We start from the raw sequence: 56,920 nt of genomic DNA on the forward strand, positions 1-56,920 counted from the left end.
CTCACCAAGCGCTACCTGGACTACTGGTCGGGCTGGCTGCGCACCCCCGGCCTCGACTTCAAGGCCACCCTGGCCGGACGCACGCTGTGGGGTGTCGCGGCGCACGCGGACCGGGAGCCGTCGGTCGCCGACCCGCTCGTCGGCACCCTCAACAACTCGGCCGCCTACATGGGGATGCGCTTCGGCGGGGTGCTGCTGGGCAACGGCAGCGCGCCCGGGGACGTACGGAAGGACACCGAGGCGCTCGCGCGCGCCAAGACGTTCTTCGCGCAGGAGGCGCCCCTCGCCCGCTTCCCGCACGAGGTCGCGGCCGGCTGACGGCGCGTCCGCTACGCGCTGATGTCCTTCGTCGTGAACCGCGCCCAGGCCGCCGAGCCGAACACGGCCGCGTACAGCGCCTGGAGGCCGAGGTTCCTGACCAGGTCGTCCCAGTAGACGGGGTCGCGCATCAGATCGGCGAAGGACAGCCAGTAGTGGGAGAAGAAGTACGGCTGCAGCGCGTGCAGCTGGGGTATCTGGTCGAGGATCTGGACGGTGATGAGCAGGCCCACGGTGGTCGCCATCGCCGCGATGCCACTGTTGGTCAGCGTCGACACGAACAGGCCGAGGGCCGCGATGCCGACCAGTGAGGCGGCGACGACCAGCGCGATCAGCAGCGCCCGGCCCAGGCCCTCGGCGAAGCTGATCCGGGTGCCGGAGATGGTGGTGAGGTCGCCGAGCGGGAACAGCAGCGCGCCGACGATCAGTGCGGAGACGGCCACGACCAGGGTGGCCAGCACGCAGAAGGCCATGACCGTCGTGTACTTGGTGAGCAGCAGGCGGGTGCGGCCGGCCGGGGCGACCAGCAGATAGCGCAGGGTGCCGGCGCCGGCCTCGCCGGCGATCGCGTCGCCCGCGATCACGCCGACCGCCATCGGCAGGAAGAACGGCAGGGTCGCGGCCAGTGCCGTGAACACCAGGAACAGGCCGTTGTTGGTGATCTGCGCGATGAACGCCGGCCCGTCGCCGCCGCTCGGGCCCGCCGTCGAGCCGCCCCTCGTCTCGATCTTCACCGCGATCCCGACCAGCACCGGCACCGCCGCCAGCACCCCGAGCAGCGCGAGCGTGCGCCAGCGGCGGACGGTGGTGACCAGCTCGCTGCGCAGCAGCCCGAAGGTCCACAGGGGGTTCGGACGGCCGGGGCCGGCCGCTGCGTCCGGTGCGGCCGGTGCCTGGAGTGCCTCAGCCCGCGACATCGAATCCCTCCCCCGTCAGTGCCACGAACGCGTCCTCCAGGGAGGCCCGTTCGAGCGTGAAGCCCCGGACCCGGACGCCGGCGGTGACCAGGGCCGCGTTCACCTCGGCGAGGTCCTGGGCGGGCGGCTCGCCGGTCACCCGGTCGCCGTCCACCGTGACGTCCCCGACGCCCTGTTCCTTCAGCACCCGGGCCGCCTCGCCCGCATCCGGTGTGGTCACCACCAGCCGGCCGCGCGCCCCGGCCGCCAGGTCGGCCACCGCGCCCTGGGTGATCAGGCGGCCCTGTGCCATCACCGCCGCGTGTGTGCACACCTGCTCGATCTCGTCGAGGAGGTGGGAGGAGAGGAAGACGGTCGTGCCGTCGGAGGCCAACTCCCGGATCAGGGCGCGGATTTCCCGCATGCCCTGCGGGTCGAGGCCGTTGGTGGGCTCGTCCAGCACCAGCAGTCTGCGCGGCTGGAGCAGGGCCGCGGCCAGGCCCAGGCGCTGCTTCATGCCGAGCGAGTACGCCCTGGCCTTCTTGCCGGCGGCGGCCGTGAGACCCACCCGGTCCAGGGCGGCCGCGACGCGGGCGCGCCGGGTGCGCGGGTCGGCGGTCGGGTCGGCGGCGTCGTAGCGCAGCAGGTTGTCCCGTCCGGAGAGGAAGCCGTACAGGGCGGGGCCCTCGATCAGCGCGCCGACCTGCGGGAGGACGGCGCGGGTGGCCCGGGGCATGGGGCGACCCAGGACGCGGGCCGTGCCCGAGGTCGGCTCGATCAGGCCCATCAGCATGCGGATGGTGGTGGTCTTGCCCGAGCCGTTCGGGCCGAGGAAGCCGAAGACGCTGCCCGCCGGGACGGTCAGATCGAGACCGTCGACGGCGAGCTGTCCGCCGCGGTAGCGCTTGGTGAGGCCGCGCGTGGCGATGACGTGCGCCGGCGCGTCCCCCGAGTCCTGCTCCGTGGCGGACGGTTCGTCCATCGGCTCCCTCGATTCGTCGTGCCCCGTGCCCAGGAAGGGTCCCGGGCCCAGGCAGCGTCCCGTCCCGGGCCCAGGAAGGGTTACTTCCCTTCGTTCGCCGCCTTCACCAGCGTGTCCTTGGTGACCGCTCCGGCGTACACCTTGCCGTCGTCGGTGATCAGGGCGTTGACCAGGCGGGTGGAGAAGACCGTGCCCTTGCCGAACTTCCCGGAGACGTGGTCGCCGAGCGAGCCGAGGAAGCCGCCGAAGGCGCCGCCCTCGGAGCCGGACGGCAGGCCGCCCTTGGCGCCGGTGTCGAAGGTGGCGATGGACGTCCAGCCCTTGCCGAGCACATTGGCCCCTTCCAGGCCCTGGGCGAAGTCCTCACCGGACTTCGGGGCGTGCTCGGGCGCCCGGGACTCGTCCTTCTTCTCCTCGGTGACCTTCGCGCCCTTGGGCGGGGTGAAGTCGAAGGTGGAGCCGGCCGGCTTGGCGAAGGAGACCTGGGTGAAGCCCGCGTCGAGCACGGCGGCCCCGCCGCTCTTCGGGGTGAGCGTGAACTTGAGCGGCATGCCGGTCTTCGCGTCCACGGCGATGCTGATGGCGCCGACCGTGGTGCCGGACTGCTTGGGCTTGATCAGCAGCTTGTAGGCGTCGCGTCCGGCGACCTGGGCGGTGCCGTCGACGGTCACGGACGTGGTGTCGTCGACCGACTTCAGGGCCTCGTCGGCGAAGCCCTTGGGCGTGGCCGGCGGCTCGGCCCGGTGCTTCTTGCCGGAGTCGGCGGCGGTGCCGTGGAAGACCTCGTTGCTCTTGCTGTCGTAGCCCCAGACGTTCTTGCCGTCGTGGATGAGGCTGTACTCGGCGCCGCTCTCCAGCAGCGACAGCTTCTGCCGGTCCGGGCCGTCGGTCGCCACGCGCAGGGTGTGCGTGCCGGAGACCAGCTCGGTGAGCTTGGACGTCGGGTCGGCGGAGGAGCCGTCGCCGCCCTGGGCCGCCCCGGACGCCAGGCTGCTCTCCAGGCCGCCGAGGTCCGGCAGGCCGAGGTCGGTGCTGACCTTCACCGTGCCGGACAGCTGCTGCACGTCCGACTTGGCGATCTTCTCGATGAGCTGCTGCGCGCTGATCTTCGGCAGATCGGGGGAACCGGAATCGGCGAGCGCCGGGACCAGCCCGATCGTGGCCGCCGCCACCCCCACCACCGCGACCGGGACCACGTACCGGGCGGCCTTGCGGCGTCCGGAGTGCAGGTCCTCGTCCTGCCCGGCGCCCGTTGCCTCGTCGGATTCGTACGGTGCCATCTGTGCCTTACCTCCGTCGTCGGCGGCGGCTGTCCCCACACTGGTCCACCTGAGCCGCCATTCTCACCCGAATCGGTGAGGAGTGGTGATTTCCGTGGTTTCCATCTGACCAAATCGGCCGTGAGGAAGCGTCAGACCACGGAGCCAACTCCGTGTACGCCTGGGGTATGACACGAAGGGGCGGCGCCTCCCCCGACCCGTAGGGGTCGGGCGGGAGACACCGCCCTCATGCCAGGTGAACGGCCGACTAGCCGGCCCGGTGCACCACCGCGTCGCACAGCTCGAGCAGCGCCGCCTTGGCGTCGCACTCCGGCAGCGGGGCCAGCGCCGCCCGCGCCTCCTCCGCGTACCGGACGGTGTCCCGGCGGGCCTGCTCCAGCGCGGGGTGCGCGCGCAGCGCGACCAGCGCCTCGGCGTGCCGGGTGTCGTCGCTGAGGTCGGAGTCCAGCAGCTCGCACAGCGCGACGTCCTCGGCCAGGCCGAGGCGGGCGGCCCGCTCGCGCAGCCGGAGCACGGGCAGCGTCGGGATGCCCTCGCGCAGGTCGGTCCCGGGGGTCTTCCCGGACTCGTGCGAGTCGGAGGCGATGTCCAGGACGTCGTCCGCGAGCTGGAAGGCGACCCCGAGCCGTTCGCCGTACTGGGTGAGCACGTCGACGACCGTCTCGTCGGCGCCCGACATCATCGCGCCGAACCGGCACGACACGGCCACCAGGGAGCCCGTCTTGCCGCCGAGCACGTCCAGGTAGTGGTCGACCGGGTCACGGCCGTCCGAGGGGCCCGCGGTCTCCAGGATCTGCCCGGTGACCAGCCGCTCGAACGCGAGGGCCTGCACCCGGACCGCCTCGGGGCCGAGGTCGGCGAGGATCTGGGAGGCGCGGGCGAAGAGGAAGTCGCCGGTGAGGACCGCGACCGAGTTGCCCCAGCGGGTGTTGGCGCTGTCCACACCACGCCGCACGGACGCCTCGTCCATGACGTCGTCGTGGTACAGCGTGGCCAGGTGGGTCAGCTCCACGACGACGGCCGACGGCACGACGCCCGGCGCGTACGGGTCGCCGAACTGCGCCGCGAGCATCACGAGCAGCGGCCTGAACCGCTTCCCACCGGCCCGTACGAGGTGCTGCGCGGCCTCCGTGATGAACGGGACCTCGCTCTTGGTGGCTTCGAGCAAGCCTTCCTCGACAGCCGCCAATCCGGCCTGGACATCGGCTTCCAGAGCCTGGTCCCGCACGCTCAGCCCGAACGGCCCGACGACGGTCACGAGGGGTCTCCTGTCTGCTGGTGTCTGCTGGCGATTACACGGTTTGTCGATAGGTCGTTGCCATCACTCAAGTCAGCGTATCCGGTCCTGTTTCGATCACCGATAGCGCCCACCGGTCCAGCCCGGGCGGTATCGGATCACGGCCGGTATGTTCTTGATCATCTGATAAGTATGGGTACACAATGACTTAACAGGATCTCGCCCGATTTGTCGCGAACCGCACGGCGGGTGGAGTACTCCTTTTGCACCACGCCCGGCGAATCTCCCGAATCCCCCATGTCTGATTTGGTACTCTTTGCCATTTCGTGAATTGGGTCACGCGGGCCCGTGAATCGGCCAATCGGCACCACCCCCGTTCTCCCCTTGCCGCATCGGCCAGTTGAGCGTTGGCAACCGCAAAGGATCAAGTGCCCCATTCGGAACAGATCAAGGTCAACTGCGACTTTGGGTGAATCCAGTGCTTGTTCCGGACATGTGCTGTCGCATAGCTTCCGGGCCAGTCAGACGAACGCCGAATCCTGCCGCGTCTGACACCACCCATCGACGAACTCATTCGTACGGCAGGAGCGGGGGACCCAGGTAAGCCGCCGGACCGGACGACGCATGTCGCACCGGGACGGCTAGGGGTGAAGTCGTGCCTCCCCCCAGGGGCACGGCCGGGCACCTCCCCGCCCGAACCCGACAGCTCACCTCGCAGGCGACGGAGAGGAACGTCCCCATGCCTGCTGCCGCTCAGCCCCGCCGCACCCGCACCAACCGCCTCGTCCGCAAGTTCGCCGTCATCGGCACCGGCGCCGCCGTGCTCGCCCTCCCGCTCATCGGCGCGACCAGTGCCTCCGCCGCCACCCCCACGGCCGCCACGCCGTCCACCACGCTCGCCGGGTACCCGAACACCCTCGACGGCTGGATCCGCGAGTCGCTCGCGATCATGGCCCAGAAGGGCATCCCGGGGACGTACAACGGCATCTACCGCAACGTCATCCGCGAGTCCTCGGGCAACCCGGCGGCCATCAACCTCTGGGACTCCAACGCGGCCAAGGGCATCCCGTCCAAGGGCCTGCTCCAGGTCATCGACCCGACGTTCAACGCGTACCACGTGGCCGGAACGTCCTACGACATCTACGACCCGGTCGCGAACATCACGGCCGCCTGCAACTACGCGGCCGCGCGCTACGGGTCGATCGACAACGTCTTCGGCGCCTACTGACCGGCCCCGGCGGCAGGCCCTACTGATATCCCGGTCAGTCGGTCGGGAACAGTCTTTCGAGGACGACGGCGATGCCGTCGTCCTCGTTCGACGTGGTGATCTCATCGGCAACGGCCTTGAGTTCGGGGTGGGCGTTGGCCATGGCGACACCGCGCGCGGCCCAGTCGAACATGGGGATGTCGTTGGGCATGTCGCCGAACGCGAGGGCCCGGTCGGCGGCGATCCCCAGGTGCTCGGCGGCCAGCGCCAGCCCCGTCGCCTTGGTGATGCCGCACGGCTGCAGCTCCACGGTCCCCGGCCCCGACATCGTGACCGTCGCCAGCGAGCCCACCACCGAGCGCGCGATCGCGGCCAACTCGTCGTCGGACAGCGTGTGGTGGCGCAGCAGCACCTTGCTGATGGGCTCGCACCACAGATCGTCGCGCCGCCCGACCCGCACCGCGGGCAGGGTCGGGTGCGGCATCAGATACCCCGGCTCGATCAGGGTGAGCCCGTCCACGCCGTCCTGGTCGACGGCCGCGTAGACCTGCCCCACCTCGGCCTCGATCTTGCCGAGCGCGGTCTCGGCCAGTTCCCGGTCCAGCCGGACCGACCACAGCAGACGGTCGGCGCCGGCGTCGTAGACCTGCGCGCCCTGCCCGCACACCGCGAGCCCCGTGCTGCCGAGGCCCTCCAGGAGGGGCCGTACCCGGGGGGCCGGGCGGCCCGTCACCACCAGATGCCGGGCACCGGCCCGCGCCGCCCGCTCGAGTGCGGCGCGCGACCGGTCGGAGACGGTGTCGTCGTCGCGCAGCAACGTCCCGTCCAGGTCGGTGGCGATCAGTGCATATGCGGGGGGTGCGGCCATGATCAGAGAATACGGACAGCGCGCCCCGCCGACTCACCCTGATGTTCCTGGACTTGTGTGCTCCTCAGCCCCAAGTGGTGCCTGCGGGCTCCCTGATGGTGGTGTTCACGCGGTTGAACATGTTGGTGAGCGAGATGCTGAGGAGCAGTGCGGAGAGCTGCTTCTCGTCGAAGTGGTCGGCCACCGTCCCACAGCGCGTCCGGCACCGACTCCTCGGAGCGGTCGGCGAGCCTCGTCATACGCTCGGCCGGCTGCGGCGCCGTTTTTCGGCGCACCCGCTGCTGTGGGAGCACTCCGTGTGTGTGGGGGGGGCCGGCCCGCCGGCTGCCTGCACACACGCGCGGCCGCCGACCCGCCCGAGGAGTCCCTTCGGGCAGGGGGCGGCCGAGGAGGCGCAGGAAGCGTCCGGGCAGCTCAGCCGTGTGCCGCCGCCAGGTGCCTGGCCAGGCGCGGCGAGGCGAACTCCGTGCCGCAGACGAAGCGCATCACCGGACCGTACGAGGACGCCGCCGGAAGGCCGGTGAAGTACAGACCGGGGACGGAGGAGACGTAGCCGGGTCCGAGCCTGGGCGTGCCCCGGCTCACCGCCAGCCGGGTGCGCAGTTCATGGCCGAGGAAGTCCATCGCGGCGATGTCCACGCGGTAGCCGGTGGCCGCGATGACGTGGTCGGCCGAGAGCCGCTCGGTGCGTGTGCCGTGGGTGCTGACGGTGAGGACCGGGCTGCCGTCCGGGGCCTCGGCGCCCACCACCCGCTCGACCTCGTGGACCTGGACCTTGCCCTCGAAGCGGTCACGCAGCCACCAGGCGCCGAGCGGGCCGAGGACCCGGCGGACCAGGTAGTGGCGGGTCCGGGCGGGCAGGAAGCGGTACGGCTGGGGGTAGTAGCTGAGCGCCCACAGGGACCAGGCACGGCCGAAGGGGGACTCGGGGCGCAGCCTCGGCTGGTCCCAGGGCGGGGCGCCGAAGGCGACCCGGCCGCGGCCGCGTGAGACCACGCGCACCTGGGCGCCGGCCTCGGCCGCGAGGGCCGCCGTCTCCAGCGCGGACTGGCCGGCGCCGACGACGATCAGCTCCTTGCCGGCGAAGCGGGCGAGGTCGTGGTGCTGGGAGCTGTGGGAGACCGGACCCGTGGGTGCCGGACCGTCGGTCGCCGCTGCCACCAGCTCGGCCGGGAGGTGCGCGAGCCCGGACAGGCCGGTGGCGACCACGACCGCGCGCGCGGTGAACAACTCGCCCGAGTCCAGCTTGAGTTCGAACCCGCCGGTCTTGTCGCGGTCCACGGAGACGACCCGGACCTGCTCCAGGCCGGGCAGCAGCTTCTCCTGGAACCACTCGCCGTAGGCGATGAAGGTCTCCACCGGAATGATGTCCTCGTCGGTCACCAGCCGGCGGATGCCCGCGGCGTCGCAGTAGTCGGCGAGGGTGTGGCCGGGCTGCGGGCAGTCGAGGTTGGAGGCGGCGGGGGTCGACTTGAGGAGCATGCCCTCGGGCATGTGGTCGCGCCAGCTGACCATGGGGTCGCCGAAGACGCGGACGGGGATGCCGCGCGCCCGCAGATGGGCGGCGGTGGACAGGCCGTACGGCCCGGCCCCGATGACTGCAACCGGTCGAATCACGAAGTCCCTCCCCAGGACGCGGTACGCCACCTTCGTGGCCTTGCCTACTTCGTGGCGGGAGTGGTGATGCTGCCGCGGCGGTTGGTGCGCCACAGCTGATAGAGGTGCTTCGCGCCCGGGCGCACGAAGCGGGCGAGCATCGTGAGGAACGGCATGGGGTCGTCACCCGCGAGCCAGGCCAGCTCCGTCCCGCTCGCCTTCGCCGGCGCGTGCGGCGTCGTATAGCCGCTGCGGCGGTAGGCGAGGAGGGCGGGCAGGTCGATGTTCTCCACGATGAAACGGTGACCGGCGCGCTGTTCCCCCTCCGGTACGGCACGGCCGGTCAGATTCAGGTGCATCGCGCGTACGACGTCCACGCCCGACTCGTTCTCGAAGAGCCGGAACTGGGCTCCCATGCGCGGGTTGAAGTCGAGGAGCTTGTACTGTCCGTCGCGCCGGTCGAAGCGCAGGTCGAGGTCGATGATGCCGGTGAAGCCGAGCTGTTTGATGAAACGTGCGGCGAGGTCGGCGAGTTCCGGGTTGTCGACGACGTACGCGTTCGCCGTCATGCCCGCGTGCGGCGGCCAGGAGCGGACCTTGACGCCGGTGAAGAGCGCGAGCGGGTTGGAGTCGGCGTCGAAGCAGGCGTGCACGATCCAGTCCTCGGCCTCCTCCCTCGGCAGGTACTCCTGGAGGATCACTCCGGGTGGCTCGCCCCAGTCCCGGGCGAGGGTGAGCAGGCCCTCGCGGGTGGCGATCCTCGTGGTGCCGTTGACGGCGGGCCGGCTGCGCCGTACGAACGCCTCGCGGTTCTTGGCCACCACCGGGAAGCGGGCCGTGTCGGCGAAGGCGACGATCTCGTCGTACGACTCCGGGAACGCGGCCGACGGGCTCGCGACGCCGTGTTCCACGCACAGCTCGTGCAGGCCCTGTTTGCTGGCCAGCCGGCGTGGCAGCGCGGGGTCGACACGCGGGAAGAGAAAGGGACCGGCCAGGTCGTCCTGGTGCTCGGCGATCAGGACGGCGGCCTCCTCGTCCGTGGGGATCAGGACGGTCTGACGGCCGATCCGGCGGCCGATGCGCAGCAGGCCCTCGACCAGATGGCCCGGCTCCTCGGCGCCGGTCGTCGGCCACACGAACGCCCGTTTGAGATAGCGGGAGGCGGCCGCGGGTGTGTAGGGATCCTCCGTGATCGCATACATGGGGACGCCCAGGCGGCCCAGGCTGCGGATCGCGCCGACACCGCCGTGGTGCAGCGGATAGTCGCCGAACTTGACGATCAGGCCCGGCACGTCACGGTCCGCCTCGACGGGCATGCTGACGGCGTCTCCGGCCACGGGTCCCCCCACGTGTCCCCCCTACGGACCGGACCCACCCCGTCCGTGTCCCCCAAAGGACGCTAAGCCGGAATTGCCGCCTCCCACAAGGGCTATTCGGACATTGCGAACTCTTTAGACACTGTCCGAGCAACCTTTCGAGCGACCTTTCAAGCAACCTTCCGGGCACCCCTTGGGTGCCCTGCCCAAGACACGCAACTCGGCCGTAACGTGTGCCGCGACCACATGGAACACACCGCCATGCACGGCCCGGATGAGAGCGAGGCAGTACCCCATGCCCCCCTTCGACGTCCCCGAGGGCGACCCCTTCGGTCCGCACAACCTTCCCTATGGCGTGTTCTCGCCCTCCGGCAGCACGGAGCGGAGGGTCGGCGTCCGGCTCGGTGACCACGTCCTCGACGCGGGCGCCGCGGCCGCCGCCCTCGGTTCGCCGTACGTCTCCCTGCTCGCGCAGCCCACCCTCACCCCCCTGCTGGCCGCCGGGCGCACGGCCTGGTCGGACGTGCGGCGCGCGCTGACGGCATGGGTGACGGTGCCCTCGCACCGGTCGGCGATCGAACCGCTGTTCCACCCCCTGTCGTCGGTGACCCTCCATCTGCCCTTCGAGGTCGCGGACTACGTCGACTTCTACGCCTCCGAGAACCACGCCCGGAACGTCGGCCAGATCTTCCGCCCGGACGCCGAGGACTCCCTGACCCCCAACTGGAAGCACCTGCCGATCGGCTACCACGGCCGCTCCGGCACGGTGGTGGTGTCGGGCACGGAGGTCGTACGGCCGTCCGGGCAGCGCAAGGGCCCCGGCGACCCGGCACCCGTCTTCGGCCCCTCGATCCGGCTGGACATCGAGGCCGAGGTCGGCTTCGTGGTGGGCGCGCCCTCCGAGCAGGGCACACCGGTCGCGCTCGGCGACTTCCGGGAGCACGTCTTCGGGCTGTGCCTGCTGAACGACTGGTCGGCGCGGGACATCCAGGCCTGGGAGTACGTCCCGCTCGGCCCGTTCCTCGGCAAGTCCTTCGCGACCTCGGTGTCGGCGTGGATCACCCCCCTGGAAGCGCTGGAGCACGCGCGCGTGGCGCCGCCGGAGCGCACACACCCGCTGCTGCCGTACCTGGACGACTCGGCGCCGGAGATCGAGCCCGGCGGCTACGACCTGCGGATCTCCGTCGCGATCAACGGCCATGTGGTGTCCGAGCCGCCGTTCTCCAGCATGTACTGGACCGCGGCCCAGCAACTCGCCCATATGACGGTGAACGGGGCTTCCCTGCGCACCGGCGACCTGTACGGCTCGGGCACGGTGAGCGGCCCCGCGGAGAACCAGCGCGGCTCGCTGCTGGAGCTGACCTGGAACGGCCGCGACCCGCTCGAACTCCCGGACGGCAAGCGGACGTTCCTGGAGGACGGCGACATCGTGACGCTGTCGGCATGGGCGCCGGGGGCGGACGGAGGCCGGGTCGGGCTGGGGGAGGTCAGCGGGCGCGTCGTGTCGGGGTGAGCGACCTCTTGTAGCAAGGAGTTGACACAAGTCCCTCGCGGCCAGCATCTTGTACTCACCGCTTGATACAAGCGGTGAGTACAAGTCACGCTGTCACGGGGGACTTCCATGACTGATCTCGACACGACCACAGCAGCCACCGCGTCCCGGGCGCCGGTCGACCGCCATGCCCGCTGGACGGGGCTGGCGGCGGGCGCGCTCGCGGCGTGGCCGCTGTCCACGCTCGACCACGGTGAAGGGGTGCTGTACGCCATCCCGGCGTTCGGCCTGTGCGCGGTGGCCGGCGTCCTGGTGGGCGACGCGCTGACCCCGCCGGCCCGGGGTGCCGTCCGCACGGCCGGGCTCGCGCCACGCCGGGTCCGCGACTACGTACCGCCCCGGATGACCCGGCTGCTGCTCGTCCTCGCAGGCGCACTGGTGGTGCTGCTGACGGTCGCGGGCGCGGTGGCCTCACCGGACGACCTGGGCCGGGCGGGCCGCTCACTCACCCTGAGCTGCCAGGGCATGACCCAGTCGCACGGCCCCTGGCCGGGGCTGTACTACGGCCTCCCGATGCTGGCCTCCCTCGCTGTCGCCACGGTGGCCTGCGGCTGGTCGCTCCGGCGGATCGCCACCCGGCCCGGCGACGAACAGTCCCGCCGCGACCGCACCCTGGCGATCGTCGCGGCATGGGGGCTCGTCGTCTCGATCTCCCTGCTGGGCGCGGCCACGACGGCGTCGGCCTCGCTGCTGAGCTTGTCGTGCGACGGGACCGTGGGGACTGCGGGGGCCGTGGTGCTGTTGCCGCTGGCGCTGGTCTCGCTGGTGACCGGGCCATGGATGCTCCTCACCATCTGCTCGCCCCGGGCGGCGAGGCAGCGCCCGGCGGACCGGCAGGATCACCCGGCTCGGGCGGCAGCGCCGGGCCGGACGACGCCGGGGGTGCGCGGGTGAGCGGGGCGGCCGTACGGGTCGACACGACGAGCCCCGTCCCGCCGTACGAACAGATCCGCGCCCAACTCGCCGCCCTGATCACGACGGGCCGCCTGCCGGAGGGCGAACGCCTGCCGACCGTACGGCAGCTGGCGGCCGACCTGGGCCTGGCAGCCGGCACGGTCGCCCGCGCCTACCGCGAGCTGGAGGCCGCTTCCCTGATCCTGACCCGGCGTGGCGCGGGGACACGGGTGGCTCCGCTGCCGCCGGGGGCGCGCCGCCGCGAAACGGCGGAACTCGCCCAGGTGACCGGGGATTTCGTTGCGCGGGCGCGGGCTCTGGGGTTCGGGGAGGAAGAGGTGCTGGAGGCGGTGCGACGGGCACTGCGGGCGTAGAGAGAGGGAGGACCACCTAGCCCGGAGCCCGGCGGAGCCGGACTCGAAGGAGGGCGGCCGGATCGCGGTCGACATCTGCCTCGTGCCGCGTCGCACCGTCATACTGGCGGGGATACGCACGCGATGCGCCCAGGCGTACCGCCCCGCACCACCCGCGCCCGTACACCTCTCCGACCAGGAACCGGAGCCCCGGCATGACCGTCTGCCTGCTCCTGCTGAGCGTCGTCGCCCTGACGGCCGCCGTACCGGCGCCGCGCGCGCTGACCCGGGCCGCCTGGCCCGAGCGGGATCCCGTGGTCGCGCTGTGGGTGTGGCAGTGCCTGGTCGCCACGGTCCTGCTGTGCTGTCTGACCGCACTCGTGCTGGGTGCGGCGGCCGTCTTCCACACCGTCCGCGACCATGTCTTCGCCCCCGCGCCGCCCGCCGTCACCGCCGCGTACGACCTCTCCACCGCCCCGGTCTGGGCCGTCGCCCTCACCCTGCTGCTGGCCTGCGGTGCCGCCTGGACGACGGCGATGCTCGCCCGGGAGATCGCCGAGGCCCGCCGCCGCCGTGGCCAAACCCGGGCGCACCTGCGCGAACGCGCACCCGACCTGCCCGGCGGACTTCCTGAGGCACGCGGACCGATGCTGGTGCTGGAGGACGAGTACCCGGACGCCTGGTGGATGCCGGGCCACCCGGCCCAGCTGGTCGTGACCACCGGGGCGCTGCACCGCCTCACCGACCATCAGCTGGACGCGGTCCTCACCCACGAGCGCGGCCACGCGCGCGCCCACCACGACTGGCTGCTCCACCTGTCCACCGCGCTCGCCACGGGCTTCCCGCGCATCCCGCTCTTCGCCCACTTCTGCGACCAGACGCACCGGCTGGTCGAACTGGCCGCCGACGACACAGCGTCCCGCCGCTGCGGCCACCTCACCACCGCCCTGGCCCTGATCGAGCTGAACCAGCACCGCGGCGTCCTGTCCTGCGCCTCCAGCCGCCGCCTCCTGGGCGAACGCGTGGACCGCCTCCTGGCGCCCCCACCGCGCCTGCTCCGCCGGCACCGGGCACTGACGACGACGGTGGCGGCACTGGTCCCGCTGCTGCCACTGCTGATCACGTTCGCTCCGGGGCTGACGGCACTGTCCTGATCTCGCTGGGGCTGCCGTCCCCACGTGGACCGAGCAGCCGACCCGAGTGGCAGATCTTCCCTGCCCTCGGGCAAAACCCCAGCTCAGCGACCTGTCCAACGCCCCTTCACCTGGCGCAACACTCCAGAAACACCCCATTCCCTACCTCGTCGGTATGGTTCCAGCCATGCCACCCACCGACCGCCCCCGAGACCACGCCGGTCAGGGCGCCGCGACCACCGTCGCCGCCCACCGGATGCGTCGCCGGCTGCGCGCGGACCGGGCCCGGCAGCTCGCCGACCTCCTGCGCCACCAGCTCCTCACCGGCGCCTTCGAGGACGGCACCCTCCCCCACGAGTCCACCCTCGCCACCGACTACCGCGCCTCCCGCAACACCGTCCGCCAGGCCCTGGACCTGCTCCGGGCGGAAGGCCTGGTGGATCGGCTGCCGGGAGTCGGGACCGTCGTCGTCGCCCAGAAGTACCCGCACGGGCTCGACCGTCTGATGGGCCTCGCGGAAACCCTCCGCGAACACGGCCGCGTCACCAACGAGGTCCGCACCATGGGCCCCGCCCCCGCGCCCGCCCCGGTGGCCGAACGCCTCCGCGTCCCGGCCGGCGCCGACGTCCTCTACATCGAACGCCTGCGCCGCCTGAACGGCCTCCCGCTCTCCCTCGACCTCACCTACATCCCGCTCGACGTCGGCACCTCCCTGCTCGGCGCCGACCTGGAGAACACCGATGTCTTCCGCCTGCTGGAAGCCATCACCGGCCAGCGGCTCGGCCACGCCGAGATCACCCTGGAGGCGGTGAACGCGGACGCCCACTCCGCCGCCGTGCTCCAGGCCCCGCGCGGTGCCGCCGTACTGATGCTGGAACGCCTCACGCACCTCGCCGACGGCCGCCCCGTCGACCTGGAGTTCATCCGCTTCCGCGGCGACCGCATCACCATGAGCGGCCTGCTCCACCGGTCGCTGTAATCACCCTGCCTGACCCGTTTTCTGGAGACAGCCATGCCTTTGGCGCCCCAGCGGGCCGACGTGCCCGTGACCATCGACGAGTCGAAATGCATCGACGGCTGCACGCTCTGCGTGGACATGTGCCCGCTGGACTCCCTCGCCATCGACGAGAGCAGCGGCAAGGCGTACATGCATGTCGACGAGTGCTGGTACTGCGGCCCGTGCGCGGCGCGCTGTCCCACCGGAGCTGTCACGGTCAACATGCCCTACCTGCTCCGCTGACCTTTCCGACCCGCTCCGGCGAGAGGCCGAACCACCATGAACCGCAAGGCAGTCGCCCTGTCCGCCGCCGCGCTCCTCCTCCCCCTGTCCGCCTGCGGCGGCAGCGCCGAGGCGGGCAGCGGCTCCACGGTCACCGTGACCGTCGGCTACCAGTCCAAGACCATCAACACGGTCACCGCAGGAACCCTGCTCCGCTCGCTGGGCTACTTCGAGAAGCAGCTGAACTCCCTGCACGACGGCCACACCTACAAGGTCGACTGGCAGGACTACGCCACCGGCGCCCCGATCACCGCCCAGATGACCGCAGGGAAGATCGACATCGGGTCGATGGGCGACTTCCCCCTGCTGCTGAACGCGGCCCGCGGCAAACAACTCGGCCGTCCCACCCACCTGGTGTCGGTCACCGGCTACAACCTGCGCGGCGGCCTCAACACCGTCGTCACCGCCCCGGACTCCAAGCTCGCCTCACTGCAGGACCTCAAGGGCAAGAAGGTCTCCACGAGCATCGGCTCCGCCGCCGACGGCACCCTCGTACGGGCCCTCCAACGTGCCGGCATCGACCCGAACACCGGTGTCTCGAAGCTCAACCAGCAGCCTGCCGTAGGCGCTTCGGCCCTCTCCGCGGGCAGCGTGGACGCGCTGTCGCAGTTCGTCGCCTGGCCGGGCCTGCTCGCCTACCAGGGCAAGGCGAAGGCCCTGTACGACGGCGCGCAACTGAACCTCCCCACCTTCCACGGCGTCACCGCCCGCGAGGACTTCGCCAAGCAGCACCCGGCCGTTCTGGAGGCCTTCCTGAAGGCCCAGGCGCAGGCCACGGACTATCTCGACGACCACCCGGTAACCGCCGCGGAGAGGGTCGCCGAGGCCACCGGTCTGCCCGCCGAGGTCGTCTACCTCTACAACGGCGCCCACGGCATCGCCACCTTCGACCCGGCCGTCAAACCCCAGCTCGTCTCCGCGCTGAAGCAGGACGTCTCCGTCCTCAAGGCCGCCAAGCTCACCGGCGACATAGACGTGGACTCCTTCATCGACGACCGGTACGTGAAGAAGGCACTCGGCGCCTCCTACGCCGAGCGGCTCACCGCCACACCGGCACCGGCCGCGAGCGAGGTATGGCCCAAGGGCAGCGAGAAGACCGTCTCGTTCAAGTCGCCGAAGGAGCTGCTGGCCTACCTGGCCGGGCATCGGGGCGGCGTCCGCGCTGCCTACGTCCCCGACGCCACCACCGGCACCCTCTGGTTCGCCGACAAGGCGGTCTGGGTGGCCGACGGCGACCAGCTGCTGCCCTTCGTGGCCCCGGCGACCGCGCAGGCGTACATCGCGGCACACGGCGGCGCCCGTACCGTCTCGTACACCGACGCGCTCGGACGGTCCTCATGACCCGGCGGCCGCTCGCCCGGTATGCGCTGCGGGCGGCGTCCCTGGCCACCGCCCTCGGGCTCTGGCAGCTGCTGACCAGCGTGGACGTCGACCTGTGGCTGCGCTTCTCGCAGTTCCCGACGGTCACCGACGTGGCCCGGGCCTTCGCCGACCGGCTCTCCGGGGCCGACTACTGGACCGACCTCACCGACAGCCTCACCCGGATCCTCACCGGCTTCGCGCTGGCGGCCGTCCTCGGCGTGGCGACGGGCGTGCTCGTGGCCCGCTCGCGCCTCGCCGAGGACCTGCTCGGTCCGGTCCTGGAAGTCGTCCGCCCGATCCCGGCCATCGCTCTTGTCCCCGTCGCCATCCTCCTCTTCCCCTCGAACGAACAGGGCATCGTCTTCATCACCTGCACCGCCGCCTTCTTCCCCGTGCTGGTCTCCACCCGGCACGCGGTCCGGGCGCTCACCCCCGTCTGGGAGGAGGCGGTGCGCACCCTGGGCGGCGGCCGGCTGCGGATCCTCGGCTCCGTCGTGCTGCCGGGCGCGCTGCCCGGCATCTTCGGCGGACTGTCGGTCGGCATCGGCGTCTCGTGGATCTGTGTGATCTCCGCCGAGATGATCTCCGGCCAGTACGGCGTCGGTTACCGCACCTGGCAGGACTACACGGTCGTGAACTACCCGGGCGTCTTCGTCGGCATGGTCACGATCGGCGTCCTCGGCTGGGTCACCTCCACGGCCGTGGAACTCCTCGGCCGCCGTCTGACCCGCTGGCTGCCCCGCACCTCGTACGTGCCCGGCGGCCGGCCCCGCACTGCAGTGCCCCCACTCGCCGCCCCGGTCGCCGTGAAGGCCGAGCGCAACGCCGAGAACCAGCCCGAGGCCCAGCACCAGGACCACGACGAAACCGAGCAGGAGGCGCGGGATGAGCACCTCGTCTGAGACGGTCGAGACCGTCGCCGCACCGGCCGCGACGTCACGGGAGGACGTGCACGGCACCCGGCTCACCTTCCGTGCCGCCGTCCTGGGCCGGCCGGACGCCCCGGTCCTGCACGACGTCGACCTGGACGTCGCGCCCGGCGAGATCCTCACCGTCGTCGGCCCCTCCGGCTGCGGCAAGTCGACACTGCTGCGCACGCTCGCCGGGCTGCTGTCACCGCTGGCCGGAGCGGTGGAGCAGGACGGCAGCCCGCTGACCGGGCCGTCCGCCGACCGTGCGCTGGTCTTCCAGGAGGACGCGCTGCTGCCCTGGCGCACCCTGCGCGGAAACGTCGAACTCCCCCTGGCCATCGGCGGCGTACCGCGCGCCGAACGGCGTTCCCGGGCCGAGTCCTGGCTCGGGCGCGTCGGACTCAGCGCACAGGCGGGGCAGTTGCCGCACCGCGTCTCCGGCGGGCAGCGCCAGCGCGCCCAGTTGGCCCGCGCGTTGGCCGACAGCCCGCGCGCGGTCCTCATGGACGAGCCTTTCGGCGCCCTCGACGCCCAGACCCGCTCCGGCATGCAGGACCTGCTGGTTGAAGTGTTGCGCGGCTCGGGCGCGACCGTCGTCTTCGTCACGCACGACGTGGACGAGGCGCTCTTCCTCGGCGACCGCGTCGCCCTCCTCGGGGCCGGCCGCGTGGCCTCCGTACGCGACGTACCGCGTCCGCGTGACCGCGGCGCCCTCGACGACCCGGCCCGCGCGGCCCTGCGCCGCGCCGTCCTCTCCTCGCTCGGCACCTGAAAGGCACCCCGGTGACCACCCCCGCCAACGCCCCCGCGCAGACCCATCTGGAGATCCCCGCAGTCACCGACGCCGAGGAGCTGATCTGCGACGTCCTCGTCATCGGCGGCGGCACCGCCGGCACCATGGCCGCCCTGACCGCCGCCGAGCGCGGCGCGGACGTCCTGCTCCTGGAGAAGGCTCACGTCCGCCACTCCGGCGCGCTCGCCATGGGCATGGACGGCGTCAACAACGCGGTCGTCCCCGGGCGCGCCGAGCCCGACGACTACGTCGCCGAGATCACCCGCGCCAACGACGGCATCGTCGACCAGTCCACCGTCCGCCAGACCGCCACCCGTGGCTTCGCAATGGTCCAGCGGCTGGAGTCGTACGGCGTCAAGTTCGAGAAGGACGAGCACGGGGACTACGCGGTCCGTCAGGTCCACCGCTCCGGCTCGTACGTGCTGCCGATGCCGGAGGGCAAGGACGTCAAGAAGGTCCTGTACCGGCAGTTGCGGCGGCGGGAGATGCGGGAGCGGATCCGCATCGAGAACCGGTTGATGCCGGTCCGTGTGCTGACCGCGCCGGACGACGGGCGGGCCGTGGGCGCCGTCGGCTTCCACACCCGCACCGGCGCCTTCGTCACCGTCCGCGCGGGCGCGGTGATCCTCGCCACCGGCGCCTGCGGCCGCCTCGGCCTGCCCGCCTCCGGCTACCTCTACGGCACCTACGAGAACCCCACCAACGCCGGCGACGGCTACGCCATGGCCTATCACGCGGGCGCCGAGCTGACCGGTATCGAGTGCTTCCAGATCAACCCGCTGATCAAGGACTACAACGGTCCGGCCTGCGCCTACGTCGCCAACCCCTTCGGCGGCTACCAGGTCAACCGGCACGGCGAGCGGTTCGTCGACTCCGACTACTGGTCCGGGCAGATGATGGCGGAATTCGCGGCGGAGGTCGCCAGCGACCGCGGCCCGGTCTACCTGAAGCTGAGCCATCTTCCCGAGGAGTCGATCTCCGCCCTGGAGTCCATCCTGCACTCCACCGAGCGGCCCACCCGCGGCACCTTCCACGCCGGCCGCGGGCACGACTACCGCACCCACGACGTCGAGATGCACATCTCCGAGATCGGCCTGTGCGGCGGCCACTCCGCCTCCGGCGTCCGCGTCGACGACCACGCCCGTACGACCGTCCCCCGCCTGTACGCCGCCGGCGACCTCGCCTGCGTCCCGCACAACTACATGATCGGCGCCTTCGTCTTCGGCGACCTCGCGGGTGCGGACGCCGCCCAGTACACGGCGTACGAGGGAGAGCTTCCCGCGGACCAGGTGCGCGAGGCGCACGAGCTGATCTACCGCCCGCTGCGCAACCCTGACGGCCCGCCGCAGACCCAGGTCGAGTACAAGCTGCGCCGCTTCGTGAACGACTACGTGGCACCGCCCAAGTCCGGCGCCCGTCTCTCCCTCGCCCTGGAGGCCTTCGAGCGGATGCGCGCCGATGTCGCCGCGATGGGCGCCCGAACCCCGCACGAGCTGATGCGCTGCGCCGAGGTCACCTTCATCCGCGACTGCGCGGAGATGGCCGCCCGTGCCTCCCTCGCCCGTACCGAGTCCCGCTGGGGGCTCTATCACGACCGCATCGACCACCCCCGGCGCGACGACGCCTCCTGGTTCCACCACCTCGATCTGCACAAGTCCCCCTCTGGTGCGATGGAGTTCACGGCCCGTCCCGTGGCTCCCTATCTGGTCCCGGTCGAGGGTTTCGCCCCGGCCGGCGGTCCGTCCCGGCAGCTGGGCGAGGTCCGGCCCGAGGACGTCGCCACGGCCGGCCCGCGCGATGTGGCACCGGTCGCCAGCGGACCGGCATCCACCCGCGCCACCGGGCCCGTGGACCCGAGCGGCGCGCCGGGCACCGCCTCGCCCCGGCTCCTGGAGCTGCTGGAGCTGGCCGAGGAGGGACCCGAACTCGCCTCTCTGAAGCCCTACTTGTCCGACCCCGATCCCGCGGTCCGCCGTACGGCCGTCTCGGTCCTCACCGAGACCGTGCCGCCCGGCACCGGGCAGGCCCTGGCCGGTGCCCTCGCCGACCCCGACTCCGAGGTCCGCGCGGCCGCCGCGGCCTCACTGCGTGAGCTCGTCGAGACCCTGCCGTCCGAACCCGCCCTGGCCACCGCGCTCACCGGCGCGCTTGCCGAGGCCGACCCCCTGGTCCGCGCCGCCGCCCTCGACGTCCTGCGCGCCCTGCGGCTGGGCGAAGCCGCCGTGTTCGCCGCCGCGCTGGACGACCCCGACATCTCCGTCCGCATCGAGGCCGTGCGCGCCCTCGTCTCGGTCGATGCGGCCGAACCGCTGGCGGGCGCCGCGAACGATCCCTCCCGGGAGGTTCGCGTCACGGTGGCCAAGGCGCTGGCCGCGGTCAGCCCGGCGCCCCTGGACCCGCAGACCCGGGAGCTGCTCACCGGCACCCTGGACCGGCTCACCGAGGACACCGACCCGCTGGTGCGCGGTTCCGCGCTGGGCGCGCTGGCCACCGCCGGCTGCCCGGCACCGCTCGCCGCCCGTGCCGTGGCCGCCCTGGCCGACCCGGCCTGGCAGGTCCGCTCCGGGGCCGCCACCGCGCTGTCGGTCGCGCCCGCCGACTCCGCCGTCCCCGCCCTCGCCGAGGCCCTGGCCGACCCGAACGCGGACGTACGCAAGGCGGCGGTTCTGGCCCTGACCCGGCACAACGCCACCGAGCAGGCCCGCGCGGCCCTGGCCACAGCCATGACCGACTCGGACGCGGACGTCAGGGCGTACGCGGCGCGAGGGCTGTGACGATCCCCGGCATCGCCTCAGACGGAATGCCCAAGGTGAAGGCACGGCGCCCCAGGAGAAGAAGCGTCTCCAAGGGCCTGTGACGCCCTATATCCAGTCGTCCGGCTCCGGCTCGTCCCCCGGCTCGGGCCACAGGTCCTCGGGAGACTCACCGGGCGCGGGCACGGCACCGCCTGCCGGTGCGGCAGCGGCCGCCGCGCCGGGAGCGTCCAGGGAGTTGAGCACCTCGAGCACGCCCTCCCCGTACGTGGCCAGCTTCTTCTCGCCGACCCCGCTCACCGTGCCCAGCTCCCGCACCGAGCCGGGCCAACGGGTGACGATCTCCCGCAGGGTGGCGTCGTGGAAGATGACGTACGCCGGGACGCCCTGCTCCCGGGCCTGTTCGGCGCGCCAGGCGCGCAGGGCCTCGAAGGCGGGGAGCAGCACATCGGGCAGCTCGGTCGCGGCAGCCTTGGCCTTGCGGTCGCCCCGGCCGGAGGAGGAACCCGCACCGGACCGGGAGGCGGCCGGCTTCTTCGGCTCCATGCGCAGCGGCACCTCCCGCTCCCGCCGAAGCACCGAGCCGCTCGCCTCAGTGAGCACCAGCGTGCCGTACTCCCCCTCGACCGCGAGCAACCCCTGGGCCAGCAGCTGCCGGATGACGCCCCGCCACTCGGCCTCGACGAGATCCTGGCCGATGCCGAACACGGACAGCTGGTCGTGGTCGAACTGGATCACCTTGCCGGTGCGCTTGCCGAGCAGGATGTCGACGATCTGGACGGCGCCGAACTTCTGCCCGCGCTCCCGCTGCAGCCGTACCACCGTCGACAGCACCTTCTGCGCGGCGACCGTGCCGTCCCAGGTCTCCGGCGGGGTCAGGCAGGTGTCGCAGTTGCCGCACCCCGCGGCGGAGGGATCCTGGCCGAAGTACGCCAGCAGCTGGCCGCGCCGGCACTGGGCGGTCTCGCACAGGGCGAGCATGGCGTCGAGGTGGGCGGAGGCCCGGCGGCGGAACGCCTCGTCGCCCTCGCCGGACTGGATCAGCTTGCGCTGCTGTATGACGTCGTTGAGGCCATAGGCCATCCAGGCGGTGGAGGAGACGCCGTCGCGGCCCGCGCGGCCCGTCTCCTGGTAGTAACCCTCGATCGACTTGGGCAGGTCCAGGTGGGCGACGAAGCGCACGTCCGGCTTGTCGATGCCCATGCCGAAGGCGATGGTCGCGACCACGACCAGGCCGTCCTCGCGCAGGAAGCGGGACTGATGGGCCGCGCGCGTGCCCGCGTCCAGGCCCGCGTGGTAGGGCACCGCCTCGACGCCGTTGCTGCTCAGGAACTCGGCCGTCCGCTCCACCGAGTTTCGGGAGAGGCAGTACACGATGCCCGCGTCACCCGCGTGTTCCTCCCGGAGGAAGGAGAGGAGCTGCTTCCTGGGGTCGGCCTTGGGCACGATCCGGTACTGGATGTTGGGCCGGTCGAAGCTGGCGACGAAGTGGCGGGCCCTCGGCAGGTCCAGCCGCTGGGTGATCTCCTGGTGGGTGGCGTGCGTGGCCGTGGCCGTGAGGGCGATCCGCGGGACGTCCGGCCAGCGCTCGCCGAGCAGGGAGAGGGCCAGGTAGTCGGGGCGGAAGTCGTGGCCCCACTGGGACACACAGTGCGCCTCGTCGATCGCGAAGACGGAGATCTTGCCACGGGAGAGCAGGTCGAGCGTGGCCTCGACCCGCAGCCGCTCCGGGGCCAGGTACAGCAGGTCCAGCTCGCCGGCGAGGAACTCGGCCTCGACCATGCGCCGCTCGCCGAAGTCCTGCGTGGAGTTGATGAAGCCGGCCCGCACGCCTAGGGCACGCAGGGCGTCCACCTGGTCCTGCATCAGCGCGATCAGCGGCGAGATCACCACGCCCGTACCGGGTCTGACCAGGGCCGGGATCTGGTAGCACAGCGACTTGCCGCCACCGGTCGGCATGAGGACGAGGGCGTCTCCGCCCGCCACCACATGCTCGATGATCTCTTCCTGCTCACCTCGGAAGGCCTCGTACCCGAAGACCCGGTGCAGCGTGGCCAGCGCCTCGCTCGCGGCCGCGCCCGGCCCCTCGGTCATCTGTGGCATCTCGCTGATCCCGCCCGTCGCGCCCATCGTCCTGTCCCCCGTGTCGGTCCCCCGTGCGTCGTCCCTCGACCACTGCGTCCACGATAGGTCCCCGCGCCGACAGTGCCGGAAGTTGTCCACAGGTGCGGGTGACTTGTCATATCAACCCATCGACTGTTTCCGGACAGCCGCCCCGCACCCCATCAGGCACTGCCGAAAAGCCACCGCCCAACCCATCGGGTACGGCCGAATGGCCACCGCTCAACCCATCGGGTGCTGTCGAAAGGCCACCGCTCAACCCATTGGGCGCCTCTGGATGGCCGACTCCCTCGCTCGGGGACAGGCTGCTGGAGCGGGCCTGGAGGAGGCCCGCACGCCGCCGGATCACGCTTCGCACCCCGATCCATCCGCGTCTGCCCCTAGGAGCCCCACCTCATGATCGCTCGCCTCGCCGGAGCCGCCCTCGCCCTCGTCTCGGCTCTCGCCGTGCCCGCATCCTCGCCCGCCCACGCCACCGACCAGGACTTTTTCACCGACCCGCAGCTGACCGCGGCATACGTGGCGACGGCGCAGTACCGCTATGAGCCGCTCGCGACCGCCGACGGCTACGAGCCGCACCTGTGTCTGGCCCGCGCCCAGGGCGCCATGGGCTTCCACTACTTCAACGAGTCCCGCTTCGGCTCCCTCGACCCGAAGAAGCCGGGCGGCCTGCTCTACGAGAACTCCGGCGACGGCAGGCGCCGGCTCGTCGGCGTGGAGTGGGTGGTGCCGGTCACCGGCAAGAACATGAAGCGGCCCCGCCTGTTCGGGCAGGACTTCCAGGGCCCGATGGCCGGCCACTACCCGGGCATGCCCACCCACTACGACCTGCATGTGTGGCTCTACAAGAAGAACCCCCGCGGTCTCTTCTTCCAGTGGAACCCGAACGTGAAGTGCCCCGCCTCGACCAAGCCCGCCATGCAGGGCATGTCAGGCATGTCGGGCCACTGACGTGCGACGGCCCCGGCTCCTCGCTCGGAGGAACCGGGGCCGCAGGGCCGTGGCGCAGGCCTCAGCGCACGAACACTCCCGCCTGGCTCGCCAGGTTCAGGAAGTACTGCGGCGCCACACCGAGCACCAGCGTGACCGCCACGCCCACCCCGATCGCCGCCATGGTCAGCGGCGACGGCACGGCCACGGTCGGGCCCTCGGGCCTCGGCTCGCTGAAGAACATCAGCACGATCACCCGGATGTAGAAGAACGCGGCGATCGCCGAGGAGATCACACCGACCACGACCAGAGGGGCCGCACCGCCGTCCGCCGCCGCCTTGAACACCGCGAACTTCCCGGCGAAACCGGAGGTCAGCGGGATACCGGCGAAGGCCAGCAGGAACACCGCGAACACGGCCGCCACCAGCGGCGACCGGCGGCCGAGCCCGGCCCACTTGGACAGGTGGGTCGCCTCGCCGCCCGCGTCGCGCACCAGCGTGACCACCGCGAAGGCACCGATCGTCACGAACGAGTACCCGGCCAGGTAGAACAGGACGGACGACACGCCGTCCTTCGAGGTCGCGATGACACCCGCGAGGATGAATCCGGCGTGCGCGATGGACGAGTACGCCAGCAGCCGCTTGATGTCGGTCTGCGTGATCGCGACGATCGCACCGCCCAGCATGGTGATGATCGCCACCGCCCACATGACCGGCCGCCAGTCCCAGCGCATGCCGGGCAGGACGACGTACAGCAGCCGCAGCAGCGCGCCGAACGCCGCCACCTTCGTCGCCGCCGCCATGAAGCCGGTCACCGGGGTCGGCGCGCCCTGGTAGACGTCGGGCGTCCACATGTGGAACGGCACCGCGCCCACCTTGAAGAGCAGGCCCATCACGATCAGGGCGCTGCCGAGCAGCAGCAGCGCGTCGTTGCCCATGGTGTTGGCCAGCGCCGGGTCGACGTTGGTGACCGTGCCGTCAACGACCTGCGCGATGCGCGCGTACGACACCGAGCCCGCGTAGCCGTACAGCAGGGCGATGCCGAACAGCGTGAACGCGGAGGCGAACGCACCGAGCAGGAAGTACTTGACCGCGGCCTCCTGCGACATCAGCCGCTTGCGGCGGGCCAGCGCGCACAGCAGGTACAGCGGCAGGGAGAAGACCTCCAGGGCCACGAACAGCGTCAGCAGGTCGTTGGCCGAGGGGAAGATCAGCATGCCGGCGATCGCGAAGAGCAGCAGCGGGAAGACCTCGGTGGTGGTGAACCCGGCCTTCACCGCGGCCTTCTCGCTGTCGCTGCCCGGCACGGACGCGGCCTGCGCCGCGAACGAGTCGACCCGGTTGCCGTGCGCCGCCGGGTCCAGGCGCCGTTCGGCGAAGGTGAACAGGGCGACCAGACCGGCCAGCAGGATCGTGCCCTGCAGGAACAGGGACGGCCCGTCGACCGCGATCGCTCCCATGGCCGCGATGTGCGCCTTCGTGGTGCCGTACCCGTCGGCCGCCAGCGCGACCACCGCGGCGAACGCGGCGCAGAGGGCTACGACGGACACGAACACCTGCGCGTAGTAGCGGGACCGGCGCGGGACGAACGCCTCGACCAGCACCCCGACCAGCGCCGCGCCGACGACGATCAAGGTCGGCGACAATTGCCCGTACTCGATCTTCGGAGCGGGGATCTTCGAGATCGGCTCGGCCGCGGTTGTCCACAGGCTGTGGACGGCTGTTGCGCTCACTTGGCCGCCTCCACCGAGGGCTTGGGATCGGTCTTGTGTACGTCGGACATGGTCTGTTTGACCGCCGGGTTGACGATGTCCGTGACGGGCTTCGGGTAGACGCCCAGGACGATCAGCAGCACGATCAGCGGGGCGACCACCACCAGCTCGCGCGCGCGGAGGTCGGGCATCGCCGAGACCTCGGGCTTGACCGGGCCCGTCATCGTGCGCTGGTACAGCACGAGGGTGTAGAGCGCGGCGAGCACGATGCCGAAGGTGGCGATGATGCCGATCGCCGGGTAGCGCGCGAACGTGCCGACCAGGACCAGGAACTCACTCACGAACGGCGCGAGTCCGGGGAGCGAGAGGGTGGCGAGGCCGCCGATCAGGAAGGTGCCGGCGAGCACCGGGGCGACCTTCTGCACACCGCCGTAGTCGGCGATGAGGCGCGAGCCGCGCCGGGAGATCAGGAAGCCGGCGACCAGCATCAGCGCGGCCGTGGAGATGCCGTGGTTGACCATGTAGAGCGTGGCGCCGGACTGGCCCTGGCTGGTCATCGCGAAGATGCCCATGATGATGAAGCCGAAGTGCGAGATCGACGCGTAGGCGACCAGCCGCTTGATGTCCCGCTGGCCGACGGCGAGCAGAGCGCCGTAGACGATGCTGATCAGCGCCAGTACGAGGATGACGGGCGTCGCCCACTTGCTGGCCTCCGGGAACAGCTGGAGGCAGAAGCGGAGCATCGCGAACGTGCCCACCTTGTCGACGACCGCGGTGATGAGGACGGCGACCGGAGCGGTGGCCTCCTGCATGGCGTTGGGCAGCCAGGTGTGCAGCGGCCACAGCGGCGCCTTCACCGCGAAGGCGAAGAAGAAGCCGAGGAACAGCCAGCGTTCGGTGTTCGTCGCCATGTGCAGCGAGCCGTTCGCGCGCGCCTGCGCGATCTCCGTGAGCGAGAAGTTCCCCGCGACCACGTAGACGCCGATCACCGCGGCCAGCATGATCAGGCCGCCGACCAGGTTGTAGAGCAGGAACTTCACCGCCGCGTACGACCGCTGCGTGGAGGCCGCCTCCTCGCCGTGCTCGTGGGCACGGTCCCCGAAGCCGCCGATGAGGAAGTACATCGGGATGAGCATGGCTTCGAAGAAGATGTAGAAGAGGAAGACGTCGGTGGCCTCGAAGGAGATGATCACCATCGCCTCGACCGCCAGGATCAGCGCGAAGAAGCCCTGGGTGGGCCGCCAGCGGCGGCTGCCGGTCTCCAGCGGGTCGGCGTCGTGCCAGCCGGCGAGGATCACGAACGGGATCAGTACGGCGGTCAGCGCGAGGAGCGCCACCGCGATGCCGTCGACGCCCAGTTCGTAGCGGACCCCGAAGTCCTTGATCCAGGCGTGCGATTCGGTGAGCTGGTAGCGGGCGCCGTCCGGGTCGAAGCGGACCAGGACGGTGATCGCCAGAGCGAGCGTGCCGAGCGAGACGCCCAGCGCCAGCCACTTGGCGGCGGTGCGGCGCGCGGCCGGTACGGCGGCCGTGGCGACGGCCCCGATGGCCGGGAGCGCCGCCGTCGCTGTCAGTAGAGGAAAGGACATCGGTATCAGACCGCCCTCATCAGCAGGGTCGCGGCGACCAGGAGTGCCGCACCGCCGAACATCGAGACCGCGTAGGAGCGGGCGAAGCCGTTCTGGACCCGCCGCAGCCGGCCCGACAGGCCGCCGAAGCCGGCCGCCGTGCCGTTGACGACGCCGTCGACCAGGGTGTGGTCGACGTACACCAGGGAGCGCGTGAGGTGCTCTCCGCCGCGCACCAGGACGACGTGGTTGAAGTCGTCCTGGAGCAGGTCGCGCCGGGCGGCCCGGGTGAGCAGCGATCCGCGCGGGGCGACGGCCGGGACGGGCTTGCGGCCGTACTGGGCCCAGGCGATGCCGACGCCGATGACCAGGCACACCATGGTCGCGCCGGTGACCGTCGCCGCGCTGATCGGCGAGTGGCCCTCGCTGTGGCCGGTGACCGGCTCCAGCCAGTTCAGGAAGCGGTCACCGATGCTGAACAGCCCACCGGCGAAGACCGACCCGAACGCGAGCAGGACCATCGGGATCGTCATGACCTTGGGCGACTCGTGCGGGTGCGGCTCGTTGCCGTTCTCGTCCGGCTGCCAGCGCTTCTCGCCGAAGAACGTCATCAGCATCACGCGCGTCATGTAGAAGGCGGTGATGGCCGCGCCCAGCAGGGCCGCGCCGCCGAGGATCCAGCCCTGGGTGCCCCCCTTGGCGAAGGCCGCCTCGATGATCGCGTCCTTGGAGAAGAAGCCCGACAGGAACGGGAAGCCGATGATGGCGAGGTAGCCGAGACCGAAGGTGATGAAGGTGACCGGCATGTACTTCCTGAGGCCGCCGTACCTGCGCATGTCGACCTCGTCGTTCATGCCGTGCATGACGGAACCGGCGCCGAGGAAGAGCCCGGCCTTGAAGAAGCCGTGCGTCACCAGGTGCATGATCGCGAAGACGTAGCCGATGGGGCCGAGGCCGGCGGCGAGGATCATGTAGCCGATCTGCGACATGGTCGAGCCGGCCAGCGCCTTCTTGATGTCGTCCTTCGCGCAACCGACGATCGCACCGAAGAGGAGCGTGACCGCACCGACGACGGTGACGGCCAGCTGGGCGTCCGGAGCCAGGTTGAAGATGGCCGCGGAGCGGACGATCAGGTACACACCCGCGGTCACCATCGTCGCGGCGTGGATCAGGGCCGACACCGGGGTCGGGCCCTCCATGGCGTCCCCGAGCCAGGACTGCAGCGGCACCTGGGCCGACTTGCCGCAGGCGGCGAGCAGCAGCATCAGGCCGATCGCCGTGAGCTTGCCCTCGGAGGCGTCACCGGCGTGGCTGAAGACCGGGCCGAAGGCGAAGCTGCCGAAGGTGGTGAACATCAGCATGATCGCGATCGAGAGGCCCATGTCGCCGACGCGGTTGACCAGGAAGGCCTTCTTCGCCGCCGTGGCCGCGCTGGGCTTGTGCTGCCAGAAGCCGATCAGCAGGTAGGACGCGAGGCCGACGCCCTCCCAGCCGACGTACAGCAGCAGGTAGTTGTCGGCGAGGACGAGCAGCAGCATCGCCGCGAGGAACAGGTTCAGGTAGCCGAAGAAGCGGCGGCGACGCTCGTCGTGCTCCATGTACCCGACCGAGTACAGGTGGATCAGCGAGCCGACGCCCGTGATCAGCAGCACGAACGTCATGGACAGCTGGTCGAGGCGGAAGGTGACGTCCGCCTGGAAGCTGCCGACCGAGATCCACGTCCACAGGTGCTGGGTCAGGGTGCGGTGTTCGGCGTTCTTGCCGAGCAGGTCGGCGAAGAGGATCAGGCCGAACACGAAGGAGGCGGCCGACAGGAGCGTGCCGATCCATTGGCCGACGGCGTCGAGGCGCCGGCCGCCGACCAGGAGGACGGCCGCTCCGAGCAGGGGCGCCGCGATGAGCAGCGCGATCAGGTTCTCCACGATTCTTCCGACCCCTTACAGCTTCATCAGGCTGGCGTCGTCGACCGAGGCCGAGTGGCGGGTACGGAACAGCGACACGATGATCGCGAGGCCCACCACGACCTCCGCGGCGGCGACGACCATCGTGAAGAAGGCGATGATCTGGCCGTCGAGGTTGCCGTGCATCCGGGAGAAGACGACGAACGCGAGGTTGCAGGCGTTGAGCATCAGCTCGATGCACATGAACACGACGATCGCGTTGCGCCGGATCAGCACCCCGGTCGCGCCGATGGTGAACAACAGGGCGGCGAGGTAGAGGTAGTTGACCGGGTTCACTTCGACGCCTCCTCGGGCCGCTTGAACGTCGTCGGCTCGATCTCGGTCCGCTCCAGGCGCTCCTCGGAGCGCTGTTCCAGAGCCCGCAGGTCACCCAGCGCCTCGGCCGACACGTCACGGATCTGGCCGCGCTCGCGCAGCGTCTTGTTGACGGTCAGCTCGGACGGGGTGCCGTCGGGCAGCAGGCCCGCGATGTCCACGGCGTTGTGCCGGGCGTAGACACCGGGGGCCGGCAGCGGTGGTACGTGCTTGCCCTCGCGGACGCGCTGCTCGGCCAGCTCGCGCTGGGTCCTGGCGCGCTCGGTGCGCTCGCGGTGGGTGAGCACCATGGCGCCGACAGCGGCCGTGATCAGCAGGGCGCCGGTGATTTCGAAGGCGAAGACGTACTTGGTGAAGATGAGGGAGGCGAGGCCCTCCACGTTGCCGTTCGCGTTCGCCTGGCCGGTACCGTCGAACTCCTTCAGGGAGGCGTTCCCGATGCCGGCGAACAGCAGGACGCCGAAGCCGACCCCGCACACAAGGGCCAGCCAGCGCTGGCCCTTGATGGTCTCCTTCAGCGAGTCCGCGGCCGTGACGCCGACGAGCATCACCACGAAGAGGAACAGCATCATGATCGCGCCGGTGTAGACGACGATCTGCACGATCCCGAGGAAGTAGGCGCCGTTGGCGAGGTAGAAGATCGCCAAGATGATCATGGTCCCGGCGAGGCAGAGCGCGCTGTGCACGGCCTTCTTCATGAAGACGGTGCACAGGGCGCCGATCACCGCGACGGTGCCGAGGACCCAGAACTGGAAGGCCTCACCGGTGGAGGTCGTGTAGGCCGCGAGCTGCGTGCTCATGCGTCCACCTCCTGGTCCTCGGTCGCGCCCGAAGGGCCTGCCGATTGAGGCTGTTCGCCCTTGGAGACGGCCACCTGCCGTACGGTCCCCGGCGCGGCCTCCGTCACCAGGCCCCGGTAGTAGTCCTGCTCGTCGGTCCCGGGGAAGATCGAGTGGGGCGTGTCGACCATGCCCTCTTCGAGGCCGGCGAGCAGCTGCTCCTTGGTGTAGATGAGGTTGGCGCGGCTGGAGTCGGCCAGTTCGAACTCGTTGGTCATCGTCAACGCGCGCGTGGGGCACGCTTCGATGCACAGCCCGCACAGGATGCAGCGGGCGTAGTTGATCTGGTAGACGCGGCCGTACCGCTCGCCCGGGGAGTAGCGCTCCTCGTCGGTGTTGTCGGCGCCCTCCACGTAGATGGCGTCGGCGGGGCAGGCCCAGGCACACAGCTCGCAGCCGACGCACTTCTCCAGGCCGTCCGGATGGCGGTTGAGCTGGTGCCGTCCGTGGAACCGCGGAGCCGTGGTCTTCTTCTGCTCCGGGTACTGCTCCGTCAGCCGCTTCTTGAACATGGCCTTGAAGGTCACGCCGAAGCCGGCCACGGGGTTCTGGAAACCGGGCTTGGTCTCCTTGGGCTCCTCAGCCATCGGACGCCTCCTTTCCATCCGAAGATCCGTCACTGACAGTGTCCGACCCGCCACTGACAATCAGCTCCCGGTCGCGGCGCGGGCGGCGCCTCGGCACCGGCGGCAGCTCCTGTCCGGGCAGCGGCGGTACGGGGAATCCGCCCGCCATCGGGTCGAATCCGGGCTGCTGGGCAGCGGGCTGCTCGGCCGTCTTCGCCTTCTCGCGGAACATGTCGGCGACGAAGGAGATCAGCAGCAGGGTGAGGACCCCGCCGCCGACGTAGAGGGCGATGTCGGCGAAGTCGTAGTTCTCGTTGCGCAGGGCCCGCACGGTCGCGACGAGCATCAGCCAGGTCACCGAGACCGGGATGAGGACCTTCCAGCCGAGCTTCATCAGCTGGTCGTAGCGGACGCGCGGGAGCGTGCCGCGCAGCCAGATGAAGAAGAACAGCAGCAGCTGGACCTTGATGACGAACCAGAGCAGCGGCCACCAGCCGTGGTTCGCGCCCTCCCAGAAGCCGCTGATCGGCCACGGGGCGCGCCAGCCGCCCAGGAACAGGGTGGCCGAGACGGCCGAGACCGTCACCATGTTCACGTACTCGGCGAGCATGAACATCGCGAACTTGATCGAGGAGTACTCGGTGTTGAAGCCGCCGACCAGGTCGCCCTCGGACTCCGGCATGTCGAAGGGGGCGCGGTTGGTCTCGCCGACCATCGTGACGATGTAGAGGATGAAGGAGACCGGCAGCAGCAGGATGTACCAGCGGTCGTGCTGCTGCTCGACGATCGTCGACGTCGACATCGACCCCGAGTAGAGGAACACGGAGGCGAACGCGGCACCCATGGCGATCTCGTAGGAGATCATCTGCGCGCAGGAGCGCAGGCCGCCGAGGAGCGGGTAGGTGGATCCGGAACTCCAACCCGCCAGGACGATGCCGTAGATGCCGACGGAGGCGACCGCGAGGATGTAGAGCATCGCGATCGGCAGGTCGGTGAGCTGCATCGTGGTGCGCGTACCGAAGATCGAGATCTCGTCGTCGGCCGGGCCGAAGGGGATCACCGCGATCGCCATGAAGGCCGGGATGGCCGCGACGATCGGCGCGAGGACGTAGACCACCTTGTCCGCGCGCTTGACGATGACGTCTTCCTTGAGCATCAGCTTGATGCCGTCGGCGAGCGACTGCAGCATGCCCCAGGGGCCGTGCCGGTTGGGGCCGATGCGCAGTTGCATCCAGGCGACGACCTTGCGCTCCCAGACGATGGAGAACAGCACGGTCACCATCAGGAAGGCGAAGCAGAACACCGCCTTGATGACGACCAGCCACCAGGGGTCGCGGCCGAACATCGAGAGGTCTTCAGCGGCGAGGTACGGGCTCATGCCTCCACCTCCTTGGGGGCCTTGTCGGCGAGTGCCGCCGGGCCGATGCGGACGAGGGAGCCGGGCTGCGCGCCGGTGTGGGAGGCGACGCCCGAGCCGACGGAGTTCAGCGGGAGCCAGACCACCCGGTCGGGCATCTCGGTGACCTGGAGGGGGAGTTCGACCGTGCCGGCCGACCCGGTGACGGCGAGGAGCTCGCCGTTCTGGACGCCGGCCTCGGCGGCCGTCGCGGCCGACACGCGCGCGCGTGCGGCGTGCCGGGTGCCGGCGAGCGCCTCGTCGCCCTCCTGCAGGACACCGTGGTCGAGCAGCAGCCGGTGTCCGGCGAGCACGGCCTCGCCCACGGCGGGGCGGGGCAGCGCGCCCGCGGTCTCCATGGGCTCGGAGGCGCGCGGGCCGTCCCATGCGCCGAGCCGGTCGATCTCCGCGCGCGCGGTGCGCAGGTCCGGCAGGCCCAGGTGGACATCCATGGCGTCGGCCAGCATCTGCAGCACGCGCGCGTCGGTCGGGGCGAGGCGGCGGGCCATCTGGTCGGGCTTGAGGGCGGCCTCGAAGAAGCGGACCCTGCCTTCCCAGTTGAGGAAGGTGCCCGCCTTCTCCGCGACCGCGGCGACCGGCAGGACGACGTCGGCGTGCTCGGTGACCTCGCTGGGCCGCAGCTCCAGCGACACCAGGAAGCCGACGCTGTCGAATGCCTCACGCGCGCGTGCCGGGTCGGGCAGGTCGGCGGCCTCGACTCCGGCGACCACCAGGGCCGACAGTTCGCCGGTGGCGGCGGCCTCGATGATCTGGTGGGTGTCGCGGCCGTAGCGCAGGGGCAGTTCGGCGAGCCCCCAGGCGGCGGCGACCTCCTCCCGCGCGCGCGGGTCGGTCGCCGGGCGGCCGCCCGGCAGCAGCGACGGCAGCGCGCCCGCCTCGACGGCGCCGCGCTCGCCCGCCCGGCGCGGGATCCACACCAGCTGCGCGCCGGTGGCGGCGGACGCGCGTACGGCGGCGGTGAGTCCCCCGGCCACCGCGGCGAGCCGCTCTCCTACGACGATCACCGCGCCCTCGGTGCGCAGGGCCTCGGCGGCCTTCGCGCCGGGCTCCTCCAGGCCGACACCGCTCGCGAGGGCGTCCAGCCACTCGGTCTCGGTGCCGGGAGCGGCCGGCAACAGCGTGCCGCCCGCCTTCTCCAGGCCGCGGGTGGCGTGTGTGGCCAGCGCGAACACCTGCTGCTTGTGCTGCCGCCAGGCCTTGCGGAGCCGCAGGAAGACGCCGGGCGCCTCCTCCTCGGACTCGAACCCGACGAGGAGGACGGCCTGCGCCTTCTCCAGGGAGCTGTACGTGACGCCCGTACCGTCGAGGTCACGGCCGCGGCCGGCCACCTGGGCCGCCAGGAAGTCGGCCTCCTCGCCGCTGTGCACGCGCGCGCGGAAGTCGATGTCGTTCGTGTCGAGCGCCACGCGCGCGAACTTGCTGTACGCGTAGGCGTCCTCGACGGTCAGTCGGCCGCCGGTGAGGACACCGGCCCGGGAGCGGGCGGCGGCCAGACCGCGCGCGGCCGCTTCCAGAGCCTCCGGCCAGGAGGCGGGCTCCAGGAAGCCCTCGGCGTTGCGCACGAGCGGGGTGTCGAAGCGGTCCTTGAGCTGCGCGTACCGGAACGCGAAGCGTCCCTTGTCGCAGATCCACTCCTCGTTGACCTCGGGGTCGTTGGCGGCGAGCCGCCGCATGACCTTGCCGCGCCGGTGGTCGGTGCGGGTGGCGCAGCCGCCGGAGCAGTGCTCGCACACCGACGGCGAGGAGACGAGGTCGAAGGGGCGGGAGCGGAAACGATAGGCCGCGGAGGTGAGCGCGCCGACCGGGCAGATCTGGATGGTGTTGCCGGAGAAGTACGACTCGAAGGGGTCGCCCTCGCCGGTGCCGACCTGCTGGAGCGCGCCCCGCTCCAGCAGCTCGATCATCGGGTCGCCCGCGATCTGGTTGGAGAAGCGGGTGCAGCGGGCGCACAGCACGCACCGCTCGCGGTCGAGCAGCACCTGGGTGGAGATCGGGACGGGCTTCTCGTACGTCCGCTTGCGGCCCTCGAAGCGGGACTCCGCGTTGCCGTGCGACATGGCCTGGTTCTGCAGCGGGCACTCGCCGCCCTTGTCGCAGACCGGGCAGTCCAGCGGGTGGTTGATGAGCAGCAGCTCCATCACACCGTGCTGGGCCTTCTCTGCCACCGGGGACGTGAGGTGCGTCTTCACCACCATCCCGTCCGTGCACGTGATCGTGCAGGACGCCATCGGCTTGCGCTGGCCCTCGACCTCGACGATGCACTGGCGGCAGGCACCGGCCGGATCCAGGAGGGGGTGGTCGCAGAAGCGGGGGATCTCGATGCCGAGCTGCTCGGCGGCGCGGATGACCAGGGTGCCCTTGGGCACGCTGATCTCCACGCCGTCGATCGTCAGCGTGACGAGGTCCTCCGGCGGGACCGCCGCCTGCCCCCCTCCGGAGGGAGCACTGGTGGTCACGGTCATGCGTTCACCTCCGGGCGGTCCGCCCAGGCCGTCGACTTGGCCGGGTCGAAGGGGCAGCCCCGGCCCGTGATGTGCTGCTCGTACTCCTCGCGGAAGTACTTCAACGAGGAGAAGATCGGTGAGGCCGCGCCGTCGCCGAGAGCGCAGAAGGACTTGCCGTTGATGTTGTCGGCGATGTCGTTCAGCTTGTCGAGGTCGGACATGACTCCCTTGCCGGCCTCGATGTCCCGCAGCAACTGGACCAGCCAGTAGGTCCCTTCACGGCACGGTGTGCACTTGCCGCAGGACTCATGCGCGTAGAACTCGGTCCAGCGGGTCACCGCCCGCACCACGCAGGTCGTCTCGTCGAAGCACTGGAGGGCCTTCGTGCCGAGCATGGAACCCGCGGCGCCCACTCCTTCGTAATCAAGAGGGACGTCGAGGTGCTCGTCGGTGAACATCGGCGTCGAGGATCCGCCCGGCGTCCAGAACTTGAGGCGATGCCCCGGCCGCATGCCGCCGCTCATGTCGAGGAGCTGGCGGAGCGTGATGCCGAGCGGCGCCTCGTACTGGCCGGGGCTCGCGACGTGGCCGCTGAGCGAGTAGAGCGTGAAGCCGGGCGACTTCTCGCTGCCCATCGACCTGAACCAGTCTTTTCCGTTTTTCAGGATGGCGGGAACTGACGCGATCGATTCGACGTTATTCACCACAGTCGGACAGGCGTAGAGGCCTTCCACCGCAGGGAAGGGGGGACGGAGCCGCGGTTGACCACGGCGGCCTTCGAGCGAGTCGAGCAGTGCGGTCTCCTCACCGCAGATGTACGCGCCGGCGCCGGCGTGCACGGTGAGTTCGAGGTCGAGTCCGCTGCCCAGGATGTTCTCGCCGAGGTAGCCCGCCGCGTAGGCCTCGCGCACGGCCTCGTGCAACCGCCGCAGAACAGGGACGACTTCACCACGCAGATAGATGAAGGCATGCGACGACCTGATGGCATAGCACGCGATCACAATGCCCTCGATGAGGCTATGTGGGTTCGCGAAGAGGAGCGGGATGTCCTTGCAGGTCCCGGGCTCCGATTCGTCGGCGTTGACAACTAGATAGTGCGGTTTTCCATCACCCTGGGGAATGAACTGCCACTTCATTCCGGTCGGGAATCCCGCGCCGCCACGCCCGCGCAGACCTGAGTCCTTGACGTACGCGATCAGGTCGTCCGGCGACATGGCGAGCGCCTTGCGGAGCCCCTCGTACCCCTCGTGCCTCCGGTAGACGTCCAGAGTCCAGGACCGGTCCTCGTCCCAGAAGGCCGACAGCACGGGTGCGAGCAGCTTCTCGGGGCTGGTGTCCTTGAGTTCGGTCACGGTCATCACTCCCCCTCCTCCTCGGCCTGGCTCACGGACGGAGCGTCCTGGGACTCCTGGGCACGCGGATGGACCACGCGCGCGGGTGCGGCCTCTCCCCTTGCCAGGCGAAGGCCCACCAGCGAGGCGGGTCCCGCGCTGCCGCTCTCCTCGACGGCCCCTGGCCGCTCGTCGGGGAAGCCCGCCAGGATCCGGGCGGTCTCCTTGAAAGTGCACAGCCGCGCCCCACGCGTGGGCTGCACGGGCCGTCCCGCACGGAGGTCGTCGACCAGACGCTTGGCGCTGCCGGGGGTCTGGTTGTCGAAGAACTCCCAGTTGACCATCACGACCGGCGCGAAGTCGCAGGCCGCGTTGCACTCGATGTGCTCCAGGGTGACCTTGCCGTCGTCGGTGGTCTCACCGTTGCCGACGCCCAGGTGCTCCTGGAGGGTCTCGAAGATCGCGTCGCCGCCCATCACCGCGCACAGCGTGTTGGTGCACACGCCCACCTGGTAGTCACCGGACGGCTTGCGCCGGTACATGGTGTAGAAGGTGGCGACGGCGGTGACCTCGGCCGTGGTCAGGTCCAGCATGTCCGCGCAGAACTGCATCCCGGTGCGCGTGACATGGCCCTCCTCCGACTGCACGAGGTGGAGCAGCGGCAGCAGGGCCGACCGGGAGTCCGGGTAGCGCGCGATCAGCTCGCGCGCGTCCGCCTCCAGCCGGGCCCGGACGTCGTCCGGGTACGCGGGTGCGGGCAGTTCGGGCATGCCCAGGCTGACGCCCCGCTCCGAGGAACTGGTGGTCACCGGTCGACGCCTCCCATCACGGGGTCGATGGACGCGACGGCGACGATGACGTCGGCGACCTGGCCGCCCTCGCACATCGCCGCCATGGCCTGCAGGTTGGTGAAGGACGGGTCCCGGAAGTGGACCCGGTAGGGACGGGTGCCGCCGTCGGAGACGGCGTGCACCCCGAGTTCGCCCTTGGGCGACTCGACGGCCGCGTACGCCTGTCCCGGCGGAACGCGGAAGCCCTCGGTGACCAGCTTGAAGTGGTGGATCAGGGCCTCCATGGAGGTGCCCATGATCTTCTTGATGTGGTCGAGGGAGTTGCCCAGTCCGTCCGGTCCCAGGGCGAGCTGGGCGGGCCAGGCGATCTTCTTGTCGGAGACCATGACCGGGCCGGGCTGGAGCCGGTCCAGGCACTGCTCGACGATCCTGAGCGACTGGCGCATCTCCTCCAGGCGGACCAGGAAGCGGCCGTAGGCGTCGCAGCTGTCGGCGGTCGGGACGTCGAAGTCGTACGTCTCGTAGTCGCAGTACGGCTGTGCCTTGCGCAGGTCGTGCGGCAGGCCGGCGGAGCGCAGGATCGGGCCGGTGGCGCCGAGGGACATGCAGCCGGCCAGGTCGAGGTAGCCGATGTCCTGCATACGGGCCTTGAAGATGGGGTTCCCGGTGGCGAGCTTGTCGTACTCCGGGAGGTTCTTCTTCATCTTCTTCACGAACTCGCGGATCTGGTCCACCGCGCCGGGCGGCAGGTCCTGGGCGAGTCCGCCGGGCCGGATGTACGCGTGGTTCATGCGCAGGCCCGTGATGAGCTCGTAGATGTCGAGAATCATTTCACGATCACGGAATCCGTAGATCATGATCGTGGTGGCGCCCAGCTCCATGCCGCCGGTGGCGATGCACACCAGGTGGGAGGACATCCGGTTCAGCTCCATCAGGAGCACCCGGATGATCTTGGCGCGCTCGGTGATCTGGTCCTCGATGCCGAGGAGCTTCTCGACGGCGAGGCAGTAGGCGGTCTCGTTGAAGAAGGACGTCAGGTAGTCCATGCGCGTCACGAACGTGGTGCCCTGCGTCCACGTGCGGTATTCGAGGTTCTTCTCGATGCCCGTGTGGAGGTAGCCGATGCCGCAGCGGGCCTCGGTGACCGTCTCGCCCTCGATCTCCAGGATCAGGCGGAGCACCCCGTGGGTGGAGGGGTGCTGGGGGCCCATGTTGACGACGATGCGCTCGTCGTCGGCACGGGCCGCGGACTGGACGACCTCGTCCCAGTCGCCACCGGTGACCGTATATACGGTGCCCTCAGTGGTCTCGCGCGCCGAAGCGGCGGAGTCCGCGGATGCTGACTGCGTGCTCACGAGTACGACCTCCGCTGGTCCGGAGCCGGGATCTGGGCGCCCTTGTACTCGACGGGGATGCCGCCGAGGGGGTAGTCCTTGCGCTGCGGATGGCCCTGCCAGTCGTCCGGCATCATGATCCGCGTCAGGGCCGGGTGACCGTCGAAGACGATCCCGAAGAAGTCGTAGGTCTCGCGCTCGTGCCAGTCGTTGGTCGGATAGACGGAGACCAGGGACGGGATGTGCCGGTCGCTGTCGGGGGCGCTGACCTCGAGGCGGACGAGCCGGTTGTGGGTGATCGAGCGCAGGTGGTAGACGGCGTGCAGCTCGCGGCCCTGGTCGTTCGGGTAGTGGACGCCGCTGACGCCGGTGCACAGCTCGAAACGCAGGGCCGGGTCGTCGCGCAGGGTGCGGGCGACGCGGACCAGGTGTTCGCGTTCGATGTGGAAGGTCAGCTCGTCCCGGTCGACCACGGTCTTCTCGATGGCGTTCTCGGGGAGGAGTCCCTGTTCCTCCAGGGCGCCCTCCAGCTCGTCGGCGACCTCGTCGAACCAGCCGCCGTAGGGCCGGTTCGCCGGTCCCGGGAGTCGGACCGAGCGGACCAGGCCGCCGTAGCCGGAGGTGTCGCCGCCGTTCGCGGCGCCGAACATGCCGCGCTGGACGCGGATCTCCTCGCCGCCCTGGCCGCGCTGGCCGGGGAGGTTGGAGGCGGCGAGGTCCTTCTCGGGGTTCACCCCGTTCGCGGACCCGTTCGCGCCGTGGGTGCCGTTCGCGTCGCTCACCGCAGCAGCCCCTTCATCTCGATCGTGGGCAGGGCCTTGAGCGCCGCCTCCTCCGCCTCACGGGCCGCCTCCTCGGCGTTCACGCCGAGCTTGGAGGTCTGGATCTTGTGGTGGAGCTTGAGGATCGCGTCCAACAGCATCTCCGGCCGGGGCGGGCAGCCGGGGAGATAGATGTCGACGGGGACGATGTGGTCGACGCCCTGGACGATCGCGTAGTTGTTGAACATGCCGCCCGAGGAGGCGCAGACGCCCATGGAGATCACCCACTTCGGGTTGGGCATCTGGTCGTAGACCTGCCTGAGCACCGGGGCCATCTTCTGGCTGACCCGGCCGGCGACGATCATCAGGTCCGCCTGGCGCGGCGAGCCGCGGAAGACCTCCATGCCGAAGCGCGCGAGGTCGTAGCGGCCGGCGCCGGTGGTCATCATCTCGATGGCGCAGCAGGCCAGGCCGAAGGTGGCCGGGAAGACGGACGCCTTGCGCACCCAGCCCGCGGCCTGCTCGACGGTGGTCAGCAGGAAGCCGCTCGGCAGCTTTTCTTCGAGTCCCATGTCTAAAGGCCCCTCAGTCCCATTCCAGGCCGCCGCGCCGCCATACGTACGCGTACGCGACGAAGACGGTGAGCACGAAGAGCAGCATCTCCACGAGCCCGAAAACACCCAGGGCGTCGAAGGTGACGGCCCAGGGGTAGAGGAAGACGATCTCGATGTCGAAGACGATGAAGAGCATCGCCGTCAGGTAGTACTTGATGGGGAAGCGCCCGCCGCCGGCCGGCGTGGGGGTCGGCTCGATACCGCACTCGTAGGCCTCGAGCTTGGCGCGGTTGTACCGCTTCGGACCGATCAGCGTGGCCATGACCACGGAGAAGATCGCAAAGCCTGCCCCGAGGGCTCCCAGTACGAGGATGGGCGCATACGCGTTCACCGCTCCTCGCTCCTCTCAGTCGGCACTGACTGGTGGCGGTTGCACTGGGCTCACACCCGCCTCACCGGTCCCACGAGCCCCGCTCGTCCCGGGCGAAGATCGAGAACATGTGAAGCAGGTCACAAGCCCAACTGCCTCGCATCTTATGCCCGCCGCTCTGTGATCTGCGACACGGGGTATTACACAAGCTTTGTGATCTCCACCACCTGACGAAGGATCATGAAGTCGGATGATGGGTGATCTTCGTACGCGAAGCGTTCAGGTGATCACCAGAAGTGACATTTTCGCTCGTCATCGCAGGCCACGAAGGGCGTCTCCATATCAAGAGAGTTCCGCTGCATGCAAATTGGTGCTGGACCCGGCGTCCTGATAGAGGACCGCGTTCACACATCAGAGGGAGCGCCGAGGCGAGATGTGGACGCGCGGCGAATGCGTGCACACGTTCACGAAGTCCCGCCCGCGCGTGACGCCGCCCTTCCGGTAACCGTTCCGTGACCTCCGCCACATCCATGAGAGCGGTCTGAGAACCGGGCTTGGCCATCCACCCGAACCAGTGGTAGGTGCGGGGCAATTCGGACGTAATGATCAAAGACCGTGATCAAGGGCTTGATCGCGGGCGTCCGCAATGTCCGTTACGGCGTCAATAAAGAGCGACACGCCCGGGCTTTGAGGTCTCGATTGAACAACTGTGGCGCAGCACACGTTTCTTGAAGATATGAAGGAGCCCCTGGTACCGGTTATTCCCATGTCCCACACCGCTCACATACGCAGCCACCGGAAGCCCCGCCGCAGCGCGTCGACCATCGCCGTGCGGGCCGGAGTTGCCGGTGGCGTCCTCAGCACCCTGGCAGTCGCCGGGGCGTCCGGTTCGGCGAACGCTGCCGAGCCGGTGACGCAGACCCTCGAACTGCCCACCCTGACGGCCGACCTGGCCGCTCAGGTCGCCCAGTCCGCGGACGCCACGCAGCAGACCGCCGCGAACTACCAGCTGCAGGCTGAGCGTGACCAGGCCGCCGCAAACGCCGCGAAGCAGGCCAAGGCGGACCTCGCGGACGCCAAGCAGAAGGCCGCGGAGGCCAAGAAGAAGGCTCAGGAGGCCGCCCGCAAGGCCGCCGCCGAGCGTGCCTCGCGCAACGCTGAGCGGACGACGCTCTCCACCACGGCGAGCACCTCCACCGGCACGGCCACCGGTTCGGCCGCGGCCGTCGTCGCCTTCGTGAAGGCGCAGATCGGCAAGGCGTACGTCTCCGGCGCCACCGGCCCGTCCGCCTACGACTGCTCCGGTCTGGTGCAGACGGCCTTCAAGCAGGTGGGCATCAGCCTGCCGCGCGTCTCCCAGGACCAGTCGACGGCCGGCACCCAGGTGTCGCTGAGCAACCTGCAGCCGGGCGACATCCTGTACTGGGGCAGCGCGGGCAGTGCGTACCACGTCGCGGTGTACGTGGGCGACGGCATGTTCGTCGGCGCGCAGAACCCGTCCAGCGGCGTCGGGGAGCACCCGCTGTCGTACGACCCGCCGACCGGCGCCGTGCGGGTGCTCTGAGCACTCAGCACGCCACACACGCGCGTAGGGCCGCAGCCGCTCGGGGGCAGCGGCCCTTCGGGCTCACCCCGAACTCACCCCGAACTCATCTCGACCGCTCATTTCCGGGTCGATCCGGGCAAGTTCGCCCCATTGGGCTCATTGGGCTCATCCCAGGTCGAAGGTGTTGGGCAGCCCCAGCCGGTAGCGCAGCTCGTCGACGCGTTTGAGCGGCTCCATCTCGGGTGGGCTGAACAGTTCCCAGATCCGGCAGCGCTCGCTGCCCGAGCCGTCCGCGTCCAGGAGCGCGTTGACGGCCCGTCGCGCGGATTCGTTGGCGCCCTCCATCGTCGCGAGGTCGACATCCGTGCGGACGTAGTCGCCGGCGAGGAAGAAGTTGGGCACCGCCGTCTTCGCCGACGGGCGGTTGTAGAGCGTGCCCGTGGGGTGGATCAGGAGCTGTTCCCGGTTCTGCGGGTCGGGGCCGCCCAGGCCGGTCACCGCGGGGTCCATGAACCAGCCGAGCCGGTCCTCGTCCCTGAGTGTCGTCCTGCCGGAGTCGTTCACCCCGTCCTTCAGCTGGGCCCACAGCTCGGCGACGATCTCCTCCTTGGTGCAGGCGCGGGCCGTCTTGCCGTACAGAATGCCGGGCTTGTCCCACTCGGAGATGATCGCCGACAGGCAGTCGTGGGCCTGTCCGTCCCCGTAGTCGCGCGAGAAGTCCCGTACGTCCCAGAACTGGGCCTGGCCGATGCCCGTCACCGCCCAGGGTGAGTCGAGGCAGTTGATGTGCCCGTGGACGACGGGTGTGGGCGTGCGCAGATAGAACTGGACGCCGGTCATCCAGTCGGTCTTCAGCGCGTCGCAGCGGCCGAACTGCGGGTCGGCGGCGCGCAGGGACCGGCCCCAGGTCGCGCGGGCGTGTTCGACGGGCAGTGCGGAGACGTAGTGGTCGGCGGTGACCGTGCGCTCCTGGCCGCCGTCCCGGGCCGAGACGCGGACGCCGGTCACCCGGCCGCCCTCGTGGACCACCTCACGCACCTGCGTGCCGAGCACGAACTCGACGCCGAGGGAGCGCAGGCGCCTCTCCCAGGGGTCGATCCAGGCCTCGCTGGTGGGGGCGTTGAGGACACGGTCGATGTCGGCGTCGCCGTCCATGCCGCCGAGCAGACCCCACAGGAGCAGGGCCTCGATGATGACCCGGCCGACGGTGCGGGTGGAGGCGATCTCGGCGCGGGTGGCCACCAGGTTGCGGGTCTGGCCGATACCGAGGACGACCTGGTACTCCCTGCTCATCTCGCCGGCCCGGATGAAGTCCCACCAGGCCGTCTTCTCCCACTGGTCCTCGCGGCGGGCGTCACAGCTGGTGAGGTGGACCAGGAGGCGGTCGGCGAAGTAGGCGGCCTCGTGGGCCGGCAGGCGGGTGCCGAGGTCCAGTACGGACAGGATCTGGTCGCGGAGCCAGGTCGGGGTGATGTCCCCGGGTGCGGGCGGGGTGGTGACCCGCCGCAGGGGGAAGTGCAGGTCAGGGCGGCCGGAGCCGCGGGCGAACAGGGCCTCCGTGCCGCTGCGGAGGTTGTCGTGGACGCCGTTCGCGTTGCCGGGGACGGGGATGCGGCGCATCGTGTCCGGCAGGTTCCGGTAGAAGCCGGGGAAGAAGCGGAAGCCGTGTTCGCCGGGGAGCGGTTTGCGGCCGTCGGTGCCGGTGCCGGGGACGTCCATCGAGCGGGCCTTGCCGCCGAGGTGGTCGTAGTACTCGTAGACGGTGACGGCGTAGCCGCGTTCGGCGAGTTCGTGGGCGGCGCTGAGGCCGGAGACCCCGCCGCCGAGGACGGCGACGCGCTTTCCGGCCGCCCGGGGCGCCGCTGCCGCCGTCGGGGCCGCTGCTAAGCCGGCAGCACCGGTGACACTCCCGGCGACCGCTCCCCCCGCCGCCGTCAGGAAGCGCCTCCGGGAGGGCGTGGCGTGCCCCTGTGACTGCTGCGCGTGTTCTGTTGTCATGAGTACCGGAGGGTAGGGAGGGGCTCCGGAAGCCGGAAGCCCGTAGCCCTGTCACCCACAGCATCCTCACAAACACAGGGAGACACAGCGATGCCACGTGTGTTCGTCCAGGGCAGTCCCGCCGACCACTACCCGCGTTTCGCCCCCGAGGCCGGGCGCGGTGCGGTGCGCCGTATCACCGAGGTCGGCGAGGAGGTCCTGCACAAGCCGTGCCGGGATGTCACGGAGTTCGGGCCCGATCTCGCCGCGCTCATCGACGACATGTTCCTCACGATGTATGTCGCCGAGGGGGCGGGGCTGGCGGCGAATCAGGTCGGGGTCGATCTGCGCCTGTTCGTGTACGACTGCCCCGATGATGACGGAGTCCGACATGTCGGGCACATTGTCAATCCGGTGCTGGAGTCCGCCCCGGTCGGAAGGCGGCTGATCGACGAGGGCGAGGGGTGCCTGTCGGTACCGGGTGCCGTGATGGCCGTACCTCGGCCCGAGCGTGCCGTCGTGCGCGGGCAGGACAAGGACGGCCGTCCCCTGGTCGTCGAGGGCACGGGGTACTTCGCACGCTGCCTCGCCCACGAGACCGACCACACCAACGGCTACATCTACCTGGACCGGCTCTCCAAGCGGGAGAAAAAGGACGCGCTGCGGCAGATGGCGGACCGGCGGGACGAGGTGTTCGCCCGCCGGTCCGCCAACGCTGCGGCCCTCAGCGCCTGATCACGCGCGCCTGATCACGCGCGGCTCATCACGCGCGGCTCATCACGCGCGCCTGATCACGCCTTCGGAGCCACCTTGCTCAGGCCGTTGATGATGCGGTCCATCGCGTCGCCGCCCGTGGGGTCGGTGAGGTTCGCGAGGAGCTTGAGGGTGAACTTCATCAGCACCGGGTGGGTGAGGCCGCGCTGGGCGGCGATCTGCATGACCTTCGGGTTGCCGATGAGCTTCACGAAGGCGCGGCCGAGGGTGTAGTAGCCGCCGTAGGTGTCCTTGAGGACCTGCGGGTAGCGCCGCAGGGCGATCTCGCGCTGCGCGGGCGTGGCCCGCGCGTGGGCCTGGACGATGACGTCGGCGGCGATCTGGCCGGACTCCATGGCGTAGGCGATGCCCTCGCCGTTGAAGGGGTTCACCAGGCCGCCGGCGTCGCCGACGAGCAGCAGGCCCTTGGTGTAGTGCGGCTGGCGGTTGAAGGCCATGGGGAGGGCGGCGCCGCGGATCGGACCGGTCATGTTCTCGGGGGTGTAGCCCCAGTCCTCGGGCATGGACGCGCACCAGGCCTTGAGGATCTCGCGCCAGTCCAGCTCCTTGAAGGCGGCCGAGGTGTTGAGCACGCCGAGGCCCACGTTGGAGGTGCCGTCGCCCATGCCGAAGATCCAGCCGTAGCCGGGCAGCAGGCGGTCCTGGGCGCCGCGCCGGTCCCACAGCTCCAGCCAGGACTCCAGGTAGTCGTCCTCGTGGCGCGGCGAGGTGAAGTACGTGCGCACCGCGACGCCCATCGGGCGGTCCTCGCGGCGGTGCAGGCCCATCGCCAGGGACAGGCGGGTGGAGTTGCCGTCGGCGGCGACGACGAGCGGCGCGTGGAAGGTGACCTCGCGCTTCTCCTCGCCGAGCTTGGCGGTCACGCCCGTGATACGGCCGGTGCGGTCGTCGATGACGGGGCCGCTGACGTTGCAGTGCTCGTACAGCCGCGCTCCCGCCTTCTGGGCCTGGCGGGCGAGTTGCTCGTCGAAGTCGTCGCGCTTGCGGACGAGGCCGTAGTCGGGGAAGGAGGCGAGATCGGGCCAGTCGAGCTGGAGACGGGAGCCGCCGCCGATGATGCGCAGGCCCTTGTTGCGCAGCCAGCCCGCCTCTTCGGAGATGTCGACGCCCATCGCCACGAGCTGCTTGACCGCGCGGGGGGTGAGGCCGTCGCCGCAGACCTTCTCCCGGGGGAACTCGGTCTTCTCCAACAGGAGGACGTCGAGTCCGGCCTTGGCGAGGTGGTACGCGGTGGTGGAGCCGGCTGGCCCCGCCCCCACGACGATCACATCGGCGGTGTTGTCGGAGAGGGGCTCGGTCACGGCGGGATCTCCCCAAGGTTCAAAATCTGCGTGCCGACCGGCACTGGACATGGGCAGTCTATTCAGCAGAATTGATCACCCGGCTGAAGGGCTGCCCTGTGAACAAGGCTCTCCCCGCAGTAAGTCTGCGCGTACCCACCGACGAGGACGCGTTCGCCTGGCACCGGGTCTTCGCCGACCCCGAGGTCATGGAGTTCCACGGCGGCAGGTCCGCCGAACTCTCGGTCTACGAGGAGCTGACCGCACGCCAGCGCCGGCACGACGCGGAGCGGGGATTCTGTCTGTGGTCGGTGCTGGACGACTCCGGTGACGTCGTCGGTTTCACCGGGGCCCAGCCGTGGCCGCACGAGTGGGGGCCGTCGGGCGAGATCGAGATCGGCTGGCGGCTGGGCCGGGCGCACTGGGGCCGGGGATACGCCACAGCGGCCGCCGAGGCCACCCTGGAGCGACTGCGGGCGGCGGGGGTGCCGCATGTGGTGGCGATGGTCGACGCGCGCAACGAACGCTCCATCGCGGTCACCCGGCGGCTCGGTATGCGGCTCACGGAGACGTTCGTGACCCCGTCCTCGGAGCGCGAGGGCCGCTGCTACCGCCTTGATCTGTGACTCAAAGTAACCAAGTGTTACAGAAAGCCACATGACGCTTCCCGGCGGCACGTGACCGGGTTACCCTGCCAGTACCGCTGGGGGTGACATCTGTGCCTATAACACCCAAAACACCCGAAGTGCGCGTTCCTCGTCTGGTCGGCCTCATGGCCATGGACGCGCGCGAAACGGCCCGGGCGCGGGGTCTGTTTCTCAATGCGCCGGACCGCCCGGACTTCCACCACACCGTCGTCGAGTACGTCGTACGCCAGTATCCGCAGCCCGGTGCCGAGGTGCCGCCGGACTCCATGGTGTACGTGTGGTTCGACTTCGGTGAGGGTGAGGGCGGCGGGGGCGTGCGCGAGCCACGCATCCCACGACCGCCCAGAGGCGGAATGCAACGCGAACTGGGCGAGCCCGGAGACGCCTTCGAGACGATCAACCGGTGAGACGCCGGCCCCGGCCTGAAGGAGTTCAGCTCTCCTTGAAGCCCCGGTGCAGCGCGACCACGCCGCCGGTCAGGTTGCGCCAGGCCACCTTCGACCAGCCCGCCTTGCGCAGCCGCTCGGCGAGGGCGGGCTGGTCGGGCCAGGCACGGATGGACTCGGCGAGGTAGACGTACGCGTCCGGGTTCGAGGACACCGCGCGCGCGACCGGCGGCAGGGCCCGCATCAGGTACTCGGTGTAGACGGTGCGGAACGGCGCCCACGTCGGGTGCGAGAACTCGCAGATCACCACCCGGCCGCCGGGCCGGGTCACCCGGTACATCTCGCGCAGGGCCGCGTCGAAGTCCTGCACGTTGCGCAGCCCGAAGGAGATCGTGACGGCGTCGAAGGTGTCGTCCTTGAACGGCAGCCGCGTCGCGTCGCCCGCCGTGAACGGCAGCCAGGTGTGCTTCTTCTTGCCGACCTGGAGCATCCCCAGGGAGAAGTCGCAGGGGACCACGTACGCGCCCGCCTGCGCGAAGGGCAGCGAGGAGGTCGCCGTACCGGCCGCGAGGTCGAGGATCTTCTGCGCGGGGCGCGCGTCGACCGCCTTCGCCACCTCCTTGCGCCAGCGCCGGTCCTGGCCGAGCGACAGCACGTCGTTCGTCAGGTCGTACCGTTCCGCCACGTCGTCGAACATCGAGGCGACTTCGTGCGGCTGCTTGTTCAGGGAAGCGCGGGTCACCCGCCCATTCTTGCAGCACGGCCTCCCGGGATCAGTCGCGGCTGCTGCTTCGCGGCCACGTCCTCCACCCAGCCGCACGCCAGGACGAAAACGGCGATCAGGACCCAGCCGATGCCGAACATGAACCACTGGCTGTCGAGAGGCAGGTACTTCTCGAAGGCGGGCACGTTCCAGAACTGGTCGATCAGGGGCACGGCCAGGATCAGCGCGATCTCGTGCCAGAGGTAGATCGTCACCGCGCGCGCGTTGAAGACGGTGACCGTCCGGTCGAGGCGGCGGAAGCGGGTGAGCCAGCCGAAGTCGATCCGGAAGTACGCCTTGGCCCACATCAGCAGCAGCACGAAGCCGGCCGACCAGAAGGCCTGCGCGAGGGGGTTCTCGTCGAGGTCGTACGTGCCGAAGTCCGCCTGGTGCGAGAAGGCGTACCAGCCGCCGTACCCCAGCGCGGCGAGCGCGAGGACGGCCACGAGAGCCGGCTTCATCCGCTGGAGCACGCCGTCGCGGTGGGCGAAGCCGAGGATCCAGCAGAAGAGGTACGTCGACAGGTCCCACAGGGCGCTGCCGAAGCGGTTGTCGGGGCCCGACCAGAGGAAGTTCAGCACCAGGATCGGGGTGAGGGACAGCAGCAGGACCGGGACCGGGGCGAGCCGGAAGATCCGCAGCAGCAGGGGAGAGAGCAGGACGAACCAGAGGTACGTGCGCAGGTACCAGAGGATGTCCCAGGCCTGCTCGCCCCATGCGTTGCCCGGGGGGTCGCCGAGCGGCACGATCCAGTAGACGATCTGCCAGCCGGGCATCCAGTCGTGGATCAGCATGGCGAGGACTACGAAGAGGCCCCAGAACCAGAAGGGGGGCAGGAGGCGGCGCAGGCGGCTCTTCAGGACCTTGGCGGCTGGGCGTTCCAGGGACTTCGCCATGAGGGTGCCGGCGAGGGCGAACATGATGCCCATCGAGGGGAAGACCATGCCGCACCAGGGCCAGCCGAAGGTGTGGTACGTCACCACGCGGATGAGGGCCGCTGCTCTGAGGGTGTCGAAGTAGCGGTCGCGGTTTTGGGGCTTCTCCAGCTGGGCGGTGTTTGAGGCGGCGCCCGGCGTTGTGGGCACAGCGGTAGCAGGAGCAGGCGCGCCTCGGCGATGGGAGCCCACCTCAGCTCACCCCCGCCGGTGTCCCGACCTCGCCGGTCCGCTTCAGTTTCTGCCAGCGCAGGCGGCCCCCGGTGAGGGCTGTGATGCAGGAGTGGATGAGGACGAGGTACATCATCTGGCGGTAGGCGAGTTGTTGCAGGGGCATCATCAGCAGGTAGCGGTACTTCTCGCGGTCGAGGTGGAAGGCGTAGGCCGCGCAGAGGAGCTGGATGCCCAGCACCGCGAGCCAGGCGTACAGGGCCGCCCGGAAGTCGACGAAGATCATCGAATAGACGGTGAAGACGTCGATGAGCGGGGCGAAGACCGGCGTGACGATCTGGAAGATCACCACCAGGGGCATGCCGACCCGGCCGAAGCGGCCCGAAGGCCCCTTGTCGGTCAGCGACTTGCGGTGCTTCCACAGGGCCTGCATCGTGCCGTACGACCAGCGGTAGCGCTGGGACCAGAGCTGCTTCAGCGAACCCGGTGCCTCGGTCCACGCGCGCGCGTGCTCCTGGTAGACGACCCGCCAGCCCGCGCGGTGCAGGGCGATGGTGATGTCGGTGTCCTCGGCGAGGGTGTCCTCGCTCATGCCGCCGACCTGGAGGACGGCTTCGCGGCGGAACGCGCCGATCGCGCCCGGGATCGTCGGCATGCAGCGCAGCAGGTCGTACATGCGCCGGTCGAGATTGAAGCCCATCACGTACTCGATGTGCTGCCAGGCGCCGATGACGGTGTCGCGGTTGCCGACCTTGGCGTTGCCGGCGACCGCGCCGACCTCGGGGTCGGCGAAGGGCTGCACGAGCTGCCGTACGGTGTCCGGCTCGAAGACCGTGTCGCCGTCCATCATCACGACGATGTCATGACTGGCGCTGCGGACGCCGTTGTTGAGGGCGGCCGGCTTGCCCGCGTTCTCCTGGCGGATGACCCGGACGTTCGACATGCCGAGCGACTCGGCCGCACTGCGCGCGATCTCGGACGTGCCGTCCGTCGAGCCGTCGTCGACCACGATGATCTCGATCGGATGGGTGCTCCGCGCCAGCGACTCAAGGGTGTTGGCGATGCACTCCTTCTCGTTGTACGCCGGGACGATCACGCTCACCGGACCGGCGACCGGCGGCCCCCAGGCGAACCTGCGTCTGTTGCGCTGCCGGAAGTGGCGGCGGGCCAGGATCAGCATCATCCCGAAGCGGCCCATGACGGCCACGCCCACGACGACCAGCCCGACCGAGAGCGCGGGTACGGTCCACTCGGCGACGGCGACGGCCGCGATGAGGGCCTTGCCCTCGTACAGGGTGATGCCGGTGGCCTTGCGGTGGGCGGCCTGGAGACGGTCGGTGCCGTTGCCGTCGGTGGTGCCCCGGAGGCCGGCGGCCGCGTTCCCGGTCTGTTCCCGCTGGGCCTGGCCCTGCTGGGCCTGATCCTGCTGGGCCTGTTCCCGTTCGGTCTGTTTCCGCTCCGTCGCCCGCTGCTTCTCGATGACCCCGCTGACGGTGGTGAAGGTGTAGCCCTTCGCCTTCATCATCTCGATGTACTGCGGAAGTGCCTTGATCGTCTGCGAGCGTTCGCCGCCCGCGTCGTGGAAGAGGACGGAGGCGCCCTTGGTGCCCTTGGGCGTGGCCCACTTGACGATCTTCGAGACGCCCGGCTTCTTCCAGTCGTCGCTGTCGGTGTCGACGAACACGCTGGTGTAGCCGTCCTGTCCGAGCTTCTTGTAGACCGGCCAGCTGTAGTTGTCGATGGCGTCCGTCTCGGAGGAGTAGGGCGCGCGGAACAGGGTCGTGGTGATGCCCGCCGCCCCGGCGAGGGCGAGCTGTGTCTGCTCCATCTCGCGGCTGACGCGGGCGTCACTCTGGTACGACAGGTCGACGTGCGTGAAGGTGTGGATGCCGACCTCGTTGCCCTGCTGGACCATCGTCTTCACGATGCCCGGGTAGCGCGACACCATCGAGCCGACCAGGAAGAACGTGCCGGGGACGTCGTACTTGCGCAGGATCGCGAGGACCTGCGGGGTCCAGGTCGGGTTCGGGCCGTCGTCGAAGGTGAGCGCGATGGTCTTGGACGGGACGGAGACCGTGGTGGCCTGGCCGCCCCGGAAGGTCAGGATCGGGCCGCCGTTCAGGACCTTGTCGGGGACCTTGCTGGAGCTTGCGCCGGTGCGCACACGCTCGTCGCCGCCGACCTCGGCGCGCAGATAGCCGTCGAGCAGCATCACGCAGGTCAGTGCCAGCAGGAGCAGCAGGGCGAGGATGACGCGCGGGCGCTGCAGCGCCGCCGCCTTTCCTGCCGCCCGCTCGATACGGGTCGGGGCGCGCCTGCGGCCGCGGGGGGAGGGCGTGGGAGTGGGAGTGGTCATGACTGCCGCCTGCGCCCCGTCAGTTGCCGGCCGCGGACACGGACACGGACGCGGATACGGACGGAGACACGGATACGGACGGGGACGCAGATGCCGGCGGGGACACGGATACGGATGCGGAGGGAGACGGGAGGCCCGCCTGGCGGCCGATCCCGCCCTGCGGGCGGATGCCGCCCGGCCCCTGGCCGCCCTGGGCGTCGCCGAAGGGAAGCAGCGAGGACGGGCTGAGGGAGCTGCCCCAGCCCATGAAGGCGGCGCCGAGCACGCCCGCGTACGTGAGGCAGACGACGCCGATGAGCAGGCCGATCCGGCGCAGCACCTTCGAGCGGCGTCCGCTGGAGTCAACGAACACGGGCCCCTCGACGGACCCGTTGCCATGTTTGCGACGGCGACCACGCCTGACGGCGCGACTTTCGATGGCGGGTTCGGAATGCATTCCTCGGATATTAGGCAGCCTTTATGTGGGCCTTTCTCATGGATTCTTGTGAGCCACCCATGAAAGACCTGCCAAGCTGTATTTTTCCTGAGGATGCCCAGGTGGGCCGCATGAAGATGTGAGACATTCTCCTCCAGGAAACCAATTCTGTTTCCATCTTGAGACAGGAATCACGAGAGCGGGTATGTGTGCGATGAGGAGTTCCCTGACGTGGATCACCGGGGTCACCTGCATGTTTGCAGTCGCTGTGACCGGGTGCTCGGCTCAGACCGGAAGCACGTCCGCCCACGCCTCCTATGCCCCCGATTACGCCCCCGACTACGCCCCCTACGTCAGTGCCACCGAGACCTCCGCCACCGACTCCGCCGGATCCCCGGCGACGTACAACCTCGCCTTCGTGATCTCGGGCGGCGGCGACTGCACGCCGAAGTGGAACGGCACCGAGGCGATCGGCGACTCCGCCGTGAAGTCCCGGATCTCACGGCTGAAGCGGGACGGCGCCACGGTCCGGGTCTCCTTCGGCGGCGCCTCCGGCAAGGAGCTGGCCGCCACCTGCGGCAGCGCCTCCGCACTGGCGGCCGCCTACGCGAAGGCGCTGGACGCTGCCGGCTCCACGCAGGCCGACTTCGACATCGAGGGCGACGAGCTGACCGACTCCGGCTCGGTCGCCCTGCGCTCGAAGGCGATAGCCCGACTGCAGCGGGAGCGGCCCGACGTGGAGGTCTCCTTCACCCTCCCGGTGATGCCCTCCGGGCTCGACGCGGACGGCCTCGCGCTGCTGGAGTCCGCGAACACGTACGACGTCCAGGTCTCCACCGTCAACGTCATGACGATGAACTACGGCGAGTCGTACACCGGCGACATGGGCGACTACGCCCTCACCTCGGCCAAGGCCGCGCACGCCCAGCTGAAGAAGGTGTTCGGGCTGTCCGACGCGGACGCGTGGCGGGGCATGGCGCTCACCTCGATGATCGGCGTCAACGACGTGGACGGGGAGACGTTCACGCTCTCCGACGCCGCGCAGGTGCGGAAGTTCGCCGAGGAGAAGGAGATCGCCTGGGTGTCGATGTGGTCGAGCTTCCGCGACCGGCAGTGCGCGGACGGAGAGTCCGATCAGGACGACGCGGCGACCGACTGCAGTGGGGTGAGCCAGAGTTCGGGGGCGTTCGGGGAGCGGTTCTCCGGTTGAGCCCGGTCAGCGGCCGCGGTACACCAGCCGCCCGCCGATCACGGTCGCCACGCAGGTCCCGGCGCCGCGCCGGACCAGTTCGGCCCGGTCCGCGACGTCGAACACGGCGAATCGGGCGGGACCGCCCGGCACCAGCCTCGGCAGCAGGATCAGCGGGGTCGGGGACAGGGCCGCCGGGCCCGGCAGTCGGTCCGGCCGCTGTCCCATCGCGAGCCCGGCCCTGCGCACCGCGTCGGCCGCGGCCCGCGACCGCAGCTCCCCGGCGACCGCCACCGTGCCGTGCGCCAGCATCCGCTGCACCCCGCGCCGCGCGCTCGCGCCGAGGCGTGCGGGGTCGGCACGGAAGATCTCCCGCGCCCGCGCCCCGACGATGGGCTCGGTGCCGAGCACATCGGCCTCGCGCGGGTCGGGGTGGTAGGTGGCCTCCAGCAGCTCCGGGCCGTACGGGTTCAGCAGTCCCGGGGTGAGGATGCCGGGCCAGCGCCGGACCCGCGCCCGGGGCTCGGCGGCGGCCAGTTCCTCGTACGGGCCGACGGCGGCGATGGACGCCCCGTCGACCAGGACAGCGGCCTCCGGAGACCGCTCGGCGAGGTGGAGTGTCAGCACAGCAGGGTCAGTTGGACGCCAGCAGCTTCAGCTCGGGGTGCGCCGTGCCGCCCTCGATCGCCGTCGACGAGATGTGCGACATCACCCGCTCGTCGACGGGGTCGTTCGCCGGGTCGTCGTGCACGACGAGGTGCTCGTAGGTCGTGGCGCGCTGGGCCGGGACGCGGCCCGCCTTGCGGATGAGGTCGATGATCTCGAGCCGGTTGGAGCGGTGCTTGGCGCCGGCCGAGGAGACCACGTTCTCCTCCAGCATGATCGAGCCGAGGTCGTCCGCGCCGTAATGCAGGGACAGCTGGCCGACCTCCTTGCCGGTCGTGAGCCAGGACCCCTGGATGTGCTGGATGTTGTCCATGAACAGGCGGGCGATCGCGATCATCCGCAGGTACTCGAAGAGGGTCGCCTGCGTACGGCCCTTCAGGTGGTTGTTCTCGGGCTGGTAGGTGTACGGGATGAAGGCGCGGAAGCCGCCCGTGCGGTCCTGTACGTCCCGGATCATGCGCAGGTGCTCGATGCGCTCGGCGTTCGTCTCGCCCGTGCCCATGAGCATGGTGGAGGTGGACTCCACGCCCAGCTTGTGCGCGGTCTCCATGATCTCCAGCCAGCGCTCGCCGCTCTCCTTGAGGGGCGCGATGGCCTTGCGGGGGCGCTCGGGGAGGAGTTCGGCGCCGGCGCCCGCGAAGGAGTCCAGACCCGCCTCGTGGATGCGGGTGATGGCCTCTTCCACCGACACGCCCGAGATCCGGGCCATGTGCTCGACCTCGGAGGCGCCCAGCGAGTGGATCACCAGCTGCGGGAAGGCGTCCTTGATGGCCTTGAAGTGCTTCTCGTAGTACTCGACGCCGTAGTCCGGGTGGTGGCCGCCCTGGAACATGATCTGGGTGCCGCCCAGCTCCACCGTCTCCGCGCACCGGCGCAGGATGTCGTCGAGGTCACGGGTCCAGCCCTTGGCGGTGTCCTTGGGGGCCGCGTAGAAGGCGCAGAACTTGCACGCCGTGACGCACACGTTCGTGTAGTTGATGTTGCGCTCGATGATGTACGTCGCGATGTGCTCGATGCCCGCGTACTTGCGGCGGCGTACGGCGTCGGCGGCGGCGCCCAACGCGTGCAGCGGGGCGTCGCGGTAGAGGACGAGCGCCTCTTCCGGGGTGATCCGCCCACCGGCAGCGGCACGGTCGAGGACAGACTGGAGGTCGGCCTTCTCGGTCACCAGGGTCCCTTTCGTCAAGGGTTGCGGACGGACCGAACCAGCCTACGCCAGGCGTTTGCGCAGCCCGCGTTCAGGCTGCGTACGCGCCGATCAGCAGCCCGGCGAAGGCTCCGGCGATGAGGAAGGGCCCGAACGGGATCGCCGTCTTGCGGCCCGCTCGGCGCGCGACGACGAGTGCGCCGCCATAGAGCGCCCCGAGCAGGAAGCCGGCGAAGGTGCCGAGCAGGACCGTCGGCCAGCCGTACCAGCCGAGGACGGCGCCCATGCCGAGGGCCAGTTTCACGTCGCCGAAGCCCATGCCGGCCGGGTTGATGAGCCAGAGCACGTAGTAGCCGCCGCCGAGCGCGAGGGCGCCGTACAGCGCGGTGGGCCAGTGGCCGGCGTGCTCGGGCAGCAGCGCGACGAGGCCGAGCAGGGCGAGCCCGGCGGCCGCGAGCGGCAGGGTCAGCGGGTCGGGCAGCCGCCGCACCCGCAGGTCGACGGCGGCCAGCAGCACCCACACCGGCGCGAGCAGCAGCCAGACGGCCAGCTCGGGCCGGGTGCCGGTGGCGGCGGCGAGGGCGGCGCAGGTGAGGGCGGTGGCGGTGGTGAGGGCGGCGGCCGCCTGGTACGACGGCTGCGCGCACTCCCCGCACCGCGCCCGTCCGAGCCACCCGCGGATCGGATGCCCGCCCGGACACCGCTCCCGCCACGGCTCCTCATCCGGGGCGGCGAAGCGGTAGGCGGCCCGGGGCAGCAGCGCGCCCGCCACCACGCCCCACAGCGCGGCGACGAGGACCAAGGCGCCCATGCTCATGGGGGAGAACCTCCTAGCCGACCTTCGACATCCGGGACACCGGGTCGCCCTCGGCCGCGCTCTCCGCGGAGTACTGGAGGTCGTCGCCGACCGGCATCAACTCCACCGGGTGCGGTGCGGGATCGCAGCCGACGTGGTTGCCCGTGGCGCCCACCGAGGTCGCCACGATGCGGCTCTTCGTGACCTGCTTCAGGGTGAGGATGTCGGTACAGACGGCGCCGATCGCGTCGGTCTGCTTGAGCCGTCCCAACTCCTTGCCTACGGCGGCCTGGTGGACGGTGATCCGGAAGGTGCCCATGTCCAGGCTGCCGCCGAGTCCGGTGGCCCGGCCCTCCCAGGTGCCGAGGTAGCGGGCCGGGATCGCGCCCGGGGCTGCGCTCGGCTCCTGTGAGTAGCCGTTGGCGGGTGCCGACGTTGAGGAGGAGTCGGAGGTGGCGGGTGCACTGCCCGCCGTGTCGTTGTCCCCGCCGGCCCACGGCCGCAGCAGCGCCCCGAGCCCCACGGCCGTCGCGGCCAGCGCCCCCGCCACGGCCAGCGCGACGGTGCAGCTCACCCGCCGCCCGCGCCCGCTCTCTCCCGGCCCGGAGTCCGCCGCCACGCTGACGCTGACCTTCCCGGGAGCCGGCACCGCGTCCTGCGGTGGAGTCGGCGACGGCACGGCCGGAGCCTCGGACGGCACCGGAGGAGTCATCACCGGAGCCGGACCGAACTCCCCCGCGGCCGACGCCGGCTCGCCCGCGACCACCCCGGATTCCCCGCCCACCGAAGGGCTGCTGAACCGCACCGGACCTGACGGCGCCGACTCTGTCGTCTCCAGGTTCAGAAGGTGTACGGCGCTGCGGCTGACCTGTTCCACCAGCACGCCCGGCAGCCAGCCGCCGGTGACCAGGCGGGCGGCGCCCTCGGGTGCGAGCCTGCGGGCCAGTTCGGCCGGGGTCGGGCGGGCGGTCGGGTCCTTCGCCAGGCAGACGGCCGCGGCCTCCCGCAACTCGCCGGTGAGGTCCCCGAGTTCCGGTTCCTCGTGGACGACCTTGTAGAGCAGCGCGGCCGAGGAGTCGCCGGGGAAGGGCGGCTCACCGGTCGCCGCGTACGCCAGGACCGCGCCGAGGGAGAAGACGTCCGCCGCGCCCGTGACCCCCTTGCCGAGGATCTGCTCGGGGGACATGTAGCCGGGCGAGCCGACGGAGACGCCGGTCGACGTCAGGGACGCCGTACCGTCCGTGGCGCGCGCGATGCCGAAGTCGATCAGCAGCGGGCCGTCCAGGGTCAGCAGGACGTTGGAGGGCTTCACGTCCCGGTGGACGAGGCCCAGTTCGTGCACCGCCGTCAGCGCCTCGGCGAGGCCCGCGCCCAGGGCCCGTACGGTGTGCGAAGGCAGCGCGCCGCCGTCCCGGACGGCCGCGGCGAGGGAGGGGCCGGCCGCGTAGGCGGTGGCGACCCAGGGCACGGCAGCCTCCGGGTCCGCGTCGAGGACGGGCGCGGTCCAGGCGCCGCCGACCCGGCGGGCGGCCTCCACCTCGCGCCGGAAGCGGGCCCGGAACTCCTCGTCCAGCGCGAAGTGCGGATGCACGATCTTCACCGCGACCGTACGGCCGCCCGCGCTGCGGCCCAGGTAGACCCGGCCCATACCGCCGGAGCCGAGCCGGCCGAGCAGCCGGTAGGGCCCGACAGCGGCCGGTTCGTCGGCTCCGAGCGGCTCCATGGCGTCCACCTCTCCCCCGCAACGCCTCACTGCCCGCAGCCTAGGCCCTGTCGTCGAACTCCCGCCTGCCCGCGACGCCGTGCACGCCCTCGGGCCGCACCTGGCGGCAGCGACATCGGCCGGCGATCACCCGTAGAGCGAGCGGGCTCCCGGGCTGTTTCCCTTGAAGCGCCGGCCCGCGGCGATCTCCTCGCCGACCACCGACCAGACGGTCTCGTCGTCCTGGAAGGGGAGCGGGTCGATGCCGCTCGTCCCCTGACGGATGCGCTCGACCTCGCGGTCCAGGCGCTCGAAGTCGGCTTCCTCGTCGCCGTCGTCGCCGCTGAAGGTGAACTCGTCGAGCAGGCGCTGGAACCGGAGTGTGACCTGGACGAGGGAGGAGACGTCCGTGTGGAGTTCCCGCACG

At 70.6% G+C, this 56,920-nt stretch carries 50 protein-coding genes, 1 pseudogene and 1 riboswitch (2 of these 52 cut by a window edge); of the genes and pseudogenes, 18 read left to right on the plus strand and 33 right to left on the minus strand.

Features of this window, described 5'->3' with window-relative positions; translation table 11 throughout:
• Positions 1-318 carry the 3' portion of a flavodoxin family protein gene (locus BEK98_RS07445; RefSeq protein WP_094215563.1) on the plus strand. Its footprint begins 276 nt before the window's first position, so 318 of the gene's 594 nt are visible here — the last part of the coding sequence; its start codon lies beyond the left edge, outside the window; its stop codon occupies positions 316-318.
• An 11-nt stretch (positions 319-329) separates the two neighbouring features.
• On the opposite strand, the gene BEK98_RS07450 is transcribed toward BEK98_RS07445, so the two are convergent.
• The 4 genes from BEK98_RS07450 to BEK98_RS07465 all read right to left on the minus strand — a co-directional run bounded on the left by BEK98_RS07450 (position 330) and on the right by BEK98_RS07465 (position 4,734).
• The gene (locus BEK98_RS07450) at positions 330-1,235 is read right to left on the minus strand and encodes an ABC transporter permease (RefSeq protein ID WP_094215564.1); all 906 of its coding nucleotides are present in this window, start codon (positions 1,233-1,235) and stop codon (positions 330-332) included.
• Positions 1,222-2,196 (minus strand): ABC transporter ATP-binding protein, encoded by a 975-nt coding sequence (locus tag BEK98_RS07455; protein ID WP_094215565.1) that lies wholly within the window; start codon positions 2,194-2,196, stop codon positions 1,222-1,224. Before BEK98_RS07455 ends, BEK98_RS07450 begins: the two co-directional genes overlap by 14 nt.
• A gap of 80 nt (positions 2,197-2,276) precedes the next feature.
• Positions 2,277-3,476 (minus strand): LolA family protein, encoded by a 1,200-nt coding sequence (locus tag BEK98_RS07460; protein ID WP_094215566.1) that lies wholly within the window; start codon positions 3,474-3,476, stop codon positions 2,277-2,279.
• Positions 3,477-3,723: 247 nt separating this feature from the next.
• On the minus strand, positions 3,724-4,734 hold the full coding sequence (locus BEK98_RS07465; protein WP_094215567.1) for a polyprenyl synthetase family protein: 1,011 nt from the start codon (positions 4,732-4,734) through the stop codon (positions 3,724-3,726).
• Positions 4,735-5,265: 531 nt separating this feature from the next.
• Positions 5,266-5,449: riboswitch (cyclic di-AMP (ydaO/yuaA leader) on the plus strand.
• Positions 5,450-5,452: 3 nt separating this feature from the next.
• Here BEK98_RS07465 and BEK98_RS07470 point away from each other — a divergent pair.
• Positions 5,453-5,941 (plus strand): transglycosylase SLT domain-containing protein, encoded by a 489-nt coding sequence (locus BEK98_RS07470; protein ID WP_094215568.1) that lies wholly within the window; start codon positions 5,453-5,455, stop codon positions 5,939-5,941.
• Between the two features lie 34 nt (positions 5,942-5,975).
• Here BEK98_RS07470 and BEK98_RS07475 read toward each other — a convergent pair whose 3' ends face one another.
• The 3 genes from BEK98_RS07475 to BEK98_RS07490 form a co-directional block, all read right to left on the minus strand.
• Positions 5,976-6,788 (minus strand): HAD family hydrolase, encoded by an 813-nt coding sequence (locus BEK98_RS07475; RefSeq protein WP_094215569.1) that lies wholly within the window; start codon positions 6,786-6,788, stop codon positions 5,976-5,978.
• A 414-nt stretch (positions 6,789-7,202) separates the two neighbouring features.
• Positions 7,203-8,405 (minus strand): FAD-dependent oxidoreductase, encoded by a 1,203-nt coding sequence (locus BEK98_RS07485; protein ID WP_094215754.1) that lies wholly within the window; start codon positions 8,403-8,405, stop codon positions 7,203-7,205.
• Positions 8,406-8,449: 44 nt separating this feature from the next.
• Positions 8,450-9,700, minus strand: coding sequence for a carboxylate--amine ligase (locus BEK98_RS07490; protein ID WP_094215570.1), 1,251 nt, complete (start codon positions 9,698-9,700; stop codon positions 8,450-8,452).
• A gap of 295 nt (positions 9,701-9,995) precedes the next feature.
• Here BEK98_RS07490 and fahA point away from each other — a divergent pair, with 295 nt between their 5' ends.
• From fahA to BEK98_RS07540, 10 genes are all read left to right on the plus strand, one after another.
• Positions 9,996-11,213, plus strand: a complete 1,218-nt coding sequence (gene fahA, locus BEK98_RS07495; RefSeq protein ID WP_094215571.1) for a fumarylacetoacetase — start codon at positions 9,996-9,998, stop codon at positions 11,211-11,213.
• A gap of 108 nt (positions 11,214-11,321) precedes the next feature.
• The gene (locus BEK98_RS07500; RefSeq protein WP_208643036.1) at positions 11,322-12,146 is read left to right on the plus strand and encodes a hypothetical protein; all 825 of its coding nucleotides are present in this window, start codon (positions 11,322-11,324) and stop codon (positions 12,144-12,146) included.
• Complete coding sequence (locus BEK98_RS07505; protein ID WP_094215572.1) at positions 12,143-12,520, plus strand: GntR family transcriptional regulator; 378 nt, start codon at positions 12,143-12,145, stop codon at positions 12,518-12,520. The genes BEK98_RS07500 and BEK98_RS07505 overlap by 4 nt, the downstream gene beginning before the upstream one ends.
• A 194-nt stretch (positions 12,521-12,714) precedes the next feature.
• Complete coding sequence (locus tag BEK98_RS07510; protein ID WP_094215573.1) at positions 12,715-13,653, plus strand: M56 family metallopeptidase; 939 nt, start codon at positions 12,715-12,717, stop codon at positions 13,651-13,653.
• A gap of 166 nt (positions 13,654-13,819) precedes the next feature.
• Positions 13,820-14,611 (plus strand): GntR family transcriptional regulator, encoded by a 792-nt coding sequence (locus BEK98_RS07515; protein ID WP_094215574.1) that lies wholly within the window; start codon positions 13,820-13,822, stop codon positions 14,609-14,611.
• Between the two features lie 33 nt (positions 14,612-14,644).
• Complete coding sequence (locus tag BEK98_RS07520; RefSeq protein ID WP_030347217.1) at positions 14,645-14,872, plus strand: 4Fe-4S dicluster domain-containing protein; 228 nt, start codon at positions 14,645-14,647, stop codon at positions 14,870-14,872.
• Between the two features lie 36 nt (positions 14,873-14,908).
• Complete coding sequence (locus BEK98_RS07525; RefSeq protein WP_094215575.1) at positions 14,909-16,252, plus strand: ABC transporter substrate-binding protein; 1,344 nt, start codon at positions 14,909-14,911, stop codon at positions 16,250-16,252.
• Positions 16,249-17,175 (plus strand): ABC transporter permease, encoded by a 927-nt coding sequence (locus BEK98_RS07530; RefSeq protein ID WP_244201769.1) that lies wholly within the window; start codon positions 16,249-16,251, stop codon positions 17,173-17,175. Before BEK98_RS07525 ends, BEK98_RS07530 begins: the two co-directional genes overlap by 4 nt.
• On the plus strand, positions 17,159-17,956 hold the full coding sequence (locus BEK98_RS07535; protein WP_094215576.1) for an ABC transporter ATP-binding protein: 798 nt from the start codon (positions 17,159-17,161) through the stop codon (positions 17,954-17,956). Before BEK98_RS07530 ends, BEK98_RS07535 begins: the two co-directional genes overlap by 17 nt.
• 11 nt (positions 17,957-17,967) lie before the next feature.
• Positions 17,968-20,751 carry a fumarate reductase/succinate dehydrogenase flavoprotein subunit gene (locus tag BEK98_RS07540; RefSeq protein WP_094215577.1) on the plus strand — a complete coding sequence of 928 codons (2,784 nt, stop codon included), beginning with the start codon at positions 17,968-17,970 and terminating at the stop codon, positions 20,749-20,751.
• Positions 20,752-20,838: 87 nt separating this feature from the next.
• On the opposite strand, the gene recQ is transcribed toward BEK98_RS07540, so the two are convergent.
• Positions 20,839-22,860 carry a DNA helicase RecQ gene (gene recQ, locus BEK98_RS07545; protein WP_094215578.1) on the minus strand — a complete coding sequence of 674 codons (2,022 nt, stop codon included), beginning with the start codon at positions 22,858-22,860 and terminating at the stop codon, positions 20,839-20,841.
• Positions 22,861-23,247: 387 nt separating this feature from the next.
• Here recQ and BEK98_RS07550 point away from each other — a divergent pair, with 387 nt between their 5' ends.
• Positions 23,248-23,802: a hypothetical protein gene (locus tag BEK98_RS07550; RefSeq protein WP_094215579.1), complete on the plus strand. Its 555-nt coding sequence runs from the start codon at positions 23,248-23,250 to the stop codon at positions 23,800-23,802.
• A 61-nt stretch (positions 23,803-23,863) separates the two neighbouring features.
• Here BEK98_RS07550 and nuoN read toward each other — a convergent pair whose 3' ends face one another.
• Genes nuoN through BEK98_RS07620 form a run of 14 tightly spaced genes read right to left on the minus strand, consistent with a single transcriptional unit; the run spans position 23,864 to position 39,764 of the window.
• Positions 23,864-25,513, minus strand: a complete 1,650-nt coding sequence (gene nuoN, locus BEK98_RS07555) for an NADH-quinone oxidoreductase subunit NuoN (protein ID WP_094215580.1) — start codon at positions 25,511-25,513, stop codon at positions 23,864-23,866.
• Positions 25,510-27,081, minus strand: a complete 1,572-nt coding sequence (locus BEK98_RS07560) for an NADH-quinone oxidoreductase subunit M (protein ID WP_094215581.1) — start codon at positions 27,079-27,081, stop codon at positions 25,510-25,512. Before BEK98_RS07560 ends, nuoN begins: the two co-directional genes overlap by 4 nt.
• A 5-nt stretch (positions 27,082-27,086) precedes the next feature.
• Positions 27,087-28,982, minus strand: coding sequence for an NADH-quinone oxidoreductase subunit L (nuoL, locus tag BEK98_RS07565; protein ID WP_094215582.1), 1,896 nt, complete (start codon positions 28,980-28,982; stop codon positions 27,087-27,089).
• 15 nt (positions 28,983-28,997) lie between these two features.
• Entirely contained in the window at positions 28,998-29,297 is a 300-nt protein-coding gene (nuoK, locus tag BEK98_RS07570) for an NADH-quinone oxidoreductase subunit NuoK (RefSeq protein ID WP_073901863.1), read from the minus strand.
• Positions 29,294-30,136: an NADH-quinone oxidoreductase subunit J gene (locus BEK98_RS07575; RefSeq protein ID WP_094215583.1), complete on the minus strand. Its 843-nt coding sequence runs from the start codon at positions 30,134-30,136 to the stop codon at positions 29,294-29,296. The genes nuoK and BEK98_RS07575 overlap by 4 nt, the downstream gene beginning before the upstream one ends.
• Positions 30,133-30,762 carry an NADH-quinone oxidoreductase subunit NuoI gene (gene nuoI, locus BEK98_RS07580; protein ID WP_094215584.1) on the minus strand — a complete coding sequence of 210 codons (630 nt, stop codon included), beginning with the start codon at positions 30,760-30,762 and terminating at the stop codon, positions 30,133-30,135. Before nuoI ends, BEK98_RS07575 begins: the two co-directional genes overlap by 4 nt.
• A complete protein-coding gene (gene nuoH, locus BEK98_RS07585; protein ID WP_094215585.1) occupies positions 30,755-32,119 on the minus strand; it encodes an NADH-quinone oxidoreductase subunit NuoH in 1,365 nt (454 codons plus the stop codon). Before nuoH ends, nuoI begins: the two co-directional genes overlap by 8 nt.
• Positions 32,116-34,620 carry an NADH-quinone oxidoreductase subunit G gene (locus BEK98_RS07590; RefSeq protein WP_094215586.1) on the minus strand — a complete coding sequence of 835 codons (2,505 nt, stop codon included), beginning with the start codon at positions 34,618-34,620 and terminating at the stop codon, positions 32,116-32,118. Before BEK98_RS07590 ends, nuoH begins: the two co-directional genes overlap by 4 nt.
• Complete coding sequence (gene nuoF, locus BEK98_RS07595) at positions 34,617-35,960, minus strand: NADH-quinone oxidoreductase subunit NuoF (RefSeq protein ID WP_094215587.1); 1,344 nt, start codon at positions 35,958-35,960, stop codon at positions 34,617-34,619. Before nuoF ends, BEK98_RS07590 begins: the two co-directional genes overlap by 4 nt.
• Complete coding sequence (nuoE, locus tag BEK98_RS07600; protein ID WP_094215588.1) at positions 35,960-36,742, minus strand: NADH-quinone oxidoreductase subunit NuoE; 783 nt, start codon at positions 36,740-36,742, stop codon at positions 35,960-35,962. Before nuoE ends, nuoF begins: the two co-directional genes overlap by 1 nt.
• A complete protein-coding gene (locus BEK98_RS07605) occupies positions 36,739-38,079 on the minus strand; it encodes an NADH-quinone oxidoreductase subunit D (RefSeq protein ID WP_094215589.1) in 1,341 nt (446 codons plus the stop codon). Before BEK98_RS07605 ends, nuoE begins: the two co-directional genes overlap by 4 nt.
• Positions 38,076-38,840 carry an NADH-quinone oxidoreductase subunit C gene (locus BEK98_RS07610; protein WP_094215590.1) on the minus strand — a complete coding sequence of 255 codons (765 nt, stop codon included), beginning with the start codon at positions 38,838-38,840 and terminating at the stop codon, positions 38,076-38,078. Before BEK98_RS07610 ends, BEK98_RS07605 begins: the two co-directional genes overlap by 4 nt.
• Positions 38,837-39,391 carry a NuoB/complex I 20 kDa subunit family protein gene (locus BEK98_RS07615; RefSeq protein ID WP_094215591.1) on the minus strand — a complete coding sequence of 185 codons (555 nt, stop codon included), beginning with the start codon at positions 39,389-39,391 and terminating at the stop codon, positions 38,837-38,839. The genes BEK98_RS07610 and BEK98_RS07615 overlap by 4 nt, the downstream gene beginning before the upstream one ends.
• Before the next feature lie 13 nt (positions 39,392-39,404).
• Positions 39,405-39,764, minus strand: a complete 360-nt coding sequence (locus tag BEK98_RS07620) for an NADH-quinone oxidoreductase subunit A (RefSeq protein ID WP_007383963.1) — start codon at positions 39,762-39,764, stop codon at positions 39,405-39,407.
• 745 nt (positions 39,765-40,509) lie between these two features.
• On the opposite strand from BEK98_RS07620, the gene BEK98_RS07625 reads away from it, so the two are divergent.
• Positions 40,510-41,307: a C40 family peptidase gene (locus BEK98_RS07625; RefSeq protein ID WP_094215592.1), complete on the plus strand. Its 798-nt coding sequence runs from the start codon at positions 40,510-40,512 to the stop codon at positions 41,305-41,307.
• 147 nt (positions 41,308-41,454) lie between these two features.
• Here BEK98_RS07625 and BEK98_RS07630 read toward each other — a convergent pair whose 3' ends face one another.
• Positions 41,455-43,287: a hydroxysqualene dehydroxylase gene (locus BEK98_RS07630; protein WP_094215593.1), complete on the minus strand. Its 1,833-nt coding sequence runs from the start codon at positions 43,285-43,287 to the stop codon at positions 41,455-41,457.
• 90 nt (positions 43,288-43,377) lie between these two features.
• Here BEK98_RS07630 and def point away from each other — a divergent pair, with 90 nt between their 5' ends.
• Positions 43,378-44,001 (plus strand): peptide deformylase, encoded by a 624-nt coding sequence (gene def / locus BEK98_RS07635; protein ID WP_094215594.1) that lies wholly within the window; start codon positions 43,378-43,380, stop codon positions 43,999-44,001.
• 56 nt (positions 44,002-44,057) lie between these two features.
• Here def and BEK98_RS07640 read toward each other — a convergent pair whose 3' ends face one another.
• Positions 44,058-45,392 carry a geranylgeranyl reductase family protein gene (locus BEK98_RS07640; RefSeq protein WP_094215595.1) on the minus strand — a complete coding sequence of 445 codons (1,335 nt, stop codon included), beginning with the start codon at positions 45,390-45,392 and terminating at the stop codon, positions 44,058-44,060.
• Between the two features lie 47 nt (positions 45,393-45,439).
• On the opposite strand from BEK98_RS07640, the gene BEK98_RS07645 reads away from it, so the two are divergent.
• Positions 45,440-45,946, plus strand: coding sequence for a GNAT family N-acetyltransferase (locus BEK98_RS07645; RefSeq protein ID WP_244201770.1), 507 nt, complete (start codon positions 45,440-45,442; stop codon positions 45,944-45,946).
• Positions 45,947-46,065: 119 nt separating this feature from the next.
• On the plus strand, positions 46,066-46,374 hold the full coding sequence (locus BEK98_RS07650; RefSeq protein WP_094215597.1) for a PASTA domain-containing protein: 309 nt from the start codon (positions 46,066-46,068) through the stop codon (positions 46,372-46,374).
• 25 nt (positions 46,375-46,399) lie between these two features.
• Here the strand turns inward: BEK98_RS07650 and BEK98_RS07655 are convergent, their stop codons facing one another.
• From BEK98_RS07655 to BEK98_RS07670, 4 genes are read right to left on the minus strand one after another with little or no spacing between them, the layout of a single operon-like run.
• Positions 46,400-47,095 carry a demethylmenaquinone methyltransferase gene (locus BEK98_RS07655; RefSeq protein WP_094215598.1) on the minus strand — a complete coding sequence of 232 codons (696 nt, stop codon included), beginning with the start codon at positions 47,093-47,095 and terminating at the stop codon, positions 46,400-46,402.
• Complete coding sequence (locus tag BEK98_RS07660; RefSeq protein ID WP_425276593.1) at positions 47,092-48,243, minus strand: acyltransferase family protein; 1,152 nt, start codon at positions 48,241-48,243, stop codon at positions 47,092-47,094. Before BEK98_RS07660 ends, BEK98_RS07655 begins: the two co-directional genes overlap by 4 nt.
• 1 nt (position 48,244) lies before the next feature.
• The gene (locus BEK98_RS07665; RefSeq protein WP_094215600.1) at positions 48,245-50,578 is read right to left on the minus strand and encodes a bifunctional polysaccharide deacetylase/glycosyltransferase family 2 protein; all 2,334 of its coding nucleotides are present in this window, start codon (positions 50,576-50,578) and stop codon (positions 48,245-48,247) included.
• Positions 50,579-50,597: 19 nt separating this feature from the next.
• Complete coding sequence (locus tag BEK98_RS07670) at positions 50,598-50,930, minus strand: hypothetical protein (RefSeq protein ID WP_094215601.1); 333 nt, start codon at positions 50,928-50,930, stop codon at positions 50,598-50,600.
• A gap of 277 nt (positions 50,931-51,207) precedes the next feature.
• Between BEK98_RS07670 and BEK98_RS07675 the strand changes: the two genes are divergently transcribed.
• Complete coding sequence (locus BEK98_RS07675; RefSeq protein WP_094215602.1) at positions 51,208-52,203, plus strand: chitinase; 996 nt, start codon at positions 51,208-51,210, stop codon at positions 52,201-52,203.
• 6 nt (positions 52,204-52,209) lie between these two features.
• Here BEK98_RS07675 and BEK98_RS07680 read toward each other — a convergent pair whose 3' ends face one another.
• The 5 genes and pseudogenes from BEK98_RS07680 to BEK98_RS07700 form a co-directional block, all read right to left on the minus strand.
• Positions 52,210-52,809, minus strand: a complete 600-nt coding sequence (locus BEK98_RS07680; RefSeq protein WP_094215603.1) for an imidazolonepropionase-like domain-containing protein — start codon at positions 52,807-52,809, stop codon at positions 52,210-52,212.
• A 7-nt stretch (positions 52,810-52,816) separates the two neighbouring features.
• Positions 52,817-54,016 carry a cyclic dehypoxanthinyl futalosine synthase gene (mqnC, locus tag BEK98_RS07685; protein WP_094215604.1) on the minus strand — a complete coding sequence of 400 codons (1,200 nt, stop codon included), beginning with the start codon at positions 54,014-54,016 and terminating at the stop codon, positions 52,817-52,819.
• 70 nt (positions 54,017-54,086) lie between these two features.
• The gene (locus tag BEK98_RS07690) at positions 54,087-54,812 is read right to left on the minus strand and encodes a prepilin peptidase (RefSeq protein WP_094215605.1); all 726 of its coding nucleotides are present in this window, start codon (positions 54,810-54,812) and stop codon (positions 54,087-54,089) included.
• 13 nt (positions 54,813-54,825) lie between these two features.
• The gene (locus tag BEK98_RS07695) at positions 54,826-56,514 is read right to left on the minus strand and encodes a serine/threonine-protein kinase (RefSeq protein ID WP_094215606.1); all 1,689 of its coding nucleotides are present in this window, start codon (positions 56,512-56,514) and stop codon (positions 54,826-54,828) included.
• 126 nt (positions 56,515-56,640) lie between these two features.
• Positions 56,641-56,920: pseudogene (locus BEK98_RS07700) on the minus strand (SUKH-4 family immunity protein) (it continues 339 nt past the right edge of the window).

The sequence above is a fragment of the Streptomyces diastatochromogenes genome, from assembly GCF_002242805.1.
GTDB classification, from domain to species: Bacteria; Actinomycetota; Actinomycetes; order Streptomycetales; family Streptomycetaceae; genus Streptomyces; species Streptomyces diastatochromogenes.

What these genes read in the sequence shown, in the direction of transcription:
- BEK98_RS07450 (WP_094215564.1), bottom strand. Translation starts at nt 1,235, where the DNA reads ATGTCGCGGGCTGAGGCACTCCAGGCACCGGCCGCACCGGACGCAGCG.
- BEK98_RS07455 (WP_094215565.1), bottom strand. Translation starts at nt 2,196, where the DNA reads ATGGACGAACCGTCCGCCACGGAGCAGGACTCGGGGGACGCGCCGGCG.
- BEK98_RS07460 (WP_094215566.1), bottom strand. Translation starts at nt 3,476, where the DNA reads ATGGCACCGTACGAATCCGACGAGGCAACGGGCGCCGGGCAGGACGAG.
- BEK98_RS07470 (WP_094215568.1), top strand. Translation starts at nt 5,453, where the DNA reads ATGCCTGCTGCCGCTCAGCCCCGCCGCACCCGCACCAACCGCCTCGTC.
- BEK98_RS07475 (WP_094215569.1), bottom strand. Translation starts at nt 6,788, where the DNA reads ATGGCCGCACCCCCCGCATATGCACTGATCGCCACCGACCTGGACGGG.
- BEK98_RS07490 (WP_094215570.1), bottom strand. Translation starts at nt 9,700, where the DNA reads ATGCCCGTCGAGGCGGACCGTGACGTGCCGGGCCTGATCGTCAAGTTC.
- fahA (WP_094215571.1), top strand. Translation starts at nt 9,996, where the DNA reads ATGCCCCCCTTCGACGTCCCCGAGGGCGACCCCTTCGGTCCGCACAAC.
- BEK98_RS07500 (WP_208643036.1), top strand. Translation starts at nt 11,322, where the DNA reads ATGACTGATCTCGACACGACCACAGCAGCCACCGCGTCCCGGGCGCCG.
- BEK98_RS07510 (WP_094215573.1), top strand. Translation starts at nt 12,715, where the DNA reads ATGACCGTCTGCCTGCTCCTGCTGAGCGTCGTCGCCCTGACGGCCGCC.
- BEK98_RS07515 (WP_094215574.1), top strand. Translation starts at nt 13,820, where the DNA reads ATGCCACCCACCGACCGCCCCCGAGACCACGCCGGTCAGGGCGCCGCG.
- BEK98_RS07520 (WP_030347217.1), top strand. Translation starts at nt 14,645, where the DNA reads ATGCCTTTGGCGCCCCAGCGGGCCGACGTGCCCGTGACCATCGACGAG.
- BEK98_RS07525 (WP_094215575.1), top strand. Translation starts at nt 14,909, where the DNA reads ATGAACCGCAAGGCAGTCGCCCTGTCCGCCGCCGCGCTCCTCCTCCCC.
- BEK98_RS07530 (WP_244201769.1), top strand. Translation starts at nt 16,249, where the DNA reads ATGACCCGGCGGCCGCTCGCCCGGTATGCGCTGCGGGCGGCGTCCCTG.
- BEK98_RS07535 (WP_094215576.1), top strand. Translation starts at nt 17,159, where the DNA reads ATGAGCACCTCGTCTGAGACGGTCGAGACCGTCGCCGCACCGGCCGCG.
- recQ (WP_094215578.1), bottom strand. Translation starts at nt 22,860, where the DNA reads ATGGGCGCGACGGGCGGGATCAGCGAGATGCCACAGATGACCGAGGGG.
- BEK98_RS07550 (WP_094215579.1), top strand. Translation starts at nt 23,248, where the DNA reads ATGATCGCTCGCCTCGCCGGAGCCGCCCTCGCCCTCGTCTCGGCTCTC.
- BEK98_RS07560 (WP_094215581.1), bottom strand. Translation starts at nt 27,081, where the DNA reads ATGTCCTTTCCTCTACTGACAGCGACGGCGGCGCTCCCGGCCATCGGG.
- BEK98_RS07575 (WP_094215583.1), bottom strand. Translation starts at nt 30,136, where the DNA reads ATGAGCACGCAGCTCGCGGCCTACACGACCTCCACCGGTGAGGCCTTC.
- nuoI (WP_094215584.1), bottom strand. Translation starts at nt 30,762, where the DNA reads ATGGCTGAGGAGCCCAAGGAGACCAAGCCCGGTTTCCAGAACCCCGTG.
- nuoH (WP_094215585.1), bottom strand. Translation starts at nt 32,119, where the DNA reads ATGAGCCCGTACCTCGCCGCTGAAGACCTCTCGATGTTCGGCCGCGAC.
- BEK98_RS07590 (WP_094215586.1), bottom strand. Translation starts at nt 34,620, where the DNA reads ATGACCGTGACCACCAGTGCTCCCTCCGGAGGGGGGCAGGCGGCGGTC.
- nuoF (WP_094215587.1), bottom strand. Translation starts at nt 35,960, where the DNA reads ATGACCGTGACCGAACTCAAGGACACCAGCCCCGAGAAGCTGCTCGCA.
- BEK98_RS07615 (WP_094215591.1), bottom strand. Translation starts at nt 39,391, where the DNA reads ATGGGACTCGAAGAAAAGCTGCCGAGCGGCTTCCTGCTGACCACCGTC.
- BEK98_RS07625 (WP_094215592.1), top strand. Translation starts at nt 40,510, where the DNA reads ATGTCCCACACCGCTCACATACGCAGCCACCGGAAGCCCCGCCGCAGC.
- BEK98_RS07630 (WP_094215593.1), bottom strand. Translation starts at nt 43,287, where the DNA reads ATGACAACAGAACACGCGCAGCAGTCACAGGGGCACGCCACGCCCTCC.
- def (WP_094215594.1), top strand. Translation starts at nt 43,378, where the DNA reads ATGCCACGTGTGTTCGTCCAGGGCAGTCCCGCCGACCACTACCCGCGT.
- BEK98_RS07640 (WP_094215595.1), bottom strand. Translation starts at nt 45,392, where the DNA reads ATGTCCAGTGCCGGTCGGCACGCAGATTTTGAACCTTGGGGAGATCCC.
- BEK98_RS07665 (WP_094215600.1), bottom strand. Translation starts at nt 50,578, where the DNA reads ATGACCACTCCCACTCCCACGCCCTCCCCCCGCGGCCGCAGGCGCGCC.
- BEK98_RS07675 (WP_094215602.1), top strand. Translation starts at nt 51,208, where the DNA reads ATGAGGAGTTCCCTGACGTGGATCACCGGGGTCACCTGCATGTTTGCA.
- BEK98_RS07690 (WP_094215605.1), bottom strand. Translation starts at nt 54,812, where the DNA reads ATGAGCATGGGCGCCTTGGTCCTCGTCGCCGCGCTGTGGGGCGTGGTG.
- BEK98_RS07695 (WP_094215606.1), bottom strand. Translation starts at nt 56,514, where the DNA reads ATGGAGCCGCTCGGAGCCGACGAACCGGCCGCTGTCGGGCCCTACCGG.